At 40.9% G+C, this 57,671-nt stretch carries 48 protein-coding genes and 1 pseudogene (1 of these 49 only partly in view); 26 read left to right on the top strand and 23 right to left on the bottom strand.

Annotation, left to right across the window (positions count from 1 at the left end; genetic code table 11):
* The 11 genes from I8748_RS05505 to I8748_RS05455 all read left to right on the top strand — a co-directional run.
* Positions 1 to 254 carry the 3' portion of a hypothetical protein gene (locus I8748_RS05505; protein ID WP_198123653.1) on the top strand. The gene continues 412 nt to the left of window position 1, outside the view, so the window shows 254 of its 666 coding nt (coding positions 413-666); its start codon lies off the left edge, out of view; it ends in the stop codon at positions 252 to 254.
* Positions 254 to 826, top strand: a complete 573-nt coding sequence (locus I8748_RS05500; RefSeq protein ID WP_198123652.1) for a hypothetical protein — start codon at positions 254 to 256, stop codon at positions 824 to 826. The genes I8748_RS05505 and I8748_RS05500 overlap by 1 nt, the downstream gene beginning before the upstream one ends.
* Complete coding sequence (locus tag I8748_RS05495; RefSeq protein WP_198123651.1) at positions 823 to 1,074, top strand: hypothetical protein; 252 nt, start codon at positions 823 to 825, stop codon at positions 1,072 to 1,074. The genes I8748_RS05500 and I8748_RS05495 overlap by 4 nt, the downstream gene beginning before the upstream one ends.
* Entirely contained in the window at positions 1,074 to 3,683 is a 2,610-nt protein-coding gene (locus I8748_RS05490) for a hypothetical protein (RefSeq protein WP_198123650.1), read from the top strand. Before I8748_RS05495 ends, I8748_RS05490 begins: the two co-directional genes overlap by 1 nt.
* Entirely contained in the window at positions 3,683 to 4,501 is an 819-nt protein-coding gene (locus I8748_RS05485; protein ID WP_198123649.1) for a hypothetical protein, read from the top strand. The genes I8748_RS05490 and I8748_RS05485 overlap by 1 nt, the downstream gene beginning before the upstream one ends.
* Positions 4,502 to 4,619: 118 nt before the next feature.
* The gene (locus I8748_RS05480; RefSeq protein WP_198123648.1) at positions 4,620 to 5,162 is read left to right on the top strand and encodes a hypothetical protein; all 543 of its coding nucleotides are present in this window, start codon (positions 4,620 to 4,622) and stop codon (positions 5,160 to 5,162) included.
* On the top strand, positions 5,159 to 5,380 hold the full coding sequence (locus I8748_RS05475; RefSeq protein ID WP_198123647.1) for a hypothetical protein: 222 nt from the start codon (positions 5,159 to 5,161) through the stop codon (positions 5,378 to 5,380). Before I8748_RS05480 ends, I8748_RS05475 begins: the two co-directional genes overlap by 4 nt.
* Positions 5,377 to 5,880: a hypothetical protein gene (locus I8748_RS05470; protein WP_198123646.1), complete on the top strand. Its 504-nt coding sequence runs from the start codon at positions 5,377 to 5,379 to the stop codon at positions 5,878 to 5,880. Before I8748_RS05475 ends, I8748_RS05470 begins: the two co-directional genes overlap by 4 nt.
* Entirely contained in the window at positions 5,877 to 6,224 is a 348-nt protein-coding gene (locus tag I8748_RS05465; RefSeq protein WP_198123645.1) for a hypothetical protein, read from the top strand. Before I8748_RS05470 ends, I8748_RS05465 begins: the two co-directional genes overlap by 4 nt.
* Complete coding sequence (locus tag I8748_RS05460; RefSeq protein ID WP_198123644.1) at positions 6,208 to 6,705, top strand: hypothetical protein; 498 nt, start codon at positions 6,208 to 6,210, stop codon at positions 6,703 to 6,705. The genes I8748_RS05465 and I8748_RS05460 overlap by 17 nt, the downstream gene beginning before the upstream one ends.
* A gap of 50 nt (positions 6,706 to 6,755) precedes the next feature.
* Complete coding sequence (locus tag I8748_RS05455; RefSeq protein ID WP_198123643.1) at positions 6,756 to 6,995, top strand: hypothetical protein; 240 nt, start codon at positions 6,756 to 6,758, stop codon at positions 6,993 to 6,995.
* A 32-nt stretch (positions 6,996 to 7,027) separates the two neighbouring features.
* Here the strand turns inward: I8748_RS05455 and I8748_RS05450 are convergent, their stop codons facing one another.
* Positions 7,028 to 8,005, bottom strand: coding sequence for a deazapurine DNA modification protein DpdA family protein (locus I8748_RS05450; RefSeq protein WP_198123642.1), 978 nt, complete (start codon positions 8,003 to 8,005; stop codon positions 7,028 to 7,030).
* Positions 8,006 to 8,029: 24 nt separating this feature from the next.
* Positions 8,030 to 8,230 (bottom strand): hypothetical protein, encoded by a 201-nt coding sequence (locus I8748_RS05445; RefSeq protein WP_198123641.1) that lies wholly within the window; start codon positions 8,228 to 8,230, stop codon positions 8,030 to 8,032.
* A gap of 81 nt (positions 8,231 to 8,311) precedes the next feature.
* On the opposite strand from I8748_RS05445, the gene I8748_RS05440 reads away from it, so the two are divergent.
* Both I8748_RS05440 and I8748_RS05435 read left to right on the top strand, forming a co-directional pair.
* Complete coding sequence (locus I8748_RS05440) at positions 8,312 to 8,692, top strand: hypothetical protein (protein WP_198123640.1); 381 nt, start codon at positions 8,312 to 8,314, stop codon at positions 8,690 to 8,692.
* A 397-nt stretch (positions 8,693 to 9,089) separates the two neighbouring features.
* Complete coding sequence (locus I8748_RS05435) at positions 9,090 to 9,305, top strand: DUF1634 domain-containing protein (RefSeq protein WP_198123639.1); 216 nt, start codon at positions 9,090 to 9,092, stop codon at positions 9,303 to 9,305.
* A 281-nt stretch (positions 9,306 to 9,586) separates the two neighbouring features.
* Here the strand turns inward: I8748_RS05435 and I8748_RS05430 are convergent, their stop codons facing one another.
* The gene (locus I8748_RS05430) at positions 9,587 to 9,934 is read right to left on the bottom strand and encodes a MerR family transcriptional regulator (protein WP_198123638.1); all 348 of its coding nucleotides are present in this window, start codon (positions 9,932 to 9,934) and stop codon (positions 9,587 to 9,589) included.
* A 79-nt stretch (positions 9,935 to 10,013) separates the two neighbouring features.
* Between I8748_RS05430 and I8748_RS05425 the strand changes: the two genes are divergently transcribed.
* Positions 10,014 to 10,880, top strand: coding sequence for an SDR family oxidoreductase (locus I8748_RS05425; RefSeq protein WP_198123637.1), 867 nt, complete (start codon positions 10,014 to 10,016; stop codon positions 10,878 to 10,880).
* A gap of 626 nt (positions 10,881 to 11,506) precedes the next feature.
* Here I8748_RS05425 and I8748_RS05420 read toward each other — a convergent pair.
* Positions 11,507 to 11,740, bottom strand: coding sequence for a hypothetical protein (locus I8748_RS05420; RefSeq protein WP_198123636.1), 234 nt, complete (start codon positions 11,738 to 11,740; stop codon positions 11,507 to 11,509).
* 1,702 nt (positions 11,741 to 13,442) lie between these two features.
* Here I8748_RS05420 and I8748_RS05415 point away from each other — a divergent pair.
* Both I8748_RS05415 and I8748_RS05410 read left to right on the top strand, forming a co-directional pair.
* Positions 13,443 to 13,820, top strand: coding sequence for a response regulator transcription factor (locus I8748_RS05415; RefSeq protein ID WP_198123635.1), 378 nt, complete (start codon positions 13,443 to 13,445; stop codon positions 13,818 to 13,820).
* Positions 13,817 to 15,229 carry an ATP-binding protein gene (locus tag I8748_RS05410; RefSeq protein ID WP_198123634.1) on the top strand — a complete coding sequence of 471 codons (1,413 nt, stop codon included), beginning with the start codon at positions 13,817 to 13,819 and terminating at the stop codon, positions 15,227 to 15,229. Before I8748_RS05415 ends, I8748_RS05410 begins: the two co-directional genes overlap by 4 nt.
* A 97-nt stretch (positions 15,230 to 15,326) precedes the next feature.
* Here the strand turns inward: I8748_RS05410 and I8748_RS05405 are convergent, their stop codons facing one another.
* The 11 genes from I8748_RS05405 to I8748_RS05360 all read right to left on the bottom strand — a co-directional run bounded on the left by I8748_RS05405 (position 15,327) and on the right by I8748_RS05360 (position 28,100).
* Positions 15,327 to 15,851, bottom strand: a complete 525-nt coding sequence (locus I8748_RS05405; protein ID WP_198123633.1) for a hypothetical protein — start codon at positions 15,849 to 15,851, stop codon at positions 15,327 to 15,329.
* Entirely contained in the window at positions 15,799 to 16,143 is a 345-nt protein-coding gene (locus I8748_RS05400) for a PadR family transcriptional regulator (protein WP_225896323.1), read from the bottom strand. The genes I8748_RS05405 and I8748_RS05400 overlap by 53 nt, the downstream gene beginning before the upstream one ends.
* Positions 16,144 to 16,560: 417 nt before the next feature.
* The gene (locus tag I8748_RS05395) at positions 16,561 to 18,447 is read right to left on the bottom strand and encodes an ABC transporter ATP-binding protein (protein WP_198123631.1); all 1,887 of its coding nucleotides are present in this window, start codon (positions 18,445 to 18,447) and stop codon (positions 16,561 to 16,563) included.
* A 797-nt stretch (positions 18,448 to 19,244) separates the two neighbouring features.
* On the bottom strand, positions 19,245 to 20,105 hold the full coding sequence (locus tag I8748_RS05390) for an alkaline phosphatase family protein (RefSeq protein ID WP_198123630.1): 861 nt from the start codon (positions 20,103 to 20,105) through the stop codon (positions 19,245 to 19,247).
* 356 nt (positions 20,106 to 20,461) lie between these two features.
* Complete coding sequence (locus I8748_RS05385) at positions 20,462 to 20,617, bottom strand: hypothetical protein (protein WP_198123629.1); 156 nt, start codon at positions 20,615 to 20,617, stop codon at positions 20,462 to 20,464.
* Positions 20,618 to 20,630: 13 nt separating this feature from the next.
* The gene (locus tag I8748_RS05380; RefSeq protein WP_198123628.1) at positions 20,631 to 21,347 is read right to left on the bottom strand and encodes an oxygen-binding di-iron domain-containing protein; all 717 of its coding nucleotides are present in this window, start codon (positions 21,345 to 21,347) and stop codon (positions 20,631 to 20,633) included.
* Positions 21,348 to 21,559: 212 nt separating this feature from the next.
* The gene (locus I8748_RS34510) at positions 21,560 to 21,706 is read right to left on the bottom strand and encodes a hypothetical protein (protein WP_214662437.1); all 147 of its coding nucleotides are present in this window, start codon (positions 21,704 to 21,706) and stop codon (positions 21,560 to 21,562) included.
* Positions 21,707 to 22,247: 541 nt separating this feature from the next.
* Positions 22,248 to 24,425: a hypothetical protein gene (locus I8748_RS05375; protein WP_198123627.1), complete on the bottom strand. Its 2,178-nt coding sequence runs from the start codon at positions 24,423 to 24,425 to the stop codon at positions 22,248 to 22,250.
* 360 nt (positions 24,426 to 24,785) lie between these two features.
* Complete coding sequence (locus tag I8748_RS05370) at positions 24,786 to 25,760, bottom strand: ATP-grasp domain-containing protein (protein WP_198123626.1); 975 nt, start codon at positions 25,758 to 25,760, stop codon at positions 24,786 to 24,788.
* A complete protein-coding gene (locus I8748_RS05365) occupies positions 25,723 to 26,460 on the bottom strand; it encodes a hypothetical protein (protein WP_198123625.1) in 738 nt (245 codons plus the stop codon). Before I8748_RS05365 ends, I8748_RS05370 begins: the two co-directional genes overlap by 38 nt.
* The gene (locus I8748_RS05360; RefSeq protein ID WP_198123624.1) at positions 26,457 to 28,100 is read right to left on the bottom strand and encodes a hypothetical protein; all 1,644 of its coding nucleotides are present in this window, start codon (positions 28,098 to 28,100) and stop codon (positions 26,457 to 26,459) included. Before I8748_RS05360 ends, I8748_RS05365 begins: the two co-directional genes overlap by 4 nt.
* A gap of 1,579 nt (positions 28,101 to 29,679) precedes the next feature.
* Between I8748_RS05360 and I8748_RS05355 the strand changes: the two genes are divergently transcribed.
* Complete coding sequence (locus I8748_RS05355) at positions 29,680 to 32,007, top strand: CHASE2 domain-containing protein (protein WP_198123623.1); 2,328 nt, start codon at positions 29,680 to 29,682, stop codon at positions 32,005 to 32,007.
* 542 nt (positions 32,008 to 32,549) lie between these two features.
* Entirely contained in the window at positions 32,550 to 33,320 is a 771-nt protein-coding gene (locus I8748_RS05350) for a DUF928 domain-containing protein (protein ID WP_198123622.1), read from the top strand.
* On the opposite strand, the gene I8748_RS05345 is transcribed toward I8748_RS05350, so the two are convergent.
* The 3 genes from I8748_RS05345 to I8748_RS05335 all read right to left on the bottom strand — a co-directional run bounded on the left by I8748_RS05345 (position 33,317) and on the right by I8748_RS05335 (position 38,938).
* Complete coding sequence (locus tag I8748_RS05345; RefSeq protein WP_198123621.1) at positions 33,317 to 35,968, bottom strand: CHAT domain-containing protein; 2,652 nt, start codon at positions 35,966 to 35,968, stop codon at positions 33,317 to 33,319. The genes I8748_RS05350 and I8748_RS05345 overlap by 4 nt on opposite strands.
* 99 nt (positions 35,969 to 36,067) lie before the next feature.
* A complete protein-coding gene (locus I8748_RS05340; RefSeq protein ID WP_198123620.1) occupies positions 36,068 to 38,455 on the bottom strand; it encodes a two-partner secretion domain-containing protein in 2,388 nt (795 codons plus the stop codon).
* A 144-nt stretch (positions 38,456 to 38,599) separates the two neighbouring features.
* Positions 38,600 to 38,938, bottom strand: a complete 339-nt coding sequence (locus I8748_RS05335) for a hypothetical protein (RefSeq protein ID WP_198123619.1) — start codon at positions 38,936 to 38,938, stop codon at positions 38,600 to 38,602.
* A gap of 382 nt (positions 38,939 to 39,320) precedes the next feature.
* Here I8748_RS05335 and I8748_RS05330 point away from each other — a divergent pair, with 382 nt between their 5' ends.
* From I8748_RS05330 to I8748_RS05320, 3 genes are all read left to right on the top strand, one after another.
* Positions 39,321 to 40,736 (top strand): AAA-like domain-containing protein, encoded by a 1,416-nt coding sequence (locus I8748_RS05330; RefSeq protein ID WP_198123618.1) that lies wholly within the window; start codon positions 39,321 to 39,323, stop codon positions 40,734 to 40,736.
* A 554-nt stretch (positions 40,737 to 41,290) separates the two neighbouring features.
* A complete protein-coding gene (locus I8748_RS05325) occupies positions 41,291 to 43,159 on the top strand; it encodes a serine hydrolase (protein WP_198123617.1) in 1,869 nt (622 codons plus the stop codon).
* Positions 43,160 to 43,739: 580 nt separating this feature from the next.
* Positions 43,740 to 44,423, top strand: coding sequence for a sigma-70 family RNA polymerase sigma factor (locus I8748_RS05320; protein ID WP_198123843.1), 684 nt, complete (start codon positions 43,740 to 43,742; stop codon positions 44,421 to 44,423).
* 29 nt (positions 44,424 to 44,452) lie between these two features.
* Here the strand turns inward: I8748_RS05320 and I8748_RS05315 are convergent, their stop codons facing one another.
* Positions 44,453 to 45,196 (bottom strand): class I SAM-dependent methyltransferase, encoded by a 744-nt coding sequence (locus I8748_RS05315; protein WP_198123616.1) that lies wholly within the window; start codon positions 45,194 to 45,196, stop codon positions 44,453 to 44,455.
* Between the two features lie 568 nt (positions 45,197 to 45,764).
* Between I8748_RS05315 and I8748_RS05310 the strand changes: the two genes are divergently transcribed.
* Together I8748_RS05310 and I8748_RS05305 are read left to right on the top strand one after the other, a co-directional pair.
* Positions 45,765 to 46,733, top strand: coding sequence for a glycosyltransferase family 4 protein (locus I8748_RS05310; protein ID WP_198123615.1), 969 nt, complete (start codon positions 45,765 to 45,767; stop codon positions 46,731 to 46,733).
* A gap of 80 nt (positions 46,734 to 46,813) precedes the next feature.
* Entirely contained in the window at positions 46,814 to 48,253 is a 1,440-nt protein-coding gene (locus I8748_RS05305; RefSeq protein ID WP_198123614.1) for a class I SAM-dependent methyltransferase, read from the top strand.
* A gap of 358 nt (positions 48,254 to 48,611) precedes the next feature.
* On the opposite strand, the gene I8748_RS05300 is transcribed toward I8748_RS05305, so the two are convergent.
* Entirely contained in the window at positions 48,612 to 49,385 is a 774-nt protein-coding gene (locus I8748_RS05300; protein ID WP_198123613.1) for a putative sugar O-methyltransferase, read from the bottom strand.
* A gap of 271 nt (positions 49,386 to 49,656) precedes the next feature.
* Between I8748_RS05300 and I8748_RS34505 the strand changes: the two genes are divergently transcribed.
* Positions 49,657 to 49,803: a hypothetical protein gene (locus tag I8748_RS34505; RefSeq protein WP_214662436.1), complete on the top strand. Its 147-nt coding sequence runs from the start codon at positions 49,657 to 49,659 to the stop codon at positions 49,801 to 49,803.
* Between the two features lie 167 nt (positions 49,804 to 49,970).
* Positions 49,971 to 51,290 (top strand): ABC transporter substrate-binding protein, encoded by a 1,320-nt coding sequence (locus tag I8748_RS05295; protein ID WP_198123612.1) that lies wholly within the window; start codon positions 49,971 to 49,973, stop codon positions 51,288 to 51,290.
* A gap of 159 nt (positions 51,291 to 51,449) precedes the next feature.
* Here I8748_RS05295 and I8748_RS05290 read toward each other — a convergent pair whose 3' ends face one another.
* Positions 51,450 to 52,004: a 1,2-dihydroxy-3-keto-5-methylthiopentene dioxygenase gene (locus tag I8748_RS05290; RefSeq protein ID WP_198123611.1), complete on the bottom strand. Its 555-nt coding sequence runs from the start codon at positions 52,002 to 52,004 to the stop codon at positions 51,450 to 51,452.
* Between the two features lie 245 nt (positions 52,005 to 52,249).
* On the opposite strand from I8748_RS05290, the gene I8748_RS05285 reads away from it, so the two are divergent.
* Complete coding sequence (locus tag I8748_RS05285) at positions 52,250 to 53,698, top strand: deoxyribodipyrimidine photo-lyase, 8-HDF type (RefSeq protein ID WP_198123610.1); 1,449 nt, start codon at positions 52,250 to 52,252, stop codon at positions 53,696 to 53,698.
* A 118-nt stretch (positions 53,699 to 53,816) separates the two neighbouring features.
* Here I8748_RS05285 and I8748_RS05280 read toward each other — a convergent pair.
* Positions 53,817 to 55,918 (bottom strand): annotated as a pseudogene (locus I8748_RS05280) (protein kinase domain-containing protein).
* A gap of 96 nt (positions 55,919 to 56,014) precedes the next feature.
* On the bottom strand, positions 56,015 to 57,671 hold a 1,657-nt coding region (locus tag I8748_RS05275), incomplete at its 5' end, for a serine/threonine-protein kinase (RefSeq protein ID WP_225896322.1).

The following is a 57,671-nucleotide window of genomic DNA, read 5'->3' as shown; positions in this document are numbered from 1 at the left end:
GTGCTAGACAATTCAATGCAAATTTAATTAAGAACTGGAAGTTTCAAGGAAGCAATGATGATTCTAATTGGACTGATTTAGACAGCAAGACTAATCAGTCTGTTGTCGCTTCTCAATGGTTCTCACTTTCGGTCACTTCTAGCACGTTTTATAGACTCTTTAGGATACTACAAATGGGAGTGTCGAGCAGTAGCGACAACATTCTTACTTTAGGAGAAATCGAACTTTACGGAACACTCCAAGGGGGATTTTAGTGACTATTTATTGCTCTGCTAATGATGACAAAGCTACTATTATCTGGCAATGGACTGGAGAAGATAAAAAGAAATATGAATCTAGTAAAGTTCCTGTTCAAGTAGATATTTCATCTGTGAATATCACAGGTGATTCTAATATGGGTACTTGGTCAATGAGAACTTATGATACAAAGACTCTGCCGCCGGGGAATCCATTGACCTACAGAGGAACATCAACAGAATCGCCTGTAACAATCAATACCAGGGAAATTAGAACTAGTGGCACGAACAGGCTTATATATCAAGATGGCTCAGTTAGTGCTGGAGCAATTCAGTATTTAGACATTCAATTCACACCAGACCCTACAACTAAATATCGAATAACCATTTCTGATATTAACGGCAATCAATTATTTCAAGAGGAGAAACAAGCAGATTCTCCACCAAAGTATGAAGTAGCTTGTGGTAATGGATGTCCGAGCGGATATCACAAATGCAACCATGATAAATACCCTGGCTATTGCTGCATTCCATGCGTTGATACCGCCGATAAAATCAGAAATTTAGCATCTAAGTTAGGTAAAAAATGAGCGAACCTTGCAAGGATATAGACGCAGCATTAAGACAATTAAACGCTGCAATCGATCGACAGAATGCAAGATTTAGAGATTTAGAAAAAAAACAGCAAGCTTGTTGCGACAACAAAAACAATAGTAGTAACTCAGGATTAGAAGCAAGAGTCAAAAGGTTAGAAAGTTACTGCAATAGCATTGAACAACTTTTTAAAGACATTCAACAAACAGTAAACACAATCAGCAGCTTTTTTAAGGGGGGTTAATGGTTCCACCTACTACGATATCAGGGCAAGCGGCTCTTAAGGAATTGACCGCATTGTCTAGAGAATTAAAATATTACGCTGATGGTTTTAAGGCTGCTAAACAGCTTAAATCTAAATATGCTGAAATAGACCAAATCAAGAAAGGTGTTAAGACTGCAACTCAAAGTACCAAAGACCTAGAAAAGCAGTTTAATCCAGTTAAAAAAAAGGTAGAAGATGCCAAAAAAACTTTAGATAATCTTTTTAAAAAAGTTCCTGGTAAGGATAATGCAGAAAAAGCAGCTAAGTCTGGAGGAAGTTTAGCAGCATTGTTAGCTGTCGGGGGTGTAGCTGCTATCACAGCAATAATCGCTGTTTTGCAAGATAAAATTAACAGTTTTAATATCGAAAGCTCCGAAAAACTCAACATTGAATTGAGCAAGACTCAAACACTTGCTGTTAATGCAAGCTTGAAAGCTGAAGCTATTAAGAAAATACTGCCAGGCATACAGGAAGCAGTTAAAACTAATGAATTAAGAATTAATGGAGTAGAGAGGCAATTAGTACCAATTCGTAAAAATGCGAACGAGGCATTATACGAGATACGAGCAGGAAGGAAGATATTAGAAGAAAAAATAGCAGAAGCCAGAAAAATAGGAAACGATGCTTTGTATGAAACACGGGCAGGGAGGGCAAAATTAGAAACACAGATTGCAACTATTCAAGCTAAAGTTAATCAAACCCTATCAAGTATTGGGCAAGGGTTTCAGCAGCAGATAAATTCAACAATTGCAAACATTCAAAGAGGTTTATTGCAATCACAAGCAGAAGTAAAAGCCGCTAGTGCTGAAATTAATAATCAAAGAAATGCTATTGGGACATTGCAAGCTAACAACAAATTATTAGAAGCGAAGTTAAGCAATATCAAAACACCTGACATTAACACAATTGCTAATAGCATTAAATCCAGTACTGCTCAAGAGGTAAATGGTTTACGGGCGCAAATTAATGGTTTACTTGCCCAACTAACAGGGATTCAGAACGTTATCCCTACCCTTATCGGTGGTGTTTCTAATGTGGGCAAAGTTGCCTCTACTGCAAATGCAAAGGCTGATGCAGCAATAAATGAAGCACGTAATAAAGGTGTACCGGATTTATCACCACTACAAAAAAACCTTGATAACCAATTTAATAAATTAGTAGAGGACAACAAGAAATCACTTGGCGTTCAGGATTTAAAAATCTCAGATTTAGGTAAAAAATTTAATCAGGATTTACAAAACTTTCAACGTCAAAGTAATCTTGATGCCAGTCAACGTTTTGCAGAGTTTACCAAACAGAATAATGAGGCACTAGGAGTCAGGGATTTAAAGATTTCAGACCTAGGTAAAGACTTCGATAAAAAATTAGCTGATTTTAAAGATTTAAGTACCAAATCAGCCGATGAAAGGTTTCAACGTTTTCAAGAACAGAATAGACGTGATTTAGATAAAATTTCTAACTCACTTAATCAAACAAACACAAAAATTAAGGAACAGGAAAAAGTGAACGAAGAAGCAAATAAAAAGCTAGGGGGGATAGATGCAAAACTAGACTCAATTATCCCTACAATTGCAGGTATCCCGCTTGTTGTGGGCAAGGCGGCTGATAATGTAATCAGAAATATCCCTACGCCTGGCGACATTGAACGAGCAACCACCACAGGCGTGTGTCGGTCTACTCAGCCAGGCGGATGTATGAATAGAGCTTTGAATGACCAAAGTAACAACATCAATAACAATACAAATAATGCTGCTAATAATATTCTTCAAGGTTTAGACACTGCCGGCACTGGTGCGCTACTCACAGGACAGCAGGAAATACTCAATAGACTTGGTGATCAACTGCCTGGTGGTATTGGGGGCAAGCTTTCCCGGCTCGCCAATTGGTTGCACTTAGATCGAGCGCTCAACATCCTCATCTGGTGGCAGACTCTTCATAATGCCTATATGCTCAGTTCTAATTTAGGACAGACATTATTTTCAACAATTTCTAATTTATTAGCAGTCATTGGCATCAAAGATGCTGAAGGCAGCCCCCTTGATATCGGTGAAATATTTGGCGGTCAAGTTGATGCTTTTGGGAAAACTATTTTTGGTGTACAAGAGTGGAACGGTATTAAAGCCGAATGGAAGAAATGGAATCGAATCTACCAAGCAGCAGCTAATTTATTAAACTCTCTTCAGTCAATTGGCTATTCAATTCTCAGTGCATTAGAAGTTGTTGGTAGTTGGGTAGCAGTTATCGGTAATGCTCTAAGAAAGTGGGGTGAGGTAGGAGAATCAGCTTATAGGTGGATGAATCCTACACCCAATTTTCAAAACAAGTTTTTTACCACCTTAGAAAATGTTGAAAATGTCGTTTCTCAAGTAGATCAGGTTGCTAGTGAAGTATTGAGTGTTCAAGAAACAGTCACTCAAATAGGACAACAAAAAGATGAATTCTTCAAGGCTTTGGGGCAGGAACCAAACAGCAAACAAGGTACTACTCCCCCAGAAGCGGCTCAAGTCAAAGCTGGGTTTGATGCTTCCAAATTAGTTAGCGCTACTGGTTTGGCTATTTCAGATGAGGATAAGGAGGCAGACGAGTAATGCCATTACCACCAAATTTTGATGAATGGGAAAATCTACAAGATATTGTACGACTTGAACACAATAAAGCTGTCAAAGCTTATTTTAAAAATCAACCTGACGATGATGTCTCTACTCCTAAACGCAGGTTGAAACATTCTTGCATCATGAAAGACTCTGACACTTCCACAATGACATTAATGAGAATGTGGCTGTTTGAAATCACTTGTGGACACGCTCAAGCTTTACAGCGTCCAGTTTACGGTGTTCCTGTGGCAGAATTTCAACCAGACCGCACTTTTAAACCACAAATTAAACTTTATTTTTTAGAACCTTATAATTTTGAAATTCATAATGATGATACACCTCAAACCGAAGGAGAAATAACTTTTAGGCTAATGCACGAGACAAGCGAAACTATTAGTAGAACTGACGCAGAAAGAATCGCAAGACAAATCAAAAATGTCTTTGCTACACCTCCTTTTGTCTGGCACAAAGGACACTTTAAATGTACATATACCGATAGCGAACGAGGATATAAACTAAATCTTTTAGTACCAAATAAAGCCGAAGGAGAAAGAATTATTAGGGCAGTTCTAGAGATTCAAGAACACCCCTTTGACCGTGACTTTATCCAATATATCGACAATGATCGTGTCTACTCAACCAATCCAGGTACTCATCGGGTATATGGGCGTACGGTCAAAAAATTCGCCCGCAGGCGGCAAGCACCAGTTAAGTTCCGACATGCTCAACTTCTGATTTGGGGCAAGCAAAATCCTGTCAACCTTGTAGCCACAAGTGGAACTCGTCTGAGAAGTGTAATAGAGCGAGTTTAGGCACAGTTATGGCAAAAATTTGACGGACAGTCTTAGATTATCCGTTTGAGAGTAATGACTCAAAACGCTTGTTAGAACTGAGGTATTACAAATCACTCATCTCATTACCTCAATACATATGGGAAGACGTAAGACCGTCGCTGAACTTCAAAAACAATTGCAATACGCCCAGGCACGAGCAAACTATAATCCTCCAGCAAGAGAAGCTGGAGCGGCAACACAACGCCGTCCAAAGATTGGTGTCAAATATGCCGTTCTTTCACCATTGGCGGAAGCTGATGCTGCTTTTACTGTCCAAGCCTCAAAAGAAGGGGTGGCATTTTTCGGGGGGGTTGGAGCTTTGGGGCTGGCAGACGCTGCCACAGATCCATCTGCTCCTAAAGGATTTCAGCCAGCTAAACTCCTTGCAATGGTTGCCGATGCCACTCCTCAATTAGTTCGCGCCAAAGGTAGTAACCGTCCGTACATCCGCTACGGCAAGGGAACTCGTGACAGTAATGCTCAATACAATTACAGCGCGCCAATTACTGCTGATGCTCCTGCTAATCTCAAAGCTAAGGTTACGGGAGTGATTACAGCAAAGAAAACTCAACTCGGCGGTGCTTACGGGCGAATCTGGTTTGAACCGGAAGATTATCCTTACGCTGCAAGTGGTGTATGACGTTTGATATTTCTACCCCGATTATTTGGTATCCAGGTCAAATTGATATTGACCTGGATGAAGAAGTTAGTCTGATGATGGAACGCGCAAAAGCAACTAGTGATTTACTCAATGGCACGTTAGAGACAGATACTTTCCTGGATTTACTTGACGGGCAAGGCTTTGACGTGTTCGAGTTAGCCGAGTCTTGCTGGACTATCCCAGTATTTACAGCATGACACTTCAGCTTGATTTAACGGCGGTTGGGGCGTGGGAATTGACCTATTATCAAAAGCTTGTAGGCAATCCTCAAAATCGCCGTATTCGCGCTCCTCTCATTGACCCCGTTGAACTGCCCTATCTGACCGAACAACACATTTTTGTGGTAGCTGCATCCTGGATAAATGCTAAGCCCACTTGGATTCGGGCGGGTTACTTCTATCAACAAATAGATGGAATCAAAATTGATGACACTGTGGTGTTTGAGGGTTTAGGGCAGATTCCCTCAACACAGGTAGATAGCACCCGCCGATTAATCAAACTCAATGCAATTGAGTTGGTAATTTTTCCTCAACTTACTAATTCTTACCGCTTGCGGTTTGAGGCATTACCTTGGATTCAAGAGGTGACTTTGGGGGTTTGGGAATACCGTGGAACACAAAGCGATACAACAGAAGATTTAATTAATGCAGTCCGCTCAAAATTAGAAACAATTGAATTCAAGATTAATAATTTATGACTACTTCATTAAGTTACACAGCATTGGCTGAAAAATTACCCGCTGGTTCAATTGAATTTGTCGGAAATAATCAAGTAAAGCTTAATTTTAGTGCTGTTACAGAAAGCGGTAGTAATCTCGCTCTTAATGCCTCTTGCGTTAAGGGAGTTGTTAGGTTTTTGCAAGCCCTTGCAGAATTAACTGCTCAGGTAAATGAAGATAGAGCAAGTGCAGATTTACCACCCATTCAATTTGTCTCTCAACAGCTTACAGGTACTCCCTCAGCACCAGAATATGAATTTACTGTACGGGTGAAGGTTGATACGGCATTGTTTGTTGATAATCTTGATGACCCAACTGATTAAAATGACCAGCACATACAGAATAGAAGTAATAGCAACTAACTCTAATCCTCCTCAAACAACTGTTAGCATTTCTCTTGAAACTTTCGGTATTATTATTACAAGCTTATTAGGGATAATTAGCTTGTTCGCTGCGGGTGCTAAAATAGTTACTCGTTTTAACGGAATTGGAAACGATATTAAAAACTTGAGAAAAGATTTAGCTTCTCACAGTACTTTGATTGAAGAATTCAAGCAGTTACAAAAGGATTTTTCAAGCCTAGATAAAAGCTTTAGTATTCACCAGCAAGATTTCATGAATCATAAAGATGCAGTACTGCTTGGCTTCAATGGAGCCAAAGAGAGGACAGAGCATAAATGGGAAAGGACAAAAGAAGAACTTGAAAAAGTCAACAATGATGTAAATGATCTTCAAAGATATTTACACGAGCAAAGCGGATTTATAGTGAGGCAGCGGATTAGCTTAGATCCAGAAAGACAATAAGCAGAGTATTACATCGACTTTACACGGGTACTACCGTCGGGGGATTTACCATGAATGTTTACCGTTATTCAGATGGTTTTGGTATCACTGGCGATGAGATAGAGTTATGTGTGTTGGGTCGAGTTTTGGAAGCGGTAAAGCTTGACCCCTACTGGAATGATGAGGGTGATCAACTGCTGCTAGATGACGACAATCATCCCCAGGACAAGATTGCCTCTTTTCTCAAAGCCTATTTTGAATTGCGAAATCTAAATTATGAGATCACTTGGGATTGCGATCGCAACCCGTAATACCACGCTACAGTGTATTACCCTGTGGGGATTCACTCTAGTAAATCTTCCTCAGCTTCCCACTGTCGGCACAATTGAACCACGCGAGGAATATACTTCTCTGGAAGTCGCACAGATCCAGTCTTGGTTTCCCATTTGGGTTTCCTACCCTGCCCGTTTCCCGCGCCTGCTGTCGGCGGTACTCGTTTTTGTACAGAATCAGTCACCGCCGCATAGATGCGCTGCTGATAATTGTGAGCCATTGGGATTTCTGGTTCAGGGTTTGGTTGAAATCTACGGGGGTAGCTCCATGCCATTGAGTCAGTTGAATAAAGCAGCGAACGAACCTCGGCATTTTCCAAAGCTAATATTTTTAGTCCAAAGCCGTGCAACTGGAGGTCAGGACGAATAAGTTTAATTGTCCTGAGAATATCTGCTACTTCTTCTGGGTTGCCATTACGCCGACAAACTGAACCAACACCAACCCACGCGCCAGGAGCCAAACGAGTACCGTAATCATCCAAATGCTTGATGTAATCAGAGACTCGATATCCCTGAAGTACAGGCATAATCCTAACAGTTGGTTTGAGTTTTACTAACTGGTCGTAGCGCTCAACTGTCAATCGCTGGTGTTCTGCAACTGTTAACCCAGTACGTTGAAGGACGAAGGATTCACACATCCAGTCTTGGGCTATTGCAATCAGTAGATTGCCACACCCTGACCAACGTTTAATCTGCCAATAATATTGCTCAACACCATGCCTGTAACCGCCGTACCGTGCCACCTCAGTAAATGCGCCACTGTCGAGAATCCAGTCACCCACCACAAAATCCGATTTGCGATCGCGCAAAGTATTGACACTCACCATTACTCCTGCGGCTGGATAGTCGGGACTGAGGATAGTGGAGGCTTGGCTTGGGCTGCTGCCAATAAAAAATAGGGGTACACCGGGGGGTGATTCTGTACGAAATCGGTCAGCGATCGCTGCTTGATTTTGTACAAAATCATCCCCCGGTGATGTTTTACTCATGAGTCAAAATTCCTTTTTTTTATCTCAGATTAAGCGTTCATCAATGTCATAGATATCCGAGTATCCATCTTCTCGTTCTCTTCGCATACGTTCAATTTCCAATCCAAAATCTCTCATTCTTTCTCTATCACCGCCCCAAGAATTTCGGCAATGATTGTTTTTACACCAAGACCTGTGCAAGTCATCATCTAGCCAAGTATCGGAATTACATAATACGCATTTCATGAGTCAAAATTCCTTTTTTGTCACATTTTACGGTCAAGCTAGTTTCAAACGCGATCGCCTTTTATCATCAAAATTGTTATATTGCCGTGTAACAAGGCAATACGAGGGTTTTGTATGAATAGAGGTGGCGTAACTTCAACAACCTGGGACAGTGGTAGCAGTTGGCAAAGTGGAAAGACAAAGGTTATCCGTGTACCGGAGGCGATCGCAGATGAGGTTATGCGCTGCGCTCGGTTGATTGATGCCGGGAATGCCGTGTTACACGGCAATACAGACGATAAGATCGAAATTGTTCTTAGCGCGATCGCGGCTTATATTGAAATCCGCTCTTGCAGCCGACATGCAAATCAGCACACTACTAAAAAACTGGATATCAGCGCTCGCACTTGGGACGAGATGCGAAAATTCACGGCGATGGTTCGGCATGAGCCGAACAAGCTGGGATTGAATAAAAATGAGTAGCATTTGAGTAGCGCGATCGCGTTTTCGATCTCGTCAAACTGAGATTTTTATGCCGACTTTGAGTAGCAGATGAGTAGCAGGAACAATACAATACCGCAAAAGCCTTGTCCTGTCTAGATGAGTGCAGACTGTTTTAAAATTACCACCTACTTTACCAATAAGCCTTCATAGCTGATTTTGAGTAGTAAATGAATAGTAACCTAGTTGAAAAATCTGGGCATTCAGTTTTAGTTACATCTGGATGGCAGTAGTAAGATAGCTTTCAAAATTCAAAAGACAAAATAAGGAACTAGTAAGCATTTATTTGGCTAGCTAATTTCAATTTATTGTATGATACATGCGTTGTCATCAAGCTTCTAGATAATCCATTTGTCCTTAATAGCTAAGGTGCGATCGCTTGAATATTCTAGAATTTACCTTAGGAGTAGCAACAGCAGCTTTTTCAGGTCGTCGTTGTGGCATCATCCAATTAGGATTACTATTATTAATCATTACTCCTGTTGCTAGAGTCGCTTTTTCATTATTAGCTTTTATGCGACAGCGAGATAGTATGTATATTCTGATTACTGTAATTGTTCTTGTAGGCTTGCTCATTAGTCTTGCAGGGAATTAATTTACAGCCTTGGCGAATAGAATTCGCGGTTCATCTTGCACACAAACGAAGTCCACCTATGCGGAATAACACAAAATCAAGAATTTTAAACCAGCCTGTGCGGGTTTTGTCTGTGTGCAAATAGCCCTTAAACCTTGCTGATAATATGCCTGCTTATTGCGAATCGAACCAACCAGTTCCTCGTTAGTTGCAGAAATCGCTAAATATGTTTCTTAAGTTTTAAAAAACAAAGGGAACAGGGAACAGGAAAGGAGGTGTTGGTTGAGTACAATCGTTTCTCATCAACATAAGCGATCCAATTTTGCCAACAGATAAATCTTCATCTTATTTAGTTCATCTATTCGCTCATCAATTTGTTCAAGCTTATGACTAAGAATACTCCGTTTTTGCTCAACAGTAAGTTGATCGCTTTCAAAGTCCTTAATCCATTCCTGAATTTCTCTGAGAGTGAATCCCAAACGTTTGGCTTGTTGAATTAAAGTTAACCTTTCCAAGCTAACTTCTGAATAATCTCTGTAATTGTTGTTTCTACGGCTAATTAGCTCAGAGTCAATCAAGCCTTTCTTTTCATAAAAACGAATCGTATCAACTCGAAGACCAGATTTTTTTGCCAGTTCACTAATTAGCATTCTTATACCTTGACTCTGGAGTATAGTCCATAGTTTATAGTGTCATTGACTCAATCGCCTACTCAGTGCAGAGGTTAATATGGACGCTATTTTGATCACAGGTGTCTCTTCTGGAATTGGATATGGGACAGCGAAAGTATTTGCTAATCAGGGTTATCAGGTATTCGGTAGCATCCGTAAACATCAGGATGCTCAACGTTTAAAAGCTGAAATTGGTTCTAACTTTATTCCATTATTGTTCGATATTACTGACTCAAATGCTTTACTCCAAGCGGCTCAACAGGTAACATTAATGTTAGAGGGAAAGGAATTGGCTGGGCTAATCAATAATGCTGGAATTGCCACTAGTGGCCCACTGATTTATCAATCTTTGGATGAGATTCGTTGGCAATTTGAAGTCAATGTGATTGCTCAAATTGCAGTGATTCAAACATTTTTACCATTGCTAAAATTCAGAAAATCACCAACATCAAAACCTGGAAGAATCATTAATATTAGTTCTGTTGGTGGAAGGATTGCAGCTCCGTTCATTGGTGCTTATGCTAGTAGTAAACATGCAATTGAGGGAATGTCTCACAGCTTACGGCGAGAATTACAACTTCATGGAATTGATGTGATTATCATAGCTCCAGGTGCAGTGAATACACCCATTTGGGATAACGAATCTGCTCAAAATATCAGTCGATATGCTACAACAGAATATGCAAAACCGATACAGGCATTTCAAAAATACTTTACTCATATGGGTAAGCAAGGTTACTCTTCTGAGGTAATTGGAAAATTTATCAAGAAAGTGTTTGAAACTCAAAATCCAAAAGCACGATATGCAATTGTTCCTAATCCTATTCCTAATTGGATTATTCCTTTAGCATTGCCCCATCGCTGGTTAGACAAACTCATTGCTATAAATTTTGGTCTATTACCAAAACGACAACTTTTTAAATAAGTAGGTCAGTGCGAATAAAGTTAACTAGTGAAGATTCTAAATTGCCTGTAGTAAGGTTTCAGGCATATTTAAGTTTCCTAACATAGTCATGTTTATTTTCACTAACCTACTGAATTTTTGGAAATTTTTACTTGTAATATCAAAGCTAACAGCTAATACCATTTGAGTTTAATGTTGATACAAATAAGCTGTAGGGAACGAGAGGAGCAAGAGAGCAGAGGTGATACCAATTTGAAAAATGATTGCGACAGATGGAAGACTAGTAGGGGCGGGTTTAGAAATATTATCAACTATGAATGATGATCTGGGTGAACCCGCCCCTACTGAGTTTCACAATCCCTTCGGGTGACGCTCGTTCCGACGCTCGTTCCGACGCTCGTTCCGACGCTCGTTCCTCGCTACCGCTGCGCTAACGCTACCGCTGCGCTAACGCTACTTTGCCATCTGGCAACAAGCCCTTCCGGGTGACGCTCGCAAGCTTGCTACCGCTACGCTAACACCAAGACGGCAAGTGGACTCACCAAAATCTAAAATCTAAAATCCAAAATGGTATGAAACAATTTGTATCAGTAATTAAGTTCAATAGTATAAGTTCGTCTGCTATGTATTAGCAAATAATTAGACTATCAAGGTAAGGATATTAAATTGATAGTTAATCCTGACAAATCAACGCTAAAAATCTTGTTGTTACCTAGACTAAATAGAGTATATGCTTTTGCAAGCTTATTTCCAATATCCATAAGATTCGCTAATGAGGGATCATAACCTCCTAAAACTGTATCCATTTCTACTGATGTTAATTCCTGCAAACATGTACTTGCATCAACAGGATATAAATCTGAAATTATTATTTTAGCCATTGTTTGATTTTGTGGTTCAGGGTTTTTAGAGCAAAGAATAAACAGTTGTACAAATTTAATTCAGTACAATTGTCATTCGATAATTTCGCCTATATTTAGCCTTGTAATTGATGTGATTAAAACCTCAAAAACTACTTGATACCCAGAGAATTTACATAGTAATATTATAGTTTTTACTGTTTGATACCTTCTCTGGTACATCGTTATCAACTCTATCTATAACTTCAGACGATTCTAAGACATCAATTACCAATAGCTAAAGATAGAACCAATTATAATTAGACCTTGAATAGTCTATGGTATAAATTTTATTATCCTGGAAGTTGTACCAATTTGAACCTTCATAATATGTATTTTCAGTGTTATTTACGCCACCGTTAATGTTGATTACAGAAATGGTATAACCCCCTATTACAGTCTCCATTTGTACTTTAGTCAGAGCGTGTATAAATGACCCTACATCAGTATGATGTAAGTCAGAAATTACTATTTTAGCCATTCTCTTTCTGGGTCAGGTTTGTTGGTCAGGCTTTGTCAGCTAGGAAAAAAGCATGGTTGTTGACTGTTAATAGTTAATAGCCAACAGTTAACAGTCAACAGCCGATAGGCAAGATTTTACAAATCAAGTAAGATTGCTAGAGTTAGTTGGCATGAAAGAAGTTTTGCAAAGATTTAGCTTTGGAATTGATGCGATTGAAGCCTCAAAAACTATTTCATTCTCAGAAAGTCTATATGCCATAACTATTACATTATAGGCTTTATAGCTGCTTTCTTACACCAAGAACAAATCTATCAGTTTTTGTTACACAACCACATCAACGATTAATAACTATAAAATCTGTTGTAATTTGTCCTGGAATAGTCGGTAGTGTTAATCTTATTGTCGTGGTAGCTAACTGAATTTATACCCGCGGCTTCAACTGTATTACTTCCTGAACTATTTATGCTTACACTGTCAGTAATATTAGTGATATAAACATAGGGAATACTACCCCCCAATACAGTCTCTGTTTGCGCTGGAGTTAGCTCGTCCAAAAATGTTTCAATATCAATAGGACTTAAGTCACGAATGACTATTTTACTCATTGTTTTAATTGGTAGACTAGAAGTATATTGGACTTTTAAATTATTACATTATTGCTATCAAAATTAAATTAAAGTTTCTATGAAATTTTGATAGCAATAATTAGTTTTTGCTAAGTTTTACAGACATAATTCAAGTGATTTTGTCTATATAAATACCAATAATTGTAAATTATTATCTACAATTTATTGAAAAATAATTAATACAATATTGCTTTGAAATGTACAACTTAAAGTAGATAAACCCGCATTTCTCACAAGCTTGAGGTGCAGAGGTGCAGAGGGGCAGAGGGGAAAGAACTTGTACTTGAACCCTCCTCTGCTCCCTTGCTCAAGAGCAAAAGGCTTTGAGAGATGTGGTGAGAAATCCGGGATAAACTATTGATGACTGAGGTATAAAAAGTATAAAAAAATTCAATTGTTCTGGATTAACGTGAGTCTTCAACGGAGGCGCACGTTGGATTAATAGCTGACGAACTATTAATATCAGACTACTGAAGCTATAGTTAACCACTTATCGCTCTTTCAGCACTCTCGTTCCTTATAGTTGTACCTTCAGAAGGATGTCAGAAAACACACAGCTTGTCAGGCTAGAATTAACCATTAACGAAAATTGCAAATGCCGCACGTCTTACTAGTGGATGATGAAGTACCTTTATGCGAAAGCCTCACCTACACCTTGCAAAAAGAAGGCTACACGGTGACAACGGCAAATGATGGGCATAATGCTATTAAACAATTCCACAAGCAAGTACCTGATGTAATTTTACTAGACATTATGCTGCCAGAGGTTAGTGGTATGGAAGTCTGTTGGCGAATTCGCGCATTTTCTGATGTTCCTATTGTCATGCTGACAGCCAAAGACCAGGATATTGATAAAATTTGGGGCTTGGAAGCGGGAGCTGATGATTATGTTACCAAGCCATTTAACACTCGTGAACTGCTGGCACGCATAAAAGCAGTATTGCGTCGTCGTTCTGGGGATCAGCCTTCATGAAGGGCTGGTTACCTCGTGTCAAATTGAATACCATTCATGCCAAGCTTTTAGCTACTTATTTGTTGCTGACAACCTTGGGAACTTCTCTCATGGCCAGCTACATTCTGTGGTCTTTCTATGCTTATTTCATGCAGACACGACAAGTAGATTTGGAGAACTGGACAACTGCTTTAAGTGAAAGTGCAGCAGATGCATTGCAAGTAAAAAATCTGCAACGCGTAGAGGTGCTAGTGAAGCGGTATGGCGCACCGCAAACTATAACACTTCGCATTTTTAATCAACAAGGTCGTCTTTTAGCTACTTCTGACCCACGGGATAAACAGGTTACAGACTGGTACAAGGTTCCTGGAGTGTGGGAAGCACTGCAAAATCGTCCGGTACAGGGTATTACAAAAGGACTTTTCTCAACCGAAGATCGTCTGTACATCGCTAGACCAATTTCGCGTGATGGTCAATTACTGGGTGTGCTGCGAATGTCGATTACTCTAGAGCAAGTGCAGCGTCAGTTTACCAAAGTGATTTGGAGTGTTTTGGGTACGTTGGCGATGATCATCTTGATATGTGCGCTCATTAGCACTCGTCTGGCTCGCAGTCTCTCAAAACCGATTGAAGTGATGCGAAACTTTGCAATTCGCTTGGGTAGTGGTCATTTTGGTGATATACTGCTATTCCATGAGAACAATGAGTTAGATCAGTTAGCAGCAGAACTCAACCGTATGAGTGAACGGTTGGCTTCCCTAGATCAAGAACGCAGGGTTTTTCTGGCAAATGTCTCTCACGAACTCCGCACCCCTATCAGTAATGTGCAAGTCACCATAGACGCACTTAAAAGTGGAGCTTACGAAGAACCACAATTACGCGATCGCTTTTTTCAAACTATCTCCAACGAAATCAAACGCTTATCGCAATTAATTCATGATTTGCTCGATTTAGGACGCTTGGAAGCGGGAGTTACTCAACTTGAACAGCAGATGGTCTCAATACGTGGGCTAATTCATCGTGCTGTTAATGCTACAGAACCCCGAATGCAAGCCTTGGGTATATCCGTGCAAGTAAATGTGGTTGACCTAGCAATTGAGGGCGACCCAGAGAGGCTACTCCAGGCAATTTTAAATGTGCTAGATAATGCCATCAAACATTCAGCACCTAATTCTCAAGTTTTTATTTCTGGGTATAAACAAGGAAAACAAGCAGTTCTGGAAATTCGAGACCAAGGACAAGGCATCCACGAAAGCGATTTACCTCATATTTTTGAGCAATTTTATACCACAGACCCCTCCCGTAAAGGCAATGGCAATGGTTTAGGGTTAGCGATCGCTAAACGAATTGTAGAAGCTCATCAAGGCACCATTACAGCTAGCAGTGTAGCAAATCAGGGGGCAACTTTTACAATTTGCTTGCCGCTGTAGGGGAGATGGGGAGATGGGGAGATGGGGAGCAGGGGAGCAGGGGAGCGGGGGAGATGAGTACAGACAGTATATATGGCTACTATTCATACAATCTCCTTTACTCACTTTTAACCTTACCCAGTGAGAAGAAATCTGACAGCTTGATTTTTAAAGCAGATATTATTAAGATGAGTGTTTTCAAAAAATTATTAAGGTTAACCTGCCAACGAGGATAACCTTTGTGCAGCATCTCCTGATTTACTTCGTATAAATCCCCTAACCATTCTTCTCGTCGTTCTTCAGGGAATAGGTAGGCAATAGGAGAAGCTATCCATCTGCTAACCCATGTTTCGGCAGGCTCAGACTTTTTATACTTGCGTAATCTTTTGTTGAGCTTTGAAACCTTCTCTAGATTTTCTACTAATTGTTCTAAGTTATCCACCTCTTCCTGAGCTATCAACTCTTCCGCAACTTCGATAACTTCGTTTGATTTCAAAGATGCGATGCGCTTGAGGCTGTATATCCTAAGTTGAATCTCTCTAATAGTTATTTCCCAGTCGTTATCTTCGAGTTCAATACCTACTGTTCCACTAACTAGGCTGCCAGGTGAGGAGGTTGGAGCGAAAAGCTTGGATGGCTTCAAGGGTGGCAACACCACTACCTGTGAGTTTGTAATAGCGTCGCCTTGCACCGCCTCTTTCTTCTCGTCCTTCATCTCCCCAACGGGATTCAACAAGCCCTTTCTTTTCCAGAGAATGGAGAACAGGGTAAAGAGTGCCAATCCCCATTTGACGCTGACCGCCGCTAGCCTCTTCCATAGCCTGTGGAATTTGTAGCCCATAAAGTTCTTTGCTGTAAAGCGCGAGTATGACGAGTTCTTCTCTAGGCGAGACTTCGACATTTGTTGATCCTTTATTCACTAAGTTTGCTGGCATTTTCATTGTCCTTTTTATGCAGTGTTAGATATTTCTCGTTGTTACGACCCCTGTAATGAGGCAACGAGCCTACTTGCTGTTACGACCAAAAGGGCAGCAAGACTTTTATCATATATTTAGTATATCTTATAAATTTGATAATTGCATTTATAACAGTTTGCAGTTGAGTTGAATACAGACCTAACCCCCAACCCCTTCCCTACAAGGGAAGGGGAGTAGAACTCAAAGCCTCTCTCCTTGTAGGAGAGAGGTTTGGAGAGAGGTCACAACTGTACTGCACCCAACCGAAAATCACTATAAAAAAGCATTGGCGAATAGATGAATTCGCGGCTACACCAAACAAAACCCACCTATGCAGGTTTGAGAAGCAGCATCAGGTTGGCGATTTTTGTAGAGCTTACCTTGTGATTTAAGAATTTACATTGCCTCTAAGTGCCGATGTCGCACGCGTTCGGGGCTACCTGTGGGAATTGAAGCAATTAATTTTTGTGTATATTCTTCTTTGGGTTCGCGGTAGATGCTTTCGGCTGTGCCTTGTTCGACGATTTTGCCGCGATTCATGACTAAAATGCGATCGCTCATAAATTTCACTACACTTAAATCGTGAGAAATGAAAATATAGGTCAGCTGAAAATCATCCTGTAATTCTTTTAAAAGATTCAATACTTGTGCCTGTACTGATACATCTAGGGCTGAAACCGATTCATCGCAAATAATGAATTTGGGATTTAATGCCAAGGAACGAGCGATACAAACCCGCTGGCGTTGACCACCAGAAAACTGATGAGGATAGCGATTCATCGCATCTGCACTCAACCCCACTTTTTCTAAAAGTTCTGCAACGCGTTCTCGCCGTTGTCGTTGCGTCTTGCCAACCGAGTGAATCAACAACGGTTCCATCACTGTATCCCCAATTTTCATCCGGGGATCAAGGGAACTAAAAGGATTTTGGAAGACTATTTGCATTTCCCGCCGCAATTTCTGCAACGGTTCTCCTTTGAGTTTTGTAATATCTTGCCCATCAAAGATAATCTGACCACTCATTGGTTCGATTAATCGCAGCAAAGTTCTGCCAAGGGTGGTTTTGCCGCAACCAGATTCTCCTACCAAACCCAATGTTTCCCCTGGTTTCACATCAAAGGAAACACCATTTACCGCCATATTGTAGCGTTTTGTACCACCAAACGCGCTCCGCACTGGGAAACCAACCTTCAGGTCTTGGATTTGCAACAGAGGTGGCTTTTCGGTGAGGGTTGCCAATCTTGCAGATAATTCCTCGGTTGTTACTTGCGGTGGTTGTGGCGGTTCTTTCGCTTGAATTACTAGCTGTCCTGTTGCCGTTTCTTCTGCACTCATGTAGTCGGAAACGGTAAGTAGTTTGTGGGGACGGCGGTTAAGTGTGGGGCGACAAGCTATTAAGCCTTTAGTGTATGGATGCTGGGGATTGCAAAAAATTTGCTCAGATGCGCCGTATTCTACAACTTTGCCTTTGTACATTACCGCTACTTGGTCGGCAATTTCCGAAATTAGTCCTAAGTCGTGGGTGATAAAAATCAATCCCATATCACGACTTTGCTGTAATTCCTTGAGCAAATCAATAATTGTTGCCTGTACTGTTACGTCTAAAGCTGTGGTTGGTTCGTCAGCAATTAACAGCAATGGGTTGCAAGAAATTGCCATTGCAATCATCACCCGTTGCAACTGTCCCCCAGAAAGTTGATGAGGGTAACGTTCCAGTATGGCTTCTTTGTGCTGCTTTACCAACTGTGCTAACTTGGCTTGGTCTGGTTTAGATGAATTTAGCTCAGTTTGATGCCAAGTTTCCAGATATTGCTGTTGTATTAATTCATCACTAGGTAGGAGTTTAACTTCTTGCAGACCTGCGATCGCCATTCTTTTTGCTTCATTTGCTGACACATTTTGATGCCGCATAATCGCTTCAGTTAGCTGAAAACCGATGGTATACACTGGATTGAGTGAACTCATCGGTTCTTGAAAAATCATTGCGATGTCGCCGCCTCGGTATAGCTGCATTTGTTCTGGCGGCAACTTTAGCAAATTGATGGGTGTACCATTCTCCTGAGGACGAAACCAAATTTCACCACCGCTAACTCTACCAGGAGTCTGCAATAAACCCATCACAGCTAATGAAGCCACTGATTTACCACTTCCCGATTCTCCGACGATTCCTAGAGTTTCACCTCGTTTTAGCTCAAAGGAAATACCATCCACGGCTTTAACGATGCTGTCATCACCGGAAAATTCAACTTGTAGATTGCGAACCTCTAGGACAGTTTCTCTCATAGGAGTCGGGTAGGAATATTAACTAAAAATTATTTGGATTTTAACAGTAGTTTTGGTCTTCAGGGGGATTACCTTTCTCCTTGGGTCTTGGGGTTTTGCCGTCGATTCCAAGTGGCGTGATTGTGAAAGATGTAGTGGCTAAGCTTTTGGGCAATTTATCTATCGCAATCATGTTGCAAATTGGTAGAAACACAACTGATAACCTATAAATATAACGGATCTAGCCCACATTCCGCAGGTAAGAGAGGAGATTAATGGTATTTTGACGAGTAATACCATTAGGCGGCAAAATTTTCTCGCCAGCCCCAGCCCTAAACCCTTGGATAGTAAACTGTTAAGCACTTAATTTACATGTTGATACCGCAGAGGAGCAAGGGAGAGGGTTTGAAACCATTACCTACAATTTTAATTGTGTAACTTGTATGCACATATAGCTTATTAAAACAGTGTTGATTGCTCAAAGCGAAGCAAGCTACGTGGAAGTATGCCTAGTTTTGTAAGGAATTATGCCCATAGCTTGGGGTTCTAAAACAATTTCTATACGTTCACTGCACCGGGAATGGTTGATGGCATTCAGTATAAAACTGAGCGCAGCAAATCATTAGTAGGCTAACGGGACTTAAACATTTTTGAGGCAGAAACAAGCCTCAAACCTATGCAGGGCATTGAAACCTAGATATATTAACAAACTAGGCTTTATAATATCAAAGTCTCTTTGTATTACGTTTGATGGTTTTTTCTGGCTAATTTTTGTTTAAGTCCCATTAAGAAAAGCGACACAAAGGCAAAAAATTTATTTATTGCCAGGAATCAGTAATTGGGGTTGCATTAGCGGCATTATTCAAGCCAGGTAATCCTAAACTAGCTTCAATAGTGCGTAATATATTGTAGTGATTGATATTCTCACTATACGCTCCCTGCTTGACATGAGCGCCAACAAAGATAGTTGCAATCCGATTACTGCTTGTTCCATTATCTTCATCAAAGGTAAGAATCAGTAAGCTATTGTGAGTTTTAGCCCACTGTACATAAGCATCCAGATTATTTTTCAGCCAGGTATCACCTTGAGTAATTGTGCCATCGTGCATATCATTTTGTTCGTTAGGAACCACAACTGAGACAGTAGGCAGATTCGCGAATGTCGTAGGAAAACTTGTAAATGGTTGATTTAAAGAACTGGCAATATTAGTGAAATCGACCCAAGGGTTGTGCTTGCGATAGTACAAACTATTGTAGGAACAACCTGTATAACCAGCACTGGGCATACTTTCTGAATAACCTGTAAAAGTCAAGTTAATGCCCTGTAACTGAGTAGCTAGGTTAGCACCGCTAAATGTTAAAGGACAATTGTCATTTGTCACACCTTGTGTAGAGCCACTAAATAACGCCAAGTAGTTGGGTTGGCTTGGGTGTGTGACACCGTGGGAATTCGTGAAATTGGCTCCTTCCTGGGCTAGTGAGTTGATATATGGAGCGCTACTTGAACCAATAATCTGTGAGTATCCGTGATTTTCTTCAATCACGATGACGATGTGATCAAAAGTCGGCACTGTGCCTGCTAACGTTGCTTGACTACTCATAGCGATACTTGCTAACACCGCTATTCCATTGGTCATTCCACCAATCCATTGCCAAGAATGTCGAAGTGTTCTCAACATATATGATCGTTTTCTCAACTTTTTTAACAGATAATTAGCACCTGAAAAAGGGGCAACTAAAGTTATGCCATCAGTTTTAAGTTGCTATTTATTCCACTTCTTGTTTTGAAGAGGAACAACTTCTGTAAATTACATTGTTAAATTTAAGATGCAATTAAATTAACATTAATTCTTATCGGTTGAGTTATACACGAATGTGGCATAGGAAGCGATCGCTCCAAGGGCAACGAATGCCCAAAGTTACAGTTACGTAATATAGCCGTAGCCACATATGTTAGGACAATATTGATTGCTCAAAGCCTTGAAATAACTGGGTTTCCACTCAGCACTCAGCACTTTGCTATACTACACAGTTTTTAATGAGCGATGTTGAGCAAGCGATCGCCTACCCCAGAAGAGCCAGAATTGGGGATTTCCAAAAAATCAAAGCGCTCTTCTGTACTCAAACCGGAGCGATCGCTTGCTATAATCAAGAATACTTTTGTAATCGCATTCGCACAACTGATCCTCACGGATACAATCAACTTAATAACCAAAGGTTTGCTTCATTTCTGCCAAAAGCTTCGAGATAAACTCCCCGTAAATAATAGAACCATGCATTGTTGCAAGGTACTTAATGGGTAACTTCTCTATTGCTTCAATCCCTCGAGTGAAGCTTTTGCCTTCAGACATAAACCCGACTTTTTGCTGAAACTTAATGATAGATTCTGTCAGATCCTTGTTGGTAACAGGCTCCTCAAACTGACCAGGATGAGCCGCAAGATCGGAACAAAAAAGTATCTGCTCTTGCGGCTGATAGAATACACAACCCTCCCATCCATGAGGAAAATGAGGAGTTTCAATAAGTATGATATCTCTTTTGCCCAAGGAAAGAACTTGGTTATTCTTCAGAACTGTTGTTGGTCGCAATGCAAAGTCATCCATGTTCGATTGATTCAGAGGACTCACAATTGTTTGTGCTTTTGGAGCTGCTTCAAGCCATTTATTCAGCGCTCCACACTCATCAGCCTCAAGGTGACACAAGGCAATGTAATGAAGTTTTGAAGCGTCGCAGACAGACGAAACAAGCTCATAAGTTTGCTGAAACCAATTTGAGCGACCCGTATGAATAAGCATAGGGCGCTCATCAAGAATAAGAAATTGACTAAAAACGAACTTTTTATTATTTGAGATAGAAAGCTTATATATATTAGGAACTATCTCATCTATGCGTGTGAAGTTAGCATTGAAATGTGTAAACATATTTAGGGGTAAAAAATATCTGACAAAATCCAATTTTTGTGGAAAATTGCCAATTGTGTTTGTAACTCTATATTAGAGGTAGTGGATACAACCTGACTAGAGCAGAGGTATCTGAAGTATAAAAATCTTTTAATAGCAAGTGTTTCGCCCAGATTTATCACAAAAATCCGGCTGACAAACTACAAACTGTATGTTGGCAAAGACCAGAGTGATCACTTTGGTCTTTGCCAAATCACCCCATCTACTCGACGCAATCGGGGGCGATCGCGCTTGATTGATAATCGCCCAAAAAGCCACAAAAAAACGCCGAGACTAAAAATATAAAGGAACAAATGTGCCATTCCACACCCAATATTCATAATCACCATTCCGAAACTTAAACACTCGAACACCTTCTGTTACTTAGCTAGTTCCTCTGCCCAAGCTTAAATCATCGTTAAAAGTCAAAGTGAGTAAAAAATCATCAGTGCGCTGCTGCACCACACTGATTGCATCCTGACTCCTGAATTCTGACTTCTGAATTTTTCTTCAATATGTATAGATTTATTACTTTTATTTAAATAAAAAACAAATCTCATAATGTATTATTGGATTTTGTAAGATATTTTTACTATTTCTTGAAAAATCCAGAAGTCAGAATTCATAAATCAGACTCAACTAGTGGGAGATTCAGACCCACCACTAATTGTAAACCGCTAAATTTCCAATAATTTAGCGGGGGTCTTCAGCCAACTTATTCATCCACGGCAACGATTAGCGTGTCTACAACTGTAGACATCTAGCAACAAGTACAACAGCTGCAAGAAGAACTTGAGCTGTTGCGATCGCACTCACAACAGATCTTAACTGAAAACCAGTCGCAATCAGGGGGGCTGGTAGGAGCGATCGCAAAAGCCCTTTTTAGAAAACCTGAGTAGTGTTCATTTGAAAAACCTTGGCATCATAAAGCGCCACGTTATTAGCCTCGCTTCCTGTGAATGGTCTGCTCAGTATGAAGGTGTTCCCTAATATCTCTTTAATGTATGTACCCTCTTTAATATATCCGTGAGCATCACGAATCCGCTCATTCTTCCGCCACAATGCAGGATGTGACACATTGATAATCCGGTCTGCCTGTGCAGGGTTGAAGTCACCCGTAGTAGAATAGTGAATTCTTGGGAGGTAACGGGCAAAGAGGTATTTGTGTGTTTGCGAGGTTGCTGTTGCAGACACATAGTGTAGAGTGACGAGCTGAGTCTCGGAATCGATGTCTGCGACCCGTCCAAGTTGCACTGTAATATTGATATCGTAAGCTTTTTTCTGAGCAGTGGTTTCCTGCTCAACAGGATTATAGACCTCCGTATGAGACTCAATAATGTCACCTGGTGCTACCAATCCTATGGCTGCCTCTGGCAATAAGAAGCTGCCAGTGCCATCGTCATTCACAGTTACCTCAACATCTTGTAGAACAACATAAGGAATCTTTGAATCTATCCAACGCAATTGCGTGGGCAAACCGCCACTGTCGTCCTGCCAATACATGAAAGCACCCGGCAGCACTGTATCATCTAGCAAATTAGTTGAATATTGAAGTTTGATTATTTGACCGATCCGACCAGATGACTGGGGAGAGACAGCAGTTGGTGGGTTTTGAGTTATGTCATAGGGAATGTCAAAGGTGTAACATTCATTAAATGCAACATTCCATGTATTCCCAGCAATCCAGAAGCGCGGCGCAGCATCCGATCCCCGAACACCGAGTGTGCAGTTATTAAATATGGTTGAACCCACAGAGAGTAGCCACAACGGCTCATCGTTCAAGTTATCGGCTTGAGTGGGTATAGCGTTAGTTGGAATATAAGCGATCGCACCAATCGCGCAACCATTGAACACAGCCCGCGCCATATTTATCAATCGGAATATCGATGGCTTAGTCGGTACACGATTTCTAGAGGGTGTTCCAATGAGTGCAAAGTTACACGAGTTAAATACATACCCATCTCCCGTAGCACCCCCTCCAAGGATGCCAATACTCAGACATGCCTCACAATAAAGTCCATTGATCGATGGTGTCGAACCAAAAGAGAAGGTCTTGAAAATGTACTTTACCCCTCCAATATTTGCACCGAAGATAGATGGGCAATTACCCGTTCCCTTTCCATAATCAGTGCAATTGATAGCGTATTTTGCACCTTCCACTGAGAGGTTTTGTAGGATGACGTTGCGGCTTTGATCTTGGCAGACTGCGATCGCTGTTTTGACTGAGGTGATACTACAGTTAGTAATTGCAATATTCTCTGCATTTTGCGTCAGTCCGTTCGGCGAAATTGCTATCCCGACAATAAACCCGTGGATAGTGCAGTTATCGATTTGGATCGAGCTACTGCCCGATCTTGGGTTGTCGTGATATCCTGCGGGAAGATAATACTCTTCCATGCCTGGATAGCCACCATCTGGGGGTAACGGATGCTTAGAGTCGGGATCTGGTGGCAACTGCTCCTTAGAATCAGGATAGCGAGTAAACGGGTCGATGCAGATGGCTGCATACGGTGAATATGTCTTGTCTCTAACAGGAATGTCTATGTAGTTGCCCTGCTTGTCTTTGACTTTGGCAATGTAGTTGTTGTCGTTGTAGTGTGTTGCCATATCGCGTGGGTTAGCAGTCTCCACCCAGGTATTGAGACCATGAAAAGCCAAATTTTGTATTTTTACTGCGCGGCCGAGTTCGATACAAAGTGCAGGTCGGTCACTAAAGTTCGGGATGATGACTGCTCCATTAAAACCATCACCGTAGGGTGGAGCATCGCCCATAATTTGAATTGAGCAATACGTATAACGCTTGCCAATTGAACTAGTTGTTTCAGGAATCTTTTGCGAGACAACAATAGGAGCATTAATTCGGTAGCGCCCTGGGGGGAAGTAAAGCGTTGCAACTTTGGTTGGAGCAGGGTCATTGAGCGATTGATTAACGATATAATCGACCGCAGCTTGAATATAGGGCTGCCAGTCTTGTTGTAAGTTACCATCACTAGGATAATCTGGTGGTGCAAACGATCGCACATCCACCCATGTACCAATTAGATTGGGAAACGTTGTCATATTTTTTTCCTTTACATTGTTTTGGAAGCATACAAAATATGCCCTAACGATGAGTTTTATCAACTCAAAGCAAACTACGACTAAATTAGATCAGTGCGTCAATAACATACCAAGTGATTAAGAATGCGGAGCATTTTTAAATGAAACTATAGGACTCCTATTTTATTTTTGAAGAAGTTCAGTACAACTCAAAAAGGGTTCTTTCCTATTCCCTACTCCTGTACGGGCGGGTTTAGTAAGACTTTCGTCTTCCCAAAGAGTGACTGCTTAAACCCGCCCCTACCCACTCCCCGCCTTGTGCAAGTAAGTTCAAAAATCAAAGCGGACTGCTATATTTTTGCAATACAATCGAAAAACCTGTCAAAGCCCGGTCTTTGTAGATAGCAGAAGTTGGGCAATAGCTTCGTCAATCGGCTGATCTGTCATGTCTTGATAGTAGCTAAATGCGGGTGAAGGATTCACCTCAAAGCAATACCAAATGTCATCAGAGCCTTTGCGTAAATCAATCCCTGCAACAGGCAAGTCTAACGCACGCGAGAGATCCCGGCAACTTTGAACAATATCCTGTGGCAGTGTGTAGGGAAAGAGGCTCACACACATTCCCTCCCTAACTGCGTATCTATAATCACTGGCCGCTGAGATAATTTTACAGGCAAAGACTTCCTCCCCCACTACATGAACCCGATAATCTGTACCTGCAATGTATGCTTGAAATTGCGTTGGACAAGATGCGACATGCAAAAGCCGCGGCGCGTGTGCGTGGCTCAGACGCGACACAATACTGCGTACTCCGCTGATCGATTTATAAATGATCTCTTGGTGCTGTGTCCAAAATATACGGACTGCTTCTTGAGAAGTTGTAATGAGTGTTTCGGGAGTGGCAAAACCGCAGGCACGAATCAGGCTAGACTGATACGGCTTGGAGTTGTTACTTGCCATTGCACGTGGACGATTAATCACCAAAGCTTCAGTGAGATCAGCCCACAATAACAAGGTATCATCAATACGCATTGCGTGTTCCCAGGCTGCACTCCCTACGCCAGCACGCTCTATCAGAGGCAAGCGCGCAGACTCGTGGGGTCGCAAATAGGCAGCGGTTACTTTGTTCAGATCGATCACCTGATTTGGAGTCCGCACCCAACCATGAACAGTATCTCCCACAATCAATGAAACTTCTGTTTCCAGAACCTCACTCTGATCAATGAAAGCAACCTTACACCCCTTGCGATGGAGCGCCTGCTGAACCATACTTAGTGGCGTATCTTCTGGCAAGCCCCACAGCAGAATTGTCTTACACTCACGCCAGGGCGTGCTGGGAGCAAACGGGTGTTGCATAATCCCTCTCCTCTTGAAAGTACTTGAGAATCGCATGGGCAACCTCGTCATCAGCCAAATTTGGGAATGGGTTAGCACTCACAAATAACGCTCCTGGCTTTGAACTACTGAAATCAACAGAGAGCAAATTTGTTCCAGCTGTGGCTGCTAGACGTTGGGCTTGCTGTGCCAAGGTTGTGTGTCCTTCCCCTATGCAGCGTTTCCCCACTACTGTGATCGTCACGATGTTCGCTGCTGATTCCTTCACTGCTTGATGACGACCAAAGTACTCTCGCCGCTCTACTGGGGAAATGGGAATGCCGACTCGAGCCGCAGCATACGTCCATTGCTCTCTTCGCCAGCCTGGCCCTGAAAGACAGGTAGGAGTCGGGCGATTGAGAACAGGGCCTGAAAAAGATGTTAACCAGGCAAGGAGGAAAGCTGTCATCTCAACCGCAACATATGCTCGGTCTGCTGCAATAATATGTCCCAACTCCTGTTGAGGGACGCCACTTAACCGGGTCAGCACACCGCTAATCTCCTGTGCAGCAACTTCCTGTCCCCCAATGACAGCTGTCGAGGAGTACACATCATGAGGAAAGTAGCGCCATCCTGTAGTAGAGAGATCCTCAGCAGTGAGGAGCCTGACATTGTGTGATTTCCAACGTTGCAGGAGGGCGCTAGCAACTGCATCGTGACGACTGGCGATAATGACGATCATTGGTTACTTTTTTGTTTTCTCTCTTCAGTTGCGCGCAAGGCTTGCATACCGACCTGAGGACGTTCTTCAGGACGAATGAAAGCCTGTCCACTGGCAGGGACTTCATCAGACAAATCACCCTCAGCAGTGTTCGTTATACTGCTCAAGCTCTCGAAGGCGTCGTTTTCTTTTTCTTTTGCGATTTTCTCAATGAGTGTCGCTTTGTCGTCCTCTTTGCCTTCTTTCTCTTTACCTTCTTTGCCTTCTTTACCTTCTTTACCTGGTTTGCTCAGCCCTATTGGCAAAGATTTGAAGCTGATGGAACCGTCTTTACTAGTAAGGCGTGCCACTGGCAAGAAATACCAGGTGCTGTTTTTTGTATATGGTAGAGTTCGCGCGGCCGTAGATGCAATACGGCGAGATACAGTATTCGTCGGTGCCGGCTTATGAGAAGACTTTGCTGAGAAAAGACTATCGATAGAGGCTGGTGCTAAAAAAGCTTCAGCAGAGGATGTAAAAATGAATGTTTTGAATAATGTAAAATCCGATCCGTTTTGGGTAGAAGATAATTGAAATAAACTTGCCTCCTCATCAGGTGACAGAGCCTTGCCAACTTCTTCAGGTAATAGAGCCTTACCAACTTCTTCAGGTAATAGAGCCTTACCAACTTCTTCAGGTAATAGAGCCTTACCAATTTCTTCAGATAATAGAGCCTCGCTAACTTCATCTGTAGGCGAGAGACTCAACTGTAAAACAGTTATATAGAGGTTCATAGGAGGCGTAGAACCAAAGCCAACATTGGTTGCAGTGTAATCAAAATATGCTGTCTTTCCAGGCAAGGGTGGCTGCGGGGCAATAAACATAGGATAGAGCAATCCTACCGCCTGGGGTGGAGAAGGATTAAATTGGTAGGAGGTACAGAAGAACCCTTGGAGCGGGCCTCTCTTTGGATGGGGGTCGCTTTCTTTCCAGTTGTTTGCAGAACTATTAAAATTTAGAGTGATCGTACATTCTTTATCCGGATTATTATTGTCATAGATAAATAACACTCCTGTTCCATTGCCATTGTCCGTGTAACCATAGACTAGAACCTGATGATTATTGAAAGGAGATGAGGTAGTGCCGATCAAGCAAATGGGCCAAGGTGTTCCCGAATCAATGTACTGCTTCAACCTCACCCACTCAGTCTTTGTGTAATTAAACAAGATGTCTGCTCTTTTGAGAATGTGCAAAATAAACATCCATTGAAGAGTCGTGAAAGCAGCCCCTCCACTGATCATACTATCCATAAGCCGCTGCCAGATGTAGTCACGCAGCTTGCCCCCTTGTAAAGTAGTGTGATCAGGACTACTGTCAGAAAATCCACGCTCAATGATCAGATTAGCCTTGTAATAATCAAGAGCAGCATACGCCATGCCACCGCACAGACCATAATTCTGACTCAATTGATTATCAATGAGATTCTTCAAACGATTGATGAGTATGCCTATCAGGATCGGGTCAGGCGGAATTAGCGGAATCAGACCAAGGACAGCCACAAAAACAACTTCATTAAATTTTGAGTAAACAATATCTTTTTCTGATTCTTCAAAAGACCAAGAGTTGCTAAAAGCAAACCCGTCAATATCGGGATGAAAGTTGAGTTTGACTGTTGTTACCATTATTTTCTCCTTGCTTTGTGTGAGTTTTTACAAACATTGAATCTGCGCGAGATGTTGCAGATACTTGTCTTTACTGTTTGGATAATCAGTGAAGCTTGTCACGATCATAGAAGTTGTGCCATTTATTGCAGAATCAAAAATGTCAACTCCACCACTATTCACCAAGATACTTTCAGAAGATGAAGTCAAAATGAATAATTTTATCAAACAGAATTCAGGAGTCAGGAGCCAGAATAAGAAATTGAATTCTGTGCGTAGGCGTGGATGAATAAATGGGTTTAAGACCCCCACCAAATTTCAAGAGCGGTGGTCTTCAATCAGTGGCGGGTCTAAATCCCCCTAGAATTGCATTCTGACTCCTGAATTCTGACTTCTGAATTCTTCTTCAAACTTCATACTTCAGCCTTCAGTTAGCTCTTCAGGCAACAAAATTGCTATAACTTTAATATGGGCCTGGTGGGTAATTTAAATTAGATTGGAAGTATGGGCCAGGTGGGAATAATAGATTAGATTGGAGATCTGGGACAATGATTCCCCCTCCAACTACAACTGTTGACTCTTCATCCGAAAGCTCTTGCAAATCTACCTGCTCCACTTTGGGTAGCTCTGAGAGTTTTACAAATTGGGCTGTAACCTTTGATGAATTAGACTGATTTTTGCGAAACATATAGTTTTATCCTTGAGTTATTGAGTTAGTGATAGTAGAAACTTAGCTTTCTATTGGTGTAAATAGTAGTTAGCTAATCTAACTTTGTCTATTGCTCTATGTAATTAGTAAACTACTTGATAACCAACGGTTAATATCCCCAAAAAGTAGATATAGCTTACGCAATGATCAAAAGCTAAATATGTGAATTAATACCAACATATTAATTAAGAAAGTTAAGCCCGCTATCTTTACTTCTATAATTTTTAAGAGGTATTAAGTAGAATTAACTGATTTAGCTTGACCAAGCTTACACTCTAGTTAGGCGTCGTTTCCTATTGATAGTATGTTATATGCTTGAAGCAAATAGTTGAGTCCAATTTAGGACTTGAAAAATTCAGGTAAATTCAGGTAAATTCAGGACTAGTACTTATCTTTTGGCAAAACTTATGATACTCAGGCAGAATTGCTAAAAGCAGAGTATTGATATTGTTGAAAATCACTGTTGAGCAACTCTAAGTAATTGCTTAAAAATATATGTATCTAGATTTACATAAAATTCCACAATATCCTGAAAAGGAAAGCTTTGCGTGGCAAGTTCATAGGCAGCTTAGTTGTTCAAAAATCAAATAGGAGTCCTATAGGAATGTCACTAAGAAAAGACGAAACCTAGTTAGGACAGGCTGAGTGGGGGTGGCTGTTGTGGGTGTAAGGTGTAGTGCTATGGAAATTGAATTTTAGTGCGCCATACAGAACCCCGTTCTTCTTAATTCCCCACACCCCAAAACCAGTAATATCAAGGGTTAGAGTTTATCTTAAGTGCCATTTGAGTTATATAGCTTTCTTTTATGGAAGTTGGAAAAATAAAAAATTTTTGGCTTTTAGCACACAAAAAATTAATACTCACTCAAATTGATGGAATAAGGATAATTGATGAGCGCAGAATCTAACTTTGTCTACCAATATCAGCCAGGAGGAAGCCTCTGTGCTGATGCTCCTACTTATGTTGTCAGACAAGCAGACCATGAGCTTTATGAGGCTCTGTTGGCTAGGGAGTATTGCTACGTTCTTACTTCTCGACAGATGGGCAAGTCTTCGCTTAGGGTACAGACAATGAGCAAGTTGCAAGCACAAGGAATTATCTGTACCGAAATTGAGTTATCGGGAATTGGCAGTCAGCAGATTACAGCACAGCAGTGGTATGGGGGGATCATCCAAGAGTTGGTAAGTGGATTTCAACTTCAGGTAAATCGACGTAGTTGGTTACAGGAGCGCGAAGATATTTCTCCGTTGCAACGTTTAGGTGAATTTATAGAAACAGTTCTGCTGGCTCAGATCCATAAATCGTTAGTCATCTTTATCGATGAAATTGATAGCGTCCTCAATTTGAGCTTCCCAACAGATGACTTCTTTGCTTTGCTCCGCAACTGTTATGATAGGCGTGCTGACAAACCAGAATACAGACGCCTAACCTTTGTGCTGTTAGGAGTAGCGACGCCATCGGATTTGATTGATGACCCCCATTCTACCCCCTTCAATATTGGACGGTCAATTGAACTAAAAGGTTTTCAACTGCATGAAAGTGCGGCTTTAGCTGAGGGACTCGCTAAAAAAGCGAGCAATTCCCAAGCCGTATTGAGAGAAGTATTGCATTGGACGGGGGGACAACCATTTCTCACTCAGAAACTCTGTTGGCTAATTGCTAATTCTGAAACCTTTTTTGCTGCGGGTGACGAAGCCAAGGGTGTTGAACAGCTAGTACAAGCGCGAGTAATTGATAATTGGGAATCCCAAGACGAGCCAGAGCATTTGAGGACGATACGAGATCGTCTTTTGAGGAATACTCGTTTTAGTCTACAGATGCTTTTGTTGTATCAAAAAATTCTGCTATCTGGCAAAATTGCTCCTAAAAACTACCGTGAATACCTAGAATTGCGGCTATCCGGGTTGGTGACTCAACAGCAGGGAAGTTTAGTTGTCAAAAACCGCATCTATCAATTAGTGTTTAATTTGAATTGGGTAGCGACACATTTAAAAACTTTGCGCTCCCGTTCGACTGCACTTCCTGTCTGGGCAGTACTGGTAGTGAGTTGCTTATTTGGTATTTTAACAATGGCAGTGCGATCGCTAGGGGTGTTGCAAGCCGTTGAACTCAAAGCTTTAGACCACCTCATGCGCCATTTACCAATCGAATCAGCAGATCAGCGTCTTTTGCTGGTTGGTGCAGATGAAGCGGATATCAGTCAATATGGTTATCCCATTCCCGATGCCATCCTTGCCCAGATCCTAAACAAACTCAATCAGTATAAACCGCGAGTGATCGGCTTGGACATTGTTCGTGAGCGCCCTGTACCGCCAGGAAATGCAGCACTAGTAGAGCATCTACAGCGAAATCAAAACTTGATTGCCGTCTGTGCAATTGACAAAGACTCTAGTCAAAGTATCAAGCCCCCGCCGCAAATTCCAACTGCAAGAGTTGGTTTTGCTGACTTATACCCTGACTTACAGCAAAATAATCAAGATTATACTATCCGTCGCTATCTTTTATCCCGCACTCCCAATCCTGACTCTGCTTCTTCTAGTTGTACAACTAACTATTCTTTCGGTTTTCAGTTGTCATACCGCTATCTGCAAGCTAAAGGCATTGCAGTCAAGGTTCAGACAAGTGATTGGATGTTCGGCCCAATTCTCGCCAAACGTTTGGAATCGCGCAGTGGTGGGTATCAAAACTTAGATGACCGAGGAAACCAATTGTTGCTCCATTACCGCAAGACCGCCGATCCCAAGAAGATAGCTCAGCAAGTTACTTTTAGAGATGTCCTCAACAATAACTTTAACCCAGCTTTGGTTGAGAAGCGGGTTGTTCTGATTGGCATGACAGCAACAAGTATTCAAGATTTTCACGATACACCCTTTGGTAGAATGCGAGGGCTACAGGTTCATGCACACTTAATTAGTCAAATTCTCAGTGCCGTTGAGGATAAAAATCGACCTCTGTTATGGTGGTGGCCCTTATGGGGAGATGCTGTGTGGATTGTGTTTTGGTCAACCACAGGTGGGCTAATTATTTGGTATTTGAGGGCATCACTACACCGAGGTGTGGCGATCGCCATCTGCGTCTTGGTTTTATATGGGCTTTGCTGGTTTACCTTAACAAAAGGTGGTTGGCTCCCGCTTGTCCCATCAGTATTAGCTTTAGTTGGTACTGGGGGAAGCATACTGGTTGGGGAGTACTTTTTTGATGTCAGAAAAAAAACTTGAATTTTTTTGAAAAAAATACAAGGAAAATCCTAAGCACTGTAGTATCAGATTAGTTGATACAAAGCAGCGAACCTTCTGAGCGGTGACGTTAAGAAGGTTGGCAACCGCTACATCACAACAGTTTTTCTGATGAAAAACTGCACCACTTGCTTTTCCTGTGTCAAGACGCTCTGACTATTTTGCTTCTTTAAAGAGGTACAAGTCGTCAGAGCCACCCAAGGTAGTAGCTCTCCACAAGAGTTTGATGAAATTCGGTTATGAAAATTAAATGTGTTTTAGCTAAGACAGTGTTTCTCAAAAAGTAGAATTTTCGAGATACCAATCTTCAAAAACACTATGTTTAACGTGAGTTCGACAAGTGCTGTTTTGACCTCTCCCCCGGCCCCTCTCCTACGAGGAGAGGGGAGTAAAAGTATTATTTTTTCATTGCTCCTCCCTCGCCTTTCAGGAGAGGGAGGTTGGGAGGGAGAGGTTCATCGAACTCACGTTATGTTTATACTTCACTGGCTGAGGCGCAACATCATAATAATCAAGTTTTCTCCATGATCAGTAAGCTACTTCAACCACCAATTAAACTTGCTTTGGCTATTATTTTGGCACTGACAATGCTAGGCAGTAACTCTGCATCAATCAAAGCAGAAAATAACCCAAATAATAATTCTGACCCACCACCAGTGCCTAATACAGGTACGCCTTCAGGCGACCCTACACCAGGAACAACACGTCCCCAGGCAACTTGCCCAAAGACGAGCAAGCCTTTGACTGCCTTAATGGCTAATAATGGTAGTGATTATACACTTTCTGAGTATCCAACTTTTTGGTTTTATGTTCCCTATGCTCCGGATCAAATAAGTTATATGGAGTTTTTGCTCCTTGATGGGAAAGAACGTCAGACTATTTACCAAACTGCTGTCAAGCTTACAGAAAAACCAGGAATTATCAAAATCAAAATTCCCTCTGAGTCTCAATACTCTTTTAAATTCAACGAAATCTACCACTGGTACTTTAAAGTTAACTGTAAATCGGAGCGAACCAATCAGCCTGAACTAGTAATAGATGGTTGGGTGCAACGGCAACCTCTAAACTTACATTTGAGAAATCAGATAGAAGTTGCACACCCAAAAGAATATCTGATCCATAAAGAAAATGCTTTTTGGTACGATGCGATCGCTAATTTGGCCCAACAACATTTTTCTCATCCAGAAAATCTCCAACTGCATGAAGATTGGGCTAACCTGTTGAAATTTTTAGGTTATGAATGGGTAATAGAAGAACCATTTGTAAATTCAGTTTTACTGCCGTCCCTTGATTAAAACCAATTGCCAACTAAAACATAAGGTGCCCAATAATAGGGGTTTTGATACTTTGGTTCCTGCAACAAAGCTTGCTGGGCACGATGGAGTGCCTGAGCCTTACTCATTCCTGGCTGATTTAACTGTTTGTAGAACTGCCCCATTAATTTGACAGTAGATTCATCACTCACTTGCCACAGAGTAGCCAGGGTGCTGCGTGCCCCCGACTTCACAGCTAACCCAGCTAGCCCCAAAGTTGCTCTACTGTCACCTTCTGCTGTTTCACAAGCACTGAGGACAAGTAATTCTATTGCACCAGATGCCCCTTGCTTACCACTAACCAGCAAGTTATTTAAATCGTTGGATTTGAGGAGTTCACCGTAGGCGAGAATAAATGTTTGTTCGGGGTCAGAACTGAAATTTCCGTGAGTGGCTAAATGCACAACGGAAAAACCACCGGATTTTAAATTCTGCTGTAGAGTTGCTCGAGTAAATTCTGAATTGATTAGAATCTTACTCGATGCTACTTGCTTAATTTGCTGCAATTCTGCTGTGGTGTTGATTGGGTCAAAACGACGGTTTTCTACTTCCAAAGCAGTACTAATACCAGCACCCAAAATTTTTAATTGCTTGGGCTTTGTTCGGATGTCAAAAAGCTGGGCGTTCGGAAGCAAGGCGAGAGTGTACTTTTTTTCGATGAGATACTTGTTGGTTTTACTATCATAAAGAATAGACATCGGAATATTCCGCAAGTTGCCATCCAATACAAATACTAAAGTTTCTATTTCGTTGCTTTTTTGCAGATGCGACTCAAGTGGTTCGAGTAACCATTCATAAACTTGTTGAGATATCTTTCTCACTTTCCCAGCGTTGCGTCCTAATAGGGCTGTTCTTAATTCTTCGAGGGTCTTTTCCACCACCGCCTGCTGGACTAAATGCCCATAATGTCCTATTGGTTGTCCTGGCAACTTGAAAATCACTTCTAATCTATCTTTGAGAATAATCGGGTAGATGAATGCTGCTTGACGCGAGACTTGCTCAAGGTTCTGGTTAAGCGACACTGTTTGAGTAAGGTTGCAGCCCAGAAAATTTTCTAGTTCCGCCAGTTGCAGGGAGTCAATGTTTGCGATCGCTCTTTTGAGATTTTCCTGACTGGGCTGCACATTTCCTTGGTTGCTTAAAAGCAAATCGACTAATTCTCGGTAGAGGGGTTCCGCCTGATCCCTAAAGGAAAACTGAACATCTGGATTGATAGTGAACAAGTCGCTGCGAACGGATTTGAGCGTTTCTACTGCGGTAGTATAACTGGCGATCGCTCCTTTGGTGTCTTTTTGTTTTTCTAGTAAGCGTCCCAACTGCCACTCCCAGCGGTAACGAATTTCGGGAGCTAAAATTTCCTGAGCTATGAACAGGGCTTTTTGGGTGAGGTTTTGAGCATCTGACCACTGTTTGGTCAATTCATACAGCTCGCCCATCTGACCAAGGGCGTAGGATTCGGCTCTCAGGTCTTGCAGCCTTTGAGCCTGTTGAACTGAAGTTGCTAAAATCTTGGCAATTTCTGGCCACGAAGGGCTTGGTTGAGCAGGAGTTTGTGCTAACAGTCGTTCTCGCTGTTCGTCGTTTATGCATGAAATTGCTTTTGTGTCAATATCCAGTTTGAGACAAGTCAGGCTCCGGGCCAAGTTCAGTTGGGCATAGATTGCTGTTCGACTAGGAGGTAAGTTGGCAATCGACTGCTGGATTTGAGGCCATAGTTTGTTTGCTTGTGACTTTTGTCCAGTCTCCACCAAAAGGCTCAGCTGATTCAGTTGAGGCTGAATTTGCCTCCCCAACTCTGACGCCTGTTGATAAAATTTGAGAGCATATTGAGCGTGTTCAATCCCCTCTTGATTTTTGCCGATGGCAATGGCTCTATGACTGAGAGCTAGTTCAGTGTTGCCCAATTCCAACAGAGCTGAAGCCTTGGCTGATGATCCTATGGCAATTTCCACACTTTGGGCTAAAACCTGTCTGGACTGGGCTAGTTTACCAACTCGCCTGAGAGCATTACCAAAGTGAAGTAATCCTGTAGCTTTGAGAGCAGGGTCGGATTCAAAGTTGAGGATTTCGTTGATCTGCGCTAAAGTTTTTTCGGCTTGGTGGCTCAATCCTAAAGCTTGTAAAGCTTTGGCTTGGTTGAGTGAGCTACCAATGACCCCTATGTGATTGCCAGCTTTCGCATAGGTAGCTGTTGTCTGCTTCCAGGTTGCAAGCGCCTCCTCTAAATTCCCCTTTGCCCATTCCAAGCTGCCTTGAGTATTCAGGGCTTTGGCTTGAATTTCCCAATATGTTTGGGAGGGGGTTAAATCTTTGAGATTGTGCAGCAAGTTGAGACTTTTGGCGATCGCATCTTCAGCAGCTGACCACTGTCCTAACTCCTGATAAGCTGATGAAAGGTTGCTCAACACTAGCGCTTCTGTGAGGCTATCTCCTTGTTGAGCAAAGGTAGAAACTACTTGTTGCCAGACTGCGATCGCCTCAGAGAACTGTTGGGCCTCGTAGAGTTTTATGCCCTGTTGCAGTAATAATTGGGCGTTTGGAGTTTGAACGGTCTTTGCAAAAACGACTTCTACCTGTTGAGCCAAAAAAGTGGGAGTACTAATGCTTAATACCAACAATACCAGAAACATTATTCTCCGAATACGGAAAGACGCTGCTTTTAAAAACCTCGGCCTCACTTGATGTTTCACTCCACTTGCTTACTGCTCACTATTTACTGTTTCGGTCAGCTAACGCAAGCCACAACGACCTTGGAATGTGGCAGTGGGCACTTGAGCGATGAGTTCTACATTCCCATTTTTGTTGACAATCCACCCTTTAGCTTCCACAATCTGCTCAGGGCTTATTGTGGCTGAATTCTCAGCTAATTGTCTTGGCAGTTGCACGTCCCTCCAGACTTCACTGTTGTCAAGGGATTCATAAGGACTGGGTGGTAATCCACCGCGTCCGGTGGCGACCAAGGAACTTTGGCTTTGCCGACTACCAGGATTACAGGCGGTGGAAATTTGCTTGGATGGGTCAACCAAATTGCTGGGTAATTCAACTAAGCCACGATTAGGATCAGTAGGATCAGTATTAAGGTTGATTGTGCCAGATGAGCCAAATTGTGAACTGGCATCAATGTCATTAGTTGTGTTTTTTGGGGTTGAACTGCGTTCTGCAATGCCAAAAATATTAGTACTTGTAATGTTAATTTGACCACCTTGCCCTTGAAAGGCGTTGGCGATGATATCATTATTTCGGTAGGGAGCAGCAACGATAAAACCGTTAGGAGCAATAATATTGATGTTGCCGCCGTTAGCCCTGTTAAAGGCTTCTGCGGAAATGAGACTTTGATTTTGCAAGAATAATAATTTGAGGTCTTGCAGCTTGATGTTTGCACCTTCTCCAGCATTAGTCTCAGCTGTAAGGCGACCTTGGTTAAGGCGAATAGTGTTGGCTGAAATAGTTAAATTCCCAGCAGAACCCGAACCTTTGCCACTGACACTAATTTCTGCACCATTCTGAACAGTTAATGTCCTTGTGTTAATTCTCAAGTTACCAGCACTACCAGAACCCTCACTAGTAGCCAACAAACTACTAGGAACAGTTTGACCATTCCTATCAATAGCAGTGCCAGTCAAAATTACAGAATCAGATGTATGTATATCCAACGTCCCCGCATCTCCTTGGCTACCATTAGTTGTTGCAACCGATATCCTTGCACCATCTTTAACAACTAGACGGGGAGTATTGATTATTATGTCTCCTCCCTTACCTGTTGTAGGCACTTTACCACCTCCTCTACTCTGAGAAACCAGTCCACTAGAGTAATCGCTAGTTCTCACTACTGGATCGCTTGCTTCTACAGATTCAGAGGCGTTTACTTTTAAAATTCCCCCTTTGCCAGCACCAAGGGTAGAAGTTGATATTTGCCCTCCATTACCGAGAATTACTTTCTTAGTAAAAATCTCGATTTTTCCAGCATCGCCAGCATTTTTTTGTATACTAAAAGTCCGAACATTTATGCTAGTCAAAGATTGGGTGCTTCCTAGTATTCCTTGTACCTCTACAGATTCATCAGCATCAATAGTTAAATCTCCTCCCCTTCCAGAGTCAAAAGTAGACGCTTCTATAACTCCACCTGCATCAACAAGTAACCGTTTTGTTTGAAATATTATGTCACCTCCTGCTCCAGATTTAGTAGTTAGCGTAAATACTGCGGAATCACCACTTACTTCTACAGATTCAGATGCTTTAATTATTAAGGGTTGACCTGAGTTATTTCCTCGGTTTATCCCTCCTACTTGCGAGTCATTTGTGATTACAATATTTTTGCCATACAACTGAATAGCGCCACTGTTTTTATCACTACTTGTATAAATAGAAGTATTTTGGGTTACTTGAATATTTTCAAATCTCTGTACGTTAGCATATCCTAATGCCCAGCCTTTGGTAAGTGGAATTAGTGTAACTAAATTATTATTAGCTACACTTCCTAAATCAATTCGACCACCTGGTGCTCTTAGTTGTCCACCCTTTATAAATATATCACCACCTAACATAGCTAAAGTTTCATCTCGTGAAACACTAAGCATAGACCCATCAATTTTAATTGGTTTAGCAAGTTCCCCAAATTGCAAACCTATAGGGATATTTTCACTCAGTAACGGTGGCGTTTTGGTATCATGAACACTAAACTGATTTCCATCAGAAAAAATGAGTTTATTAGCTGTACTTGCTATAAAAGAACCATTAATATTTAACGAGGCATTTGAACCAAAAATAATACCATTAGGATTAATCAAAAAAAGATTGGCAGAACCCTCAGTTTTGAGCAAACCATCTATGTAAGAGATTGAGCGTCCTGTAATGCGGCTAATAATATATTTTACATTTGAGTTGTTGGCAAATGAAGCTATTCCCCCTTGGGGAATAGAAAATTCTTTAAAACTGTGAAAAAGGTTGTCTCCTACTTGGTTTCCATTAGTAATAATGAAGTTTAATTTGTCAGTACTTTCAACTGTTGTGGATAAAGTTCCGTCAGATGAAATTTGTGCATAAGTTCGATCATTTTGAGTTGTAAAGCATAAAACAAACAAATTTATTATCCAAATATAGTAAATCCACTTTTTCATAAAAAATTAATGTTATCCAATTTTTATTTCATTAATTGGCTATTGGTGTATACAATATTTAATTCTATTTCCTATTTTTTAAGGAAATAGAATTAAATATATCTATTTTATGTACTTTTCCTGAAAAAACAGGTTACATTAGTTCTAACATGGTGTACACTGCCCCCCCAAATAATAACCAGGACGACGGTCAGACGTAACGCATATTCTTGGAGAGCATACTAAATTGCTTGGAATTTGAGATGATTGCATGTTTGTATTGGGACTCTCTTTCAAAACTTGAGTACTAATTTTTGCTTCCAGCATAAGAGAATTTGCATTATTTACCTTTAGAGGAGGAACTTGAATGATGTCTCCTGATTTATCCGATTGTGACGCGACCTCTGGAATTTGAATCTGAATTTCCTCAGCCATAGCAATAGAGCTAAAGCAGAACAGAAATGATAAAGTCAAAGAGATTAAAAAAACAATTGTGCGTTTCATTGTTTATTTCCTTGTTAGAGATAATTAGATTTACACTGCAAAAAGCAAAAGTTATATAAGATTGACATTCCCACAGATGGAAGCAGTCAGATTCTTAATAAAATTAGAGCATTGAGCCATATTTTAACTTTGCGTAAAATGAATAACATACTCGTAGTTATCTCATTTTTTATTTCAAGTATTGTTGTAAGATATCAATAAAAACCTCTTTTTTACTAAGCTGAACTTTCTGTTTCCAGTATGCTGGATAGTTTACCTGAATAGTTGAGTTAAATTCAGGACTTTTAAAATTTAGGTAAATTCAGGTAAAATCAGAAATAATTAAATTGATAGTTCTTGCTTAGCATATAAAATTTTCAATTCGATTTTAGATGTAATCCTTATGAACTTTAATTTAGATGAAGCAATCAGAATTGCAAATCAAGCAGTCTTTACTAAAGAAAGCAGAAAATTAACAGATGTAGAAATTTTAGTTTTTAAAGGAGCTTGGCACAGACAGGAGTACGATCAAATTGCTGCTCAGAATCAATACACGACGAGTTACATAAGTCAAGATGTAGCTCCCAAACTTTGGAAGCTTCTAACAGAATCTCTAGGTGAAAAAGTCAAGAAAAGCAATTTTAAGGAAGCCTTAAAACGCTATTGGGAACAACAAATAGAATTTAGAGAGATTTTACCAGAAAAAGCCCCGATAAATCTTGAAAATCGTGAAGTAATTTACAATGTGTCTCATGTAGACTTAAATTCGGCAAAAGCACAGAAGCCCACCGACTCGCTAACTATTCAACAAAAGCCATCACCTCTGGTTCATGATATCTATGTAGAGCGCCCTCCCATAGAATCTATTTGCTATAAAACCCTTTTGCAACCAGGATCTCTCATTCGCCTCAAGGCTCCAAGGTTGATGGGGAAAACATCTTTAATGACAAGGGTTCTGGCTCAGGTGGCTTCTGAAGGTTACCGAACTGCTAGTTTAAGTTTTGGTCTGATAGATAAGAGAACGCACTTAACCAATCTCAACAAATTCTTACGTTGGTTTTGCTTGAATCTCAGCCGAGAGTTAGGTTTACCCAGTCAGTTGGATGAATACTGGGATGAAGAAGAAATGGGTACTAAGGTGAGTTGCACTACCTATTTTGAAGAATATTTACTAGTTCACGCAGACAGTCCCCTGGTATTATGCTTAGATGACGTAGATTTACTCTTCCCCTATCCAGAAATTTACGAAGATTTTTTTGGGCTACTGCGATCGTGGTATGAGAAAGCCAGAACCCGCCAAACCTGGAAAAAGCTGCGACTGGTGCTTGTCTACGGAACGGATGTTTACATTCAACTGAATATTAATCAGTCGCCATTTAATGTGGGCTTACCGATTGAGTTAACGGATTTCACTAACTTTCAGCTACAAGACTTGGCTCAACAGCATGGAATGGTAGTCGATAGCGCCGAACTAGAAACACTCATGAATTTGGTGGGAGGTCATCCTTATCTTTTGGAGTTAGCTTTAGCTCACCTCAAAAGTCATCCAGACATTACCCTGAAGGAACTTTTAGAACAAGCGACGACAGAAGCCGGAATTTATGGTCATCATCTGCGGGATTTTTTGTTAAATCTGCAAGAGCATCCAGAGTTAACTTTGGCTTTCAAAAAAGTAGTTACTTCTACGACTCCCGTGCGATTGGAATCTGTGCAGACTTATCAGTTGCAAAGTATGGGGTTAGTGAAACTTATTGGCAATGAAGTGGAGCCTCGCTGTTATTTGTATCGTCAATATTTCTCTGAGCGCTTAGGGACTTAAAATTAAAAAAACTTTAAATAACGTGAGTTCGATGAACCTCTCCCCAAACCCCTCTCCGACGCGGAGAGGGGCTTTAATATCATGTCCGCTCAATCACCCTTAATATCCGCGCTTACCCCACCCCGCCAAAGCGATGCTTTGTCTCCCTGCCCCTAATCCCCAGAGGGGGCCCCGAGTTCCCCTTGGTAAGGGGAGGGGTTGGGGGTGGGGTGTTTTTATTATGGTCAATTTACCGGACTTGATATAACATCCTTACGGGTGTTGTCGGTGGGTTAAGAGTGCAGTGCGTTAGCCCAAAAACATCGCCCAAATCTGCATTATTGCGATCGCTGACAAAATTTTTCGGTCTACTGAATTTATCTGACTTTTGCAATTCCTGAATTTAACTCAACTATTTGCTTCAATCATTCAACATACTATCAATTAGGAAATGAGGCAAACTTAAACATCAGCTTCAGCTTAATACCAAGTGAAAGCAAAAGTTATCAAGCCCATATCCTAGCGAAAAAAGCAAAAAACTTCGTATCAATTAAACTGAAAAACAGGTAAGTAAAATGATCGATTCTCTTGAGAAAATTAATATTAGGGATAGTAGTGTATGGGTGGCCCGTCATGGGTTGACTTCAGCACAATATCAAAGTGAATTTAATAAATTCACTGCTGAAGGTTTTCGTCCGGTGCAGGTGAGTGGTTATGCTGTAGGTAATCAAGACCGCTATGCTGTAATTTTTGAAAAAACTGCTAATGCACCAGCTTGGGTAGCACGTCATGGGTTGACTTCAGCACAATATCAAAGTGAATTTAATAAATTCACTGCCGAGGGTTTTCGTCCGGTGCAGGTGAGTGGTTATGCTGTAGGTAATCAAGCTTTTTATGCAGTCATCTTTGAAAAAACTGCGAATGCACCAGCTTGGGTAGCACGTCATGGGTTGACTTCAGCAGAATATCAAAGCGAATTCAACAAATACACTGCCCAAGGTTTTCGTCCTGTGGATATTAGCGGCTACACTGTGGGCAATCAAGATTTTTATGCAGTCATCTTTGAAAAAACTGCGAATGCACCAGCTTGGATAGCACGTCACGGAATGACTTCAGCAGAATATCAAAGTGAATTTAACAAATACACTGCCCAAGGCTTCCGCTTAATTAAAGTTAGTGGCTACAGTCTCAACGGTCAAGATAGATATGCCGCACTCTGGGAAAAATCCGGTAGTGGGGCTTGGGTAGCGCGTCATGGTATGAGTTCCCAAGCATATCAAGACGAATTTGATCGTTACTTTTATCAAGGCTATCGTCCTGTATGGGTGAATGGTTACACCGTCAATGGTGAAGACAGATATGCAGCTATCTGGGAAAGCCAAAACGGTTATAACTCTTCAGAATTGCAAGCTATAGATCAAACTGTGGCGCAGTTTATGCAAGATTATGATGTTCCTGGTCTTTCTTTGGCTATTGCTAAAGATGGACGTTTAGTGTTAGCTAAAACCTACGGTTTGGCTGATAAATCGACAGGTCAAAGAGTTGCACCTCGTCACCGTTTCCGCATTGCAAGTGTATCGAAACCTATTACCGCGATCGCAATTATGAAACTGGTGGAGCAAGGTAAGCTCAAGTTAAGCGATCGCATTTTCGGTCAAGGTGGGATTTTAGGCACTACCTACGGCACAACCCCCTATAAACCCAATATCGATCAAATCACTGTAGAACATTTACTGAGCCATTTAGCTGGTGGTTGGTCTAACAGTAGCAATGACCCGATGTTTTCTAATCCTTCAATGAATCATACCCAATTAATTAGTTGGGTATTAGATAACCGTCCCTTAGATAATCCACCAGGAACTAAACATGCTTACTCTAATTTTGGTTTCTGTGTTTTGGGGCGAGTAATTGAAAAGGTGACAGGGCAAACCTACGAAAATTACGTAAAAACTAATATCCTCCAACCATCAGATATCACTGATATGCAAATTAGTGGCGACACCTTAGCCGAGAAAAAAGCCAACGAAGTTACCTATTACGGTCAAGGTGGCGAAGACCCCTACAGTATGAAAGTGGCCAGAATGGATGCTCACGGTGGTTGGATTGCCAAACCGAGTGATTTAGTGCGTTTGTCCGTGCGGGTAGATGGTTTCAATCCCAAACCTGATATTCTTGGTGCTAGTGCCATCGCAACTATGTATCAAGGCTCAAGTGTTGACCCTGGTTACGCCAAAGGATGGGCTGTAAACTCAGCTAATAACCATTGGCATAACGGCAGCTTACCAGGAGAACAAGCACTTCTTGTCAATACTAGTGATGGTTTCTCTTGGGCAGTCTTAGTTAACACCCGCAGTCAAAAATCAAACTTCGGTAGTGACCTTGACCAACTCATGTGGAAAATTAAAAGTAAAGTCACCAATTGGCCATCTTTTGATTTGTTTTAGCCATTAGATGATGATGCTAGGACTTACGCACTGTACAAAGTAACTATAGTGTGAGTTCGATGAACCTCTCCCCAACCCCTCTTTGATGCGGAGAGGGGCAGAAATATTCTTACTTTTCAACGAAGAAATCAGGTTTTCAAAGCCTCTCTCCCTGTGGGGGAGAGGTTTGGAGAGGGGTTTTTAAAATCCGTCGAACTCACTCACGTTAACTATAGTGTGACGGTATTTGGTTGTTACAAGCGCTTTGCATAACCATGATTGATTCGCACATATGCGATCGCTAGATGCTAAACATAACTGAAACACCCAAATTACTGATAGTACTTATGTACGATGCCTAAGTCCTAACATGCACCTAAATAAATACATGCACAAAAACAGTATCAACCAAAATTTTACTTCGCGTGAACAAGTAATTTATCGTTATATTTTGGCGCTTGAGCAAGGACATATGGACAATGTTGCTCTTGTACTAGAAACAGCTATGGATGATCCGCAGTTGGAAAAGATTATTGTCGAGATTAACCTTGAGTATCAAAAAAAAGAGCAATTGATGCCAATTGCAATAGAAACTCAAGCCATCTGTAATTTACTCACCGCTGACAACTTAGTCAAAGAACAACCAGATGAACAGCTAAAATGTTTGGTTGCTCAAGCATGTAGACATTTACCTGGAAGCCAAGAGCGTCAGAAGCTTCTTACGCAAATTATACGCTTGAGTTCTAGTAAACTGTGGAAGGAAAGTACTCCTTACTATCAAGACGCACTGCAACAAACTTGGTTATATTTTTGTCGTAACGTTTGTGAGGGTTTGACAGGTCAAACCTACGATCCTGCTTATGGTAGTGTCATCACTTGGTTAAATGCCTACCTCAAACGCAGATTACAAGACTCTCACATGAACCAATACCGGGAACAAGCTACAAAAGTTCCTTTGAAGATTCGTCAGTCTGGGTCAGGTGGAAACAGTGAAATCATCGATCCTGTGGATAACCTGCCAGCTACTCCCCAAGCTCCTCCTATTCTAGAAGAGTTGGAGGTATGGGTGAAGACAGACTCAGATGGAGAATTACGTAGTATTCACGTTAAGGGGCGTCCAGAAATTAATTGTCAAGTATTAATTCTCAAACGCTTACCCCCGGAAGTTAGTTGGAAAGAACTGTCTGAGGAATTTGGGCTATCAATTCCCACATTAAGCAGTTTTTATCAGCGTCAATGCCTACCGCGTTTGCGGAAATTTGCTAAATCGGAAGGCTGGTTATAAAAATACGAGGAAAAGGTACAATATATAAATTAACTCCATTTACGATAACAACGAGTTGTTATGAAGTAAGGTTGAAAAACTTCTATGAATTTGCTTTGAATTGTTTTGAAAAAGGTGTTAACTACTTCAGGGTCATCCATGTGAAAGGGAAATTCTTGATTAGCACCTTTATAGAAATACCAGTTGAGAATAATTTTACCTTCAGGTTTGAGAATTTCATGGAAATGTAGCAGCTGCTGACTGGGATCTGGTAAATGTTCTAAAACATCAAAGGAAAGGATTGTATCGAAAGTCTCTGTTGGAGGTATTTCTTCACAAACAATAATTTTATGGCTCAGCCCCATCTGTTCGACTCGATAACGAACAAAATCACGACTAATAGAATTAATATCACAGTAGACTACTTGTTCAACTTCAGGGCAAAGAGCAGCGCCAATGGTATGAGTTCCAATCCCACCACCAAAATCTAACACCCGACCTTGAGCATGATCCGCAATTAATAGCAGCGTCTCTCCAATATAGTCAGAACTTCCAAGATGCCATGCTCCCAACTCAAATAAATAAAGTTCTCCTACCTTGTCACGATAAAAAGCTGCTGCTTTTTCCCAATCAAAATCTTTGTGGCCTAACTCGGCTAATTGTTTCTGACCAGTTTCTAATTTCAGATCTAGTGTTTTTGAATCTAAATGCAAATATTCTTGTAGATGTTGCTTTAAGTAAAATGAATCTTTCGAGTAGCTGCTTAAAAAGGGTGGAAATGAAATTTTAGTCATAAAATTGATTTATTCTCATCAATAAGACATTATTTTAAATGGATACTAAATATCTTATAAATTTAAATTTACCATTTGTTTAAATTTGTTTCAATATATAATCTTATAATATTTCTTCAGTAAAAAGTGCTTCTTGTGGTAAAACGCCAGAGTTTCAAAACCTTGCCTTGTGGGTCAAGCCTCATGTAGCGGCGATTTCCAGTAAGGTGTAGGATATCAGATCAAGGAAATTTGGGGCGATCGCTTGGGTAATTTGCGTATTCATGTTATGTTTTAACTGCTTTTTGTTGACAACGGTGTAGTCATCACTTTGGTGTATGGGGCATGTTGCATATCTGGAAATAGATAAGGCTTTTATAGCATGGCTTTTACTTCAGGACATACTGTACCACGGCGGCGTCTCCCCAAAGCAGTGACTCGTCTGCATCAGCCAAAAAAAGATTTGTGCAAGAGGTATATTTTATAACTTTTTACAGTATACTTTTAAATGCTTGATATTGAGTATTTAACAAAAGAGTTAAATCTACAAGAGTTTTCGTTAAAATTTTCAGTTCAGTTATAGAGGTTTATGATGAGAATTGCTTTTGTAGGTTGGGGTTATATGCCTGAACCACCCTTATCAAATTCTATTTATACTCTCATGCATGAATACAAACAACATTTAGAAGAGCTTGGACATCAAGTTGATATATTAAATAATAAAAATGTTCATGAAACTATCAAGTATTTAAATGATAATAATTATGCTTTTGTGCATTCACATGCCTATAACTTTGTTGCTGAGTTAAATCAAAAGCTTAAGCAAAAATACTGTTTTACATCCCATTATGGTTATTTATTGAAAGAAGATAGATGGGATGAAAACTTTCAAGAAGCATTTAAACCTTACATGGATGTGCCTGGTATAATTGCACCTTCTCGCCTGACAGCAGAATTTTTTCAAAAAAAAGGCTATTCTGGATATTTAAAAATTCAACCTAACGGTATTGACACTAAGAAATTTAACTTTCAAGAAAAAGGCAATAATAAAGCCGTATGTTTAGGTTGGATTCAACCAAGAAAACAACAAAGGTTACTAGCAGAAGCAATAGATGGAAAGTTAGAACTAGATTTTGTTGGGCCTTTAGATGACCCTGATTTTATAGAAGTAACCACAACAAAATATTTAGGTATCTGGAGTTTAGAACAAGTTTATGCCAATCTCACAAATTATAATTGTTTAGTTTTAATTAGTGATGGAGAACTTGCACCACTTGTAGTACTTGAGGCTCTAGCAGCAGGTTTATGTGTTGTTGTTTCTGAATCAGCTAGCGCTAATTTACACACCAAAGAATTTATTAGAGTTTTACCAGATAACATTTTAAGTAATGCTACCCCAGAGAATCAAACAATAATTAGTGAAACAATTATTGAGATGATTGAAAAAAATCAAAATTATCGGCAAGAAATTGTAGAATATGCCAAAGAAAATTTTGACTTTAGTCACCTGGTTAAAAACTACCTTCAGATTATTGACGAATTCAAAGATTTTTATTAGAGATTGACATTAGTCATTGTATAAATATACAAATAACGAGTGATACCCTTTATAACCAGAATATTTTTAGCAATAAAATTATGAATAAAGAAACAGTAGAATTTATTGATCGAGAATTTTTAGCAGATGGAGATTATGTTGCACCTGGATTAGAAATCATCAAACCAGACAAATGTTTCCCTAATATGATTGTGGTAGATACCAGCGTTTCTGATTGGCCTTATCTCAGGCACGAAATTCCGCATAACTGGTATGTAGATAAAAGAGACACATATGTTGGATTTCTGAATAGAGATGAAGCTCATATTCTTTATAATACTGCCCTAAAATTTAGAGGTAAAAGAGCTTTAGAAATTGGCTGCTGGTGTGGTTGGTCTGCCTGTCATATAGCTTTAGCAGGAGTAGAATTAGATGTCATTGACCCTATATTAGCCGAAGAAGATATTTATGAAACTGTAAGTAATTCTTTGCAATGTGCAGGTGTTAGGGATTTAGTTAATCTAGTCATCGGTTATAGCCCACAAAAAGTAGAGGAATTAGCACAACAATTACAACGTAAGTGGTCGTTCTTTTTTATTGATGGCTCTCATGATGCTCCAAGCCCACTCAATGATACGATAATCTGTGAACAATTGGCACAGACAGATGCTTTAATTTTATTTCATGATTTAAATTCTCCTGATGTTGCTCAAGGCTTAGATTACTTGAAGCAAAAAGGGTGGAATACAATGATCTATCAAACTATGCAAATCATGGGAGTTGCTTGGCGGGGGAATATTGAGCCAGTTCAACATCAGCCTGATCCCAAAGTTAATTGGAATTTACCAGAGCATTTGCAAAACTATTCTGTAAGTAATTTATCACCTGATTTAGTCAATGAATTCCTAGAAATTGTTACGGCTATCAGACCCTATACTTTATTAGGTGAAGCACGTTTATTTTCACTCTACTCTCTAGCCAAGAAAGTTTGTATAGAAGATATTCCCGGAAACTTTGTTGAATGTGGAAGTTGTAAAGGGGGAGCAGCAGCACTTTTAGCATTTGTAATCAAGCGCTACAGCCTTCGTCCACGCTTACTTTATGCCTGTGATACTTTTGAAGGAATGCCCGATCCAACTGAAGTTGATATATCCAATGGAATACCCGCAAACCTCACAGGATTTGGAGTTGGCACTTTAAAAGCTCCAATTGCAGAAAATATAGAGACAATTTGCAAATTATTGAATGTTGCAGATATTGTTGTACCTGTTAAAGGTTTATTTGCTGAAACATTGCCTCAATATAAATCAGAGATCGGTAATATTGCCTTACTACACGCCGATGGAGACTGGTATGAATCAACGATGGACATCTTTAATACACTTTATGACAGCGTTGTTCCTAATGGTTTGATTCAGGTGGATGACTACGGTTATTGGGACGGTTGCAAGAAAGCTTTACATGATTTTGAAAGTTTGAGAAAAGAACAATTTAAACTTCATCTAATTGACTATACTGCGGTGTGGTTTAAGAAGGGTTAAATAATAAATACCCAACACATTTAATAAAATCAGGACTTACGCAACTGGCACACATATTTTCTGCGATGGCAGTCAATATTCAAGAGTCAAGGGTCAAAAACCTTAATTTTTGGACTATTGACTCTTCACTTTTGACAACCTATACCAAAAAAAATATGACACTCGCGTAAGTCCTAAAAATAAGTAGCTCAACCTAATTAAGCACTTTTCATGTCAGTGAAGTAACTACCTCACCCGCCCTATCAGGCGGGTAGGGTATACTCAATTAACTTGCAATCTGCTGTATTACTGAAATTTTTTGTGATGCATTGGGCAATTAAAAATCACTTGAAGTTTTATTGAATCTGGGTAAGTTTTACTACCAGACTAAAGTACAATCTTTAGGGTGTAATATCCCAACTTCTGGATTTACTCTGATTTGGGGAATGAGCTGAATCAACTCTTCTTTTGTATAGGAATGAAAATCTTCTGGATTGATTTCATTGTATGTAATATAGCCTTTTGTGGCAGAAAGAAGCACTTTTTCTAGATAAATATCTTGTACTTCTCGTCTGATCTCCGTAAAAGCATAATTGCTGATCACCAGGTCATAATTCTCTTTGGATAACTCATTCATTGTTTTATAGATCAGCGTCGTATTTAACGGGTAATGATCTAGATACCTTTGAGCTAGCATTAGTACTGGTTTTAAGTCAACCAACGTATAGGTTTTTACCTTAAAATAACTATTGATAATTCTACACATTCCTCCATAACCAACTCCGATTTCACATATATTTACGTTGTCTAGAGTGCCGAATTCAGATTCTAAATCTGACAAAATTTTTATATATCGCAGCGTAGGTGGTGCTATTGTACCAATGCCGTCATAATCAAAAACTTCAGGATTGCCAATCTGATCATTTTTCAGAAATTCATTAATCTTACTTAAGACATTAGAGGAAGACTTCTTGGTTGCTTCCAGATACTCTAAACCTTGCTCGAAAGAGTCGTGTTCTAATGCAATCCTGTATATTTCGTTGCGACGGAAATCTCTGAATATGGAATAATCCAAACTGGCTTTCAAACAAAATTCAGGATAGTCAATATTGTCAGTCAGGCTAGTTTGAAAAGCCTTATTTTGGAAGTCCATGCTAACTACTGTCCTTGTTGAGTGATAATTGTTTATTCAGCAAGCCTATAAATGAATATTCAGAAGTCATTTATAAATAAAAGCTGAAATAGAAGAGTGTGTGAATAGCTCTTCTGTAAGATACCTAGCAGATACTGTAGTGTAGGCCGAAGCTGACTAGCGCTCTGGCCTCAGAGTCAGGTTACAAAACTGACTACAAATCTGCTGTGTTATGTGTAAAATTACCACATCTTAGAGGTATGTTCAATATTTTGGATACAACATCTTAAATATGTTCTATGACAGCATTCTTCCAAATGGTATAATTTTGATGGATAACTACGGTTATTGGGAAAGTCGCCAGAAAGCTTTACATGAGTTTGAATATTTGAGAGGAGAGCAATTTAACCATTATCGAATTGTCTACACTGTAGTGTAGTTTCAGAATAGTGAAGTGATAGGTATTCAACAGACCTAAAAACAGAGCAAAGATATAAACCGAAATACGTAGTAATAAGTTTGTAGTGGAATTTTTCCCAATAACCAAACTTATCTATGAAGTTTTAATTTCATCCTTCAGATGAGGCAATTGGTTAAATATTTAGTATGAATTTTACCTTTTTCCAATCCCCAATCCAAAACTTTTATGGCAAGTTGATTAATTCTGCTTGGCGGCTTTTACTTTTGGTAATTGTTCTCGGTATATGTCTCATATTTTTATCTGGTTGTCAGGCAACAGCACAGAATAATGACGGAGTAATTCATATAAGCTTATGGCAAACAATCAATCCCCCTCCTAATCGGGATGTGTTTAATAAACTAGTAGACAAATTTAATCAAACTCATACTGATATTCAGGTAGATTCCATCTTCATCGGTCAACCCCAATTACCAAAAATCTTAACAGCAGTTGTGGGCAATGCACCTCCAGATATTCTGTCATACGATCCACAAGTTACAGGTCAGTTTGCAGAATTAGGAGCGATTCGACCTTTAGATGATTGGCTGGAAAAATTACCGTTGAAGTCAGAAATTATCCCCAGTCTATTTGATGAATTGAGCGTAGACGGTCATACTTGGTCAATTCCCTTATACACAGCCAATCTCGGTATTTTTTACCGACCGAAGCTTTTCCAAGCTGCGGGAATCACAGAAACACCAAAGACTTGGGAAGAATTAAGGCAAGTTGCTCAAAAGTTGACTATTGACCGCAATGGTGATCATAAACCCGAACAGTATGGAATGTTACTGCCTTTAGGAAAGCAAGAATGGACTGTTTTTAGTTGGTTCCCTTTTTTATTGAGTGCTGGGGGCGAGGTAGTGACAGATAATAAACCGAATTTGCTGAATAAGGGGGCTATTAGTGCTTTGCAGTTCTGGAAAGACCTGATGACAGATGGTTCAGCGACCCTTTCTCCTCCCGAACGTGGTTATGAGGAAGACGCTTTTATTACGGGTCGGGTTGCTATGCAAATCACAGGCCCTTGGACTTATATCATGAAGTCTAACGTTGATTATGGGGTGTTTCCAATGCCTGCAAATGTTGGACGGGCGACGGTGACAGCTACGGGAGCGATGTTTGTGATGAAGACAACGCCAGCAAGAGAACAAGCTGCACTCAAGTTTTTGCAGTTTGTTTTGAGTGAAGAATTTCAAAAAGAATGGAGTATTGGGACGGGTTTTTTACCAGTTAATTTGAAAGCCGCCCAAAGTGAAGCTTATCAGCAATTTCTCAGCAAAAAACCAGTATTAAAAGTGTTTTTGGATCAGACTTCTGTGGCACGCGCTCGACCGATTATTGCTGGGGCTAGTCGTCTTTCTGACAGTCTTGGTCGAGCCATTGAAGCCACATTATTGGGTGAGTCTACCGAAGTAGCTCTCCAAAAAGCCCAAGAGCGTATAGAACTTATTTGGGATAATAAATAATACCATTTTGGATTTGAGATTTTGGATTGTGAAACTCAGTAGGGGCGGGTTTACCCAGATCATCATTAATAATTGATAATATTTCTAAACTCGCCCCTACCAGTCTTGCATCACCCGGCATCATTTTTTCAAATTGGTATAAAGATTTGAAATTAAGAATTAGTGCGGCTTGTTGAGAGAATCACTCAATGGAGTGCCTGTATAGTTCGGTATCCAGCCGTCTGCTGTTGTGAAATAGCGTACCGCTTTACAATATAATGATGCCGTAGGACTACACCAATGTTCTACTCCTGCTGGGATGTAAATATAGTCTTGGGACTGAAGTAAAAGCTGTACCTGGCTACCATCGGGTCTCACGAATCCAAAGATCATTTCTCCTGCCAAGATGTAAAGCGGCTCAGAAGCGCTATGAGTATGGTAGCGGCTGTAAGCATCTATCAACATTTGCAGATTGGGTGAACCTGGATGCACATTCAGCAAGTCACACCACAAAGAGCCATTTTCTTGTTGGAGAAATTCAAAGACACCGTTGTGTAGTTCTACAATGTAGCGCTTCTCTGAATCAGTCAAAACGTCCTGTTCTAATAGATCGGGAAAAAGCAGCGATGTTCCTGGGTCATAGTGTTTCACATAGATGCCAACAGGAGCAAGTTCACGAGCTATCTCACTTAAATCGCTCTCAATTGTACCGTCGTCTAATAGTAGGGTAGGCATGACAGAAAGACTAATTCACTATTAAGAAAAGTATACTCAACTTTAACTCAACAAGCCACTTTCTCCGATAGAGTTACTGGGGATTTTGGGAGCAGGGGAGTGGGGGAGATGAGGAGCATGGGGGGATGGGGGAAAAAACTTCTCCCTCCTGCCTCTTGCCTCTTATAAATTTATTGGCAGAATGATGCTTATGGGTATCACTTAGCTTTAATCTAGTACAAGCGAACTATTATTTTTGGTATAGAATGTCTGACTTAATTCTATTTTGGCATCGCCGCGATTTACGTATTTCTGATAATACAGGACTGGCTGCGGCAAGACAGCAAAGTCCAAGGGTAGTGGGGGTGTTTTGTCTTGATCCCAATATTCTGGAACGAGATGATGTTGCTCCGGTGAGAGTTACTTACATGATTGGCTGTTTGCAGGAACTACAACGGCGATATGCTGAAGCTGGCAGTCAATTGTTAATACTTCATGGTAATCCTGTGGAAGCAATTCCAGCTTTAGCAGCGGCTTTGCAAGCCAAGGCTGTGTTTTGGAATTGGGATGTAGAACCGTATTCACAAGAACGCGATCGCACTATCATCAATTCACTGAAAGAAAAAAGCATTGAGTCTCTTACCCACAACTGGGATCAAATTCTCCATGCACCAGAAGAAATACGCTCTGGTAGTAATCAACCTTACACAGTTTACACTCCTTTCTGGAAAAATTGGCATAGCAAAGCCAAAGCTAAACCAGTAGAAACTCTACAAAATGTCGAGGGATTGACGCAAACAGAACAGGAAACAGCAAACATTGCAGGAGCAATTCAATTACCAACAGCCAAAGATTTAGGATTTATTTGGGATGGAGGATTAATTATTTCACCAGGAGAAGCGGCGGCGCAAGCAAGGCTGGAAGAATTTACTACTAAAGCCATTACCGAATATCAAGAACAGCGCAATTTTCCCGCAGTAGATGGTACCTCAAAACTGAGTGCAGCTTTGAAATTTGGTGTAATTGGCATTCGCACTGTATGGCAAGCTACAATCGAGGCGCTAGAAAATAGCCGCAGTGACGAAGCAGCAGCAGGTATCCGCACATGGCAACAAGAAATAGCCTGGCGGGAATTTTACCAACATGCAATGTATAATTTTCCAGAATTAGCTGAGGGTGCTTACCGCGACGCCTTCAAAAACTTTCCTTGGGAAACCAACGCAGAACATTTCCAAGCTTGGTGCGAGGGGAGAACTGGGTATCCTATCGTGGATGCAGCCATGCGCCAGTTAAATGAAAGCGGCTGGATGCACAACCGCTGTCGGATGATTGTTGCTAGTTTCCTCACCAAAGACTTGCTGATTAATCCCCAATTGGGAGAAAAATATTTTATGCAGAAGTTAATTGACGGAGATTTATCTGCTAATAATGGTGGCTGGCAATGGAGTGCTTCTAGTGGTATGGATCCCAAACCTGTGCGGATTTTCAACCCAGCCAGTCAAGCACAAAAATTCGATGCAGAAGCTGAATATATCCGGCAATGGGTGCCAGAATTGCGGTCTTTGGATACAGAATATTTAGTTACTGGTAAAATTTCGCCTTTGGAGCGTCATGGGCTTGGCTATCCTGACCCAATTGTAGACCATAAAAAACAGCAGCAGCTGTTTAAACAGCGTTATCAACAGCAAAAAGCTTTGAGTAGTGCTGAGTGCTGAGTGCTGAGTGCTGAGTGCTGAGTGCTGAGTGCTGAGTGCTGAGTATAAAACCAATTGTTGTACTATCCCCTCAGCTCCCCTGCTCCCTTGCTCCCTTGCTCCCTTGCTCCCCTGCTCCTCAGTTCCCCTGCTCCTCAGCTCCCTTGCTAGAATCAGTCTGCGTTGGTGTAGGCTCAGGTGTAGTGGCTTCTGTAGGAGTTGGTGTAGATGTAGGCGTAGGTTCAGGTGTGGTAGTTTCTGTGGGTGTAGTTGTAGGTGTTGGCGATGGGGGAGGAGTGGGATTTTCTACTGTGAGACTCAGTTGATAATCTACTGGTTTTGATGCTGTGGAAACTACGACAAATTCATAAAATCCGTTTTCTGGTAATTTAGTTGACAAACTACGCTGCTTGGAATCTTCCAAAAATGTGATTTTGCCGGAAGGAGAATAGACTGAAAACAAAACTTGGGAATTTGCTTCTAGCTTCAATTCCATAGATTGTTCTTTGGCAAGTCCAGCAATGAAAACTTTACCATCGCCAGGCTGGAGAGTACCGCTAACTGTTTTGCTTGTAGCACCAGGATCAAAGACAATTTTCTGGAAAGCACTTTTAGAAAGAATGGCGTTGAATTTATCGTTAACAAAACCATACCAAACTTGTCCGATGGGTTTGTCGATAAATTTTTTACCTCGCTGTTCAGGAAATACATTGAAGAAGGCAGCATCACCTAAATCAAACAAAGAACGACTACCAACGTTGATTTGATTGACTTCGACTTTCCAGCGATCGCGCTCTGCTGTAGTATAAGTACCGAGTTGCCGACGCGCCCTACCACTAAGTGATGACAGCTTTTCGAGTAATGATGTGGCTGTTTTATCCCATTCTGCCCGTAAACTTTCATCTTCGGGGCCATCACTAAGGGTACGTCCCTGCAAACTGGGATTTTTCTCCCAGAAGAATTGATTCACCAAGTTAACGTAGAATGTCTCATCAATACCCAACTGTTGACGGCGATCGCTTAATCTTTGTTTACGCTGCCGTTCTGCTGGTGAATATTGCGCTAAAGGATCGACTGGCTGATTCTGAGTTGGGGTAGGGCTAGATGTTGGTGCTGGGTTTTCTACCACATTTCGTTGTCCACTATTTACTCCCCACCAAATTAATCCGGCTGAACCAGCCAACACCAATGCTACTACGAAAGCTTTTGTTGGTGTCCACCAGCTTGTAGGCTCGATGGGAGGAGGGGGATATGAGGGGGTTGAGTTGGCGGATAGCTAACTGGTACTGGGTTGAGTGCTTCTAGGACTTGACGAGCTGACTGATAGCGATCGCCTGGTCTAGAGGATAGCATTTTATCTAATATCTGTCCCAAAAGCGGACTCAGGGTAATTTCTCGTCGCCATTGCCAAGTCAGGGTATAGGTATCAATTAATTCTTGGGGCTGTTTGCCTGTTAATAAAACTAGGGCTGTTGCTGCCAAAGCATACAAATCACTGTGAGGGGATACTAACCCAGTTTGCATTTGTTCTGGCGGGGCAAATCCTACTTTACCCAGTAAGGTTGCTGCTGGGGGAGATGGCATTACACCAGGTTGGTAATATTGGGAGGCGACAGTTGCCACTACTTGTTTAACACCGCCAAAATCAATTAACACTGGTAGTTGATCAACGGTGCGTAAAATTAAGTTATCTGGCGAAATATCCCGATGAATTACTCCTAAAGAGTGGATATATTCTAAAACTGGCAAAATTTGCTGTAACAGCTGGCGAACTTCCGCTTCTGTAAACCGTAAACCCTGCTGTTTGCGGTCATTTAATAAAGAATTATAAGTTTGCCCTTCCACATAATCTTGCACCAAAAATAGGTATTCTTTGCCGTCTAAATTGATGCGAAACAGTTCTCTAAAGCGGGGAATTTGTGGGTGTTGTAGTTTATAGAGAACACTTGCTTCTCTCTCAAAAAGTTCTGCGGCTTTTTGGACAACATAGGCAGTTTGAACTTGGGGGGAAAATTCCTTTAAAACACAAGATTCGCGGAAGCGGTTGATATCTTCGGCTAAATAAGTACGTCCAAAACCTCCTTGGCCAAGTTGACGCACAATTACATAGCGATCGCCCAAAGTTAACCCTGGTTGAATACCATAACTTACAGGCGCACCCGACAACTTTTCACCACACTGAAGACAAAAACGGCTACCTGGGGAATTTTCGTGACCTTGAGAACAATATATTTTAGTCATTTGTCAATAGTCAGTTGTCAGTGGTCAGTGGTCAGTTGTCAGTGGTCAGTGGTCAGTAGTTATTCTCCCCTGCACCCCTGCACCCCTGCTCTTTCATTATGTGCCAGATTTTACTTTACTAACTTTATCGGCTGCGATCGCATACCAAATTTGACCGAAAGTCTGTTGATTCAGTTTCCCACGCTGCTGACCAGGAAACAACTGATCGAATTTTTGATATGTGTCTTTATTGAGTTGACTAATTGTATAGTTCCCTAATTGTCCCGCTCGCGCTTGTTGTCTCCAATTTTCGTAATCTTTTTGACTATAGCTGCCCAATTTCTGACGCGCTGCTGTACTGAGGTTAGCTTGTTCTAGTTTATTCAGCAAGTCACTAGCGATACTAGACCATTCATTTCGTAAAGCTGCATCTTCTGACTTAGATGTCAAGCTACGTCCCCGTAGTTCAGGGTTTTTAGTATAAAATAAACTATCAACAAACCTTGTAAAAAATACTTCGGGAATTTCTAGTTGTTGGCGGCGGCTGATAATTTGGGTGTTGTCTTCACGCTGTTTGTCACTTGCTGGTTTACTCAGAGGATTTGGTAACTGTGGGATTTGCGGTAGAGAAATTGATGGAACTTTGATTGATGTTACCCCTGTAATGACTGCATTAACTGCTGCCCATGTTCCTACACCAACTAAGACAACTAAAGCGGTTCCTCCAAGACTCACAGCAAAAGGGCGAATCCAAATTGGCAAAGGTATAGATTGAGTTACTAATTGTGTTTTACTGTGGATTTTGCTGATGACGGTCTGAGCGCGTTTGCGTCCAGGGGCAACTATCATTGTTTTAATCTTGGTGACATTGGTGGTTGGTGCTTGAGTGATAGTTGGCGACGGTAAATCTTTGAGGATTTGCTCAGCTGTTTGGTAGCGATCGCTTGGTTTATAAGCCAGCATCTTTTTTAACACATTTTCTAGGGTGATGCTGATATTGATTTCCTTCCCCCAATACCAAATTCCTTGATAGCTGTCGTACAGTTTTTGCGGTTCTTTGCCTGTGAGTAATACTAATGTAGTTACAGCCAAAGAGTAAAAATCACTACTAAAAAAAACTTTTCCGTGCCGTAGTTGTTCTTCTGGCGCGTAGCCTTTTTTACCCAACAAAGTGTGATTAACAGCTAACTTCGTGAACCAAAAACCCTGAGAGGCAGGTAATTGCTTAACACCACCAAAGTCTATTAACACCGGCATTTGATCGGAACTTCGTAAAATCAAATTATCGGGAGAGATATCGCGGTGAACTACATCTTGTGAGTGGATGTAGGATAACACTGGTAAAATATTTTGCAATAAAGTTATGATTTCTTCTTCGCTAAAAGCTTTACCCTGACTTTGACGCTTTTCTAATAACTGGGAATAATTATCACCATCAATATAATCTTGAGCTAACAAGAAAAAATCTTTACTGCCTATTTTCACTTGCAGCGAGGCGTGAAAACGAGGAATTTGCGGATGTTGGAGTTTTTTGAGGACACTTGCTTCCCGTTCAAACAACTCCTTAGCTTTTTGTAAATCCTGTTTTTGTTGGACTTGGGGTGCAAACTCCTTCAGCACACAAGTTTGATGAGATTGATCTCCATCCTCCGCCAGATAAGTGCGTCCAAAGCCGCCCTGTCCGAGTTGGCGTATAATTCGATAGCGATGATTTACAACCTGTCCCACAGCAAGAGGCAATGGTTCACCACAGTGGGTACAAAAACGATTACTG

This window comes from Amazonocrinis nigriterrae CENA67 (genome assembly GCF_016056305.1).
GTDB classification, from domain to species: domain Bacteria; phylum Cyanobacteriota; class Cyanobacteriia; order Cyanobacteriales; family Nostocaceae; genus Amazonocrinis; species Amazonocrinis nigriterrae.
The sequence above is the reverse complement of the archived record's forward strand: the minus strand, read 5'-3'. Positions and strand labels throughout refer to the sequence as shown.

Excerpts from the sequence above, each read along its gene's own strand:
- I8748_RS05495 (WP_198123651.1), top strand. The coding sequence starts at position 823 with ATGAGCGAACCTTGCAAGGATATAGACGCAGCATTAAGACAATTAAAC.
- I8748_RS05490 (WP_198123650.1), top strand. The coding sequence starts at position 1,074 with ATGGTTCCACCTACTACGATATCAGGGCAAGCGGCTCTTAAGGAATTG.
- I8748_RS05485 (WP_198123649.1), top strand. The coding sequence starts at position 3,683 with ATGCCATTACCACCAAATTTTGATGAATGGGAAAATCTACAAGATATT.
- I8748_RS05480 (WP_198123648.1), top strand. The coding sequence starts at position 4,620 with ATGGGAAGACGTAAGACCGTCGCTGAACTTCAAAAACAATTGCAATAC.
- I8748_RS05475 (WP_198123647.1), top strand. The coding sequence starts at position 5,159 with ATGACGTTTGATATTTCTACCCCGATTATTTGGTATCCAGGTCAAATT.
- I8748_RS05470 (WP_198123646.1), top strand. The coding sequence starts at position 5,377 with ATGACACTTCAGCTTGATTTAACGGCGGTTGGGGCGTGGGAATTGACC.
- I8748_RS05465 (WP_198123645.1), top strand. The coding sequence starts at position 5,877 with ATGACTACTTCATTAAGTTACACAGCATTGGCTGAAAAATTACCCGCT.
- I8748_RS05460 (WP_198123644.1), top strand. The coding sequence starts at position 6,208 with ATGACCCAACTGATTAAAATGACCAGCACATACAGAATAGAAGTAATA.
- I8748_RS05455 (WP_198123643.1), top strand. The coding sequence starts at position 6,756 with ATGAATGTTTACCGTTATTCAGATGGTTTTGGTATCACTGGCGATGAG.
- I8748_RS05450 (WP_198123642.1), bottom strand. The coding sequence starts at position 8,005 with ATGAGTAAAACATCACCGGGGGATGATTTTGTACAAAATCAAGCAGCG.
- I8748_RS05445 (WP_198123641.1), bottom strand. The coding sequence starts at position 8,230 with ATGAAATGCGTATTATGTAATTCCGATACTTGGCTAGATGATGACTTG.
- I8748_RS05430 (WP_198123638.1), bottom strand. The coding sequence starts at position 9,934 with ATGCTAATTAGTGAACTGGCAAAAAAATCTGGTCTTCGAGTTGATACG.
- I8748_RS05425 (WP_198123637.1), top strand. The coding sequence starts at position 10,014 with ATGGACGCTATTTTGATCACAGGTGTCTCTTCTGGAATTGGATATGGG.
- I8748_RS05420 (WP_198123636.1), bottom strand. The coding sequence starts at position 11,740 with ATGGCTAAAATAATAATTTCAGATTTATATCCTGTTGATGCAAGTACA.
- I8748_RS05415 (WP_198123635.1), top strand. The coding sequence starts at position 13,443 with ATGCCGCACGTCTTACTAGTGGATGATGAAGTACCTTTATGCGAAAGC.
- I8748_RS05410 (WP_198123634.1), top strand. The coding sequence starts at position 13,817 with ATGAAGGGCTGGTTACCTCGTGTCAAATTGAATACCATTCATGCCAAG.
- I8748_RS05400 (WP_225896323.1), bottom strand. The coding sequence starts at position 16,143 with ATGCCAGCAAACTTAGTGAATAAAGGATCAACAAATGTCGAAGTCTCG.
- I8748_RS05395 (WP_198123631.1), bottom strand. The coding sequence starts at position 18,447 with ATGAGAGAAACTGTCCTAGAGGTTCGCAATCTACAAGTTGAATTTTCC.
- I8748_RS05390 (WP_198123630.1), bottom strand. The coding sequence starts at position 20,105 with ATGTTGAGAACACTTCGACATTCTTGGCAATGGATTGGTGGAATGACC.
- I8748_RS05380 (WP_198123628.1), bottom strand. The coding sequence starts at position 21,347 with ATGTTTACACATTTCAATGCTAACTTCACACGCATAGATGAGATAGTT.
- I8748_RS34510 (WP_214662437.1), bottom strand. The coding sequence starts at position 21,706 with ATGAATATTGGGTGTGGAATGGCACATTTGTTCCTTTATATTTTTAGT.
- I8748_RS05375 (WP_198123627.1), bottom strand. The coding sequence starts at position 24,425 with ATGACAACGTTTCCCAATCTAATTGGTACATGGGTGGATGTGCGATCG.
- I8748_RS05370 (WP_198123626.1), bottom strand. The coding sequence starts at position 25,760 with ATGCAACACCCGTTTGCTCCCAGCACGCCCTGGCGTGAGTGTAAGACA.
- I8748_RS05365 (WP_198123625.1), bottom strand. The coding sequence starts at position 26,460 with ATGATCGTCATTATCGCCAGTCGTCACGATGCAGTTGCTAGCGCCCTC.
- I8748_RS05360 (WP_198123624.1), bottom strand. The coding sequence starts at position 28,100 with ATGGTAACAACAGTCAAACTCAACTTTCATCCCGATATTGACGGGTTT.
- I8748_RS05355 (WP_198123623.1), top strand. The coding sequence starts at position 29,680 with ATGAGCGCAGAATCTAACTTTGTCTACCAATATCAGCCAGGAGGAAGC.
- I8748_RS05350 (WP_198123622.1), top strand. The coding sequence starts at position 32,550 with ATGATCAGTAAGCTACTTCAACCACCAATTAAACTTGCTTTGGCTATT.
- I8748_RS05345 (WP_198123621.1), bottom strand. The coding sequence starts at position 35,968 with ATGTTTCTGGTATTGTTGGTATTAAGCATTAGTACTCCCACTTTTTTG.
- I8748_RS05340 (WP_198123620.1), bottom strand. The coding sequence starts at position 38,455 with ATGAAAAAGTGGATTTACTATATTTGGATAATAAATTTGTTTGTTTTA.
- I8748_RS05335 (WP_198123619.1), bottom strand. The coding sequence starts at position 38,938 with ATGAAACGCACAATTGTTTTTTTAATCTCTTTGACTTTATCATTTCTG.
- I8748_RS05330 (WP_198123618.1), top strand. The coding sequence starts at position 39,321 with ATGAACTTTAATTTAGATGAAGCAATCAGAATTGCAAATCAAGCAGTC.
- I8748_RS05325 (WP_198123617.1), top strand. The coding sequence starts at position 41,291 with ATGATCGATTCTCTTGAGAAAATTAATATTAGGGATAGTAGTGTATGG.
- I8748_RS05315 (WP_198123616.1), bottom strand. The coding sequence starts at position 45,196 with ATGACTAAAATTTCATTTCCACCCTTTTTAAGCAGCTACTCGAAAGAT.
- I8748_RS05310 (WP_198123615.1), top strand. The coding sequence starts at position 45,765 with ATGATGAGAATTGCTTTTGTAGGTTGGGGTTATATGCCTGAACCACCC.
- I8748_RS05305 (WP_198123614.1), top strand. The coding sequence starts at position 46,814 with ATGAATAAAGAAACAGTAGAATTTATTGATCGAGAATTTTTAGCAGAT.
- I8748_RS05300 (WP_198123613.1), bottom strand. The coding sequence starts at position 49,385 with ATGGACTTCCAAAATAAGGCTTTTCAAACTAGCCTGACTGACAATATT.
- I8748_RS34505 (WP_214662436.1), top strand. The coding sequence starts at position 49,657 with ATGTTCTATGACAGCATTCTTCCAAATGGTATAATTTTGATGGATAAC.
- I8748_RS05295 (WP_198123612.1), top strand. The coding sequence starts at position 49,971 with ATGAATTTTACCTTTTTCCAATCCCCAATCCAAAACTTTTATGGCAAG.
- I8748_RS05290 (WP_198123611.1), bottom strand. The coding sequence starts at position 52,004 with ATGCCTACCCTACTATTAGACGACGGTACAATTGAGAGCGATTTAAGT.
- I8748_RS05285 (WP_198123610.1), top strand. The coding sequence starts at position 52,250 with ATGTCTGACTTAATTCTATTTTGGCATCGCCGCGATTTACGTATTTCT.